At 52.7% G+C, this 57501-nt stretch carries 56 protein-coding genes and 1 tRNA gene (1 of these 57 only partly in view); 43 read left to right on the top strand and 14 right to left on the bottom strand.

From position 1 onward, the window contains the following. From MNODULE_RS09570 to MNODULE_RS09445, 24 genes are all read left to right on the top strand, one after another. On the top strand, positions 1 to 294 hold the end of the coding sequence (locus tag MNODULE_RS09570) for a phosphomannomutase/phosphoglucomutase (RefSeq protein ID WP_168059314.1). The gene continues 1050 nt to the left of window position 1, outside the view; only the last 294 of its 1344 coding nucleotides appear in the window; its start codon lies off the left edge, out of view; the stop codon is at positions 292 to 294. A gap of 30 nt (positions 295 to 324) precedes the next feature. Next, positions 325 to 1299, top strand: coding sequence for a GDP-mannose 4,6-dehydratase (gene gmd, locus MNODULE_RS09565; protein WP_168059313.1), 975 nt, complete (start codon positions 325 to 327; stop codon positions 1297 to 1299). A gap of 178 nt (positions 1300 to 1477) precedes the next feature. Beyond that, entirely contained in the window at positions 1478 to 2272 is a 795-nt protein-coding gene (locus MNODULE_RS09560; protein ID WP_168059312.1) for an ABC transporter permease, read from the top strand. Then, the gene (locus MNODULE_RS25265; RefSeq protein WP_168059311.1) at positions 2269 to 3522 is read left to right on the top strand and encodes a Wzt carbohydrate-binding domain-containing protein; all 1254 of its coding nucleotides are present in this window, start codon (positions 2269 to 2271) and stop codon (positions 3520 to 3522) included. The genes MNODULE_RS09560 and MNODULE_RS25265 overlap by 4 nt, the downstream gene beginning before the upstream one ends. Then, a complete protein-coding gene (locus tag MNODULE_RS09550; protein ID WP_168059310.1) occupies positions 3491 to 4549 on the top strand; it encodes an FkbM family methyltransferase in 1059 nt (352 codons plus the stop codon). The genes MNODULE_RS25265 and MNODULE_RS09550 overlap by 32 nt, the downstream gene beginning before the upstream one ends. A 141-nt stretch (positions 4550 to 4690) precedes the next feature. Continuing rightward, positions 4691 to 7264 (top strand): glycosyltransferase, encoded by a 2574-nt coding sequence (locus MNODULE_RS09545; RefSeq protein ID WP_168059309.1) that lies wholly within the window; start codon positions 4691 to 4693, stop codon positions 7262 to 7264. 94 nt (positions 7265 to 7358) lie between these two features. Next, complete coding sequence (locus tag MNODULE_RS09540; RefSeq protein WP_168059308.1) at positions 7359 to 8597, top strand: class I SAM-dependent methyltransferase; 1239 nt, start codon at positions 7359 to 7361, stop codon at positions 8595 to 8597. Between the two features lie 205 nt (positions 8598 to 8802). Next, positions 8803 to 8973 carry a hypothetical protein gene (locus tag MNODULE_RS09535; protein ID WP_168059307.1) on the top strand — a complete coding sequence of 57 codons (171 nt, stop codon included), beginning with the start codon at positions 8803 to 8805 and terminating at the stop codon, positions 8971 to 8973. A gap of 304 nt (positions 8974 to 9277) precedes the next feature. Beyond that, positions 9278 to 9727, top strand: coding sequence for an IS256 family transposase (locus tag MNODULE_RS09520; RefSeq protein ID WP_168059306.1), 450 nt, complete (start codon positions 9278 to 9280; stop codon positions 9725 to 9727). Between the two features lie 261 nt (positions 9728 to 9988). After that, on the top strand, positions 9989 to 11137 hold the full coding sequence (locus MNODULE_RS09515) for a glycosyltransferase family 4 protein (RefSeq protein WP_168059305.1): 1149 nt from the start codon (positions 9989 to 9991) through the stop codon (positions 11135 to 11137). Then, on the top strand, positions 11122 to 12225 hold the full coding sequence (locus MNODULE_RS09510; protein ID WP_202882172.1) for a glycosyltransferase: 1104 nt from the start codon (positions 11122 to 11124) through the stop codon (positions 12223 to 12225). The genes MNODULE_RS09515 and MNODULE_RS09510 overlap by 16 nt, the downstream gene beginning before the upstream one ends. Positions 12226 to 12366: 141 nt before the next feature. Next, positions 12367 to 13788 carry a sugar transferase gene (locus tag MNODULE_RS09505; RefSeq protein ID WP_168059304.1) on the top strand — a complete coding sequence of 474 codons (1422 nt, stop codon included), beginning with the start codon at positions 12367 to 12369 and terminating at the stop codon, positions 13786 to 13788. Next, complete coding sequence (locus MNODULE_RS09500; protein WP_272953256.1) at positions 13680 to 14669, top strand: ComEC/Rec2 family competence protein; 990 nt, start codon at positions 13680 to 13682, stop codon at positions 14667 to 14669. The genes MNODULE_RS09505 and MNODULE_RS09500 overlap by 109 nt, the downstream gene beginning before the upstream one ends. Next, positions 14666 to 15262: a VanZ family protein gene (locus tag MNODULE_RS09495; protein WP_168059302.1), complete on the top strand. Its 597-nt coding sequence runs from the start codon at positions 14666 to 14668 to the stop codon at positions 15260 to 15262. Before MNODULE_RS09500 ends, MNODULE_RS09495 begins: the two co-directional genes overlap by 4 nt. A gap of 209 nt (positions 15263 to 15471) precedes the next feature. Beyond that, positions 15472 to 16311 (top strand): DUF3108 domain-containing protein, encoded by an 840-nt coding sequence (locus MNODULE_RS09490; protein ID WP_168059301.1) that lies wholly within the window; start codon positions 15472 to 15474, stop codon positions 16309 to 16311. 88 nt (positions 16312 to 16399) lie between these two features. Beyond that, on the top strand, positions 16400 to 16636 hold the full coding sequence (locus MNODULE_RS24675; protein ID WP_168059300.1) for a DNA gyrase inhibitor YacG: 237 nt from the start codon (positions 16400 to 16402) through the stop codon (positions 16634 to 16636). Between the two features lie 96 nt (positions 16637 to 16732). Continuing rightward, a complete protein-coding gene (locus tag MNODULE_RS09480) occupies positions 16733 to 17248 on the top strand; it encodes a 2Fe-2S iron-sulfur cluster-binding protein (RefSeq protein ID WP_168059299.1) in 516 nt (171 codons plus the stop codon). Then, a complete protein-coding gene (locus tag MNODULE_RS09475) occupies positions 17245 to 18699 on the top strand; it encodes a cytochrome b N-terminal domain-containing protein (protein WP_168061071.1) in 1455 nt (484 codons plus the stop codon). Before MNODULE_RS09480 ends, MNODULE_RS09475 begins: the two co-directional genes overlap by 4 nt. 256 nt (positions 18700 to 18955) lie before the next feature. Then, on the top strand, positions 18956 to 19159 hold the full coding sequence (locus MNODULE_RS09470; protein WP_168059298.1) for a cold-shock protein: 204 nt from the start codon (positions 18956 to 18958) through the stop codon (positions 19157 to 19159). A gap of 133 nt (positions 19160 to 19292) precedes the next feature. Then, a complete protein-coding gene (gene guaB, locus MNODULE_RS09465) occupies positions 19293 to 20762 on the top strand; it encodes an IMP dehydrogenase (RefSeq protein ID WP_168059297.1) in 1470 nt (489 codons plus the stop codon). A gap of 30 nt (positions 20763 to 20792) precedes the next feature. Next, entirely contained in the window at positions 20793 to 22337 is a 1545-nt protein-coding gene (gene guaA / locus MNODULE_RS09460; RefSeq protein WP_168059296.1) for a glutamine-hydrolyzing GMP synthase, read from the top strand. Positions 22338 to 22473: 136 nt separating this feature from the next. Next, positions 22474 to 25530: a malto-oligosyltrehalose synthase gene (treY, locus tag MNODULE_RS09455; RefSeq protein WP_168059295.1), complete on the top strand. Its 3057-nt coding sequence runs from the start codon at positions 22474 to 22476 to the stop codon at positions 25528 to 25530. A gap of 91 nt (positions 25531 to 25621) precedes the next feature. Next, positions 25622 to 26311: a DUF6901 family protein gene (locus tag MNODULE_RS09450; RefSeq protein ID WP_168059294.1), complete on the top strand. Its 690-nt coding sequence runs from the start codon at positions 25622 to 25624 to the stop codon at positions 26309 to 26311. Positions 26312 to 26315: 4 nt separating this feature from the next. Next, complete coding sequence (locus MNODULE_RS09445) at positions 26316 to 27380, top strand: hypothetical protein (protein WP_168059293.1); 1065 nt, start codon at positions 26316 to 26318, stop codon at positions 27378 to 27380. A 55-nt stretch (positions 27381 to 27435) separates the two neighbouring features. Here MNODULE_RS09445 and MNODULE_RS09440 read toward each other — a convergent pair whose 3' ends face one another. Beyond that, on the bottom strand, positions 27436 to 27867 hold the full coding sequence (locus MNODULE_RS09440) for an arsenate reductase ArsC (protein ID WP_168059292.1): 432 nt from the start codon (positions 27865 to 27867) through the stop codon (positions 27436 to 27438). Positions 27868 to 28041: 174 nt separating this feature from the next. Between MNODULE_RS09440 and MNODULE_RS09435 the strand changes: the two genes are divergently transcribed. The 8 genes from MNODULE_RS09435 to MNODULE_RS09400 all read left to right on the top strand — a co-directional run bounded on the left by MNODULE_RS09435 (position 28042) and on the right by MNODULE_RS09400 (position 32585). Further along, positions 28042 to 28377 (top strand): BolA family protein, encoded by a 336-nt coding sequence (locus MNODULE_RS09435; RefSeq protein WP_202882171.1) that lies wholly within the window; start codon positions 28042 to 28044, stop codon positions 28375 to 28377. Between the two features lie 108 nt (positions 28378 to 28485). Then, positions 28486 to 29589, top strand: coding sequence for an alanine dehydrogenase (gene ald, locus MNODULE_RS09430; RefSeq protein ID WP_168059291.1), 1104 nt, complete (start codon positions 28486 to 28488; stop codon positions 29587 to 29589). A gap of 110 nt (positions 29590 to 29699) precedes the next feature. Next, positions 29700 to 29776: transfer RNA gene (locus MNODULE_RS09425), tRNA-Pro, on the top strand. Positions 29777 to 29816: 40 nt separating this feature from the next. Continuing rightward, complete coding sequence (locus tag MNODULE_RS09420) at positions 29817 to 30098, top strand: acylphosphatase (RefSeq protein ID WP_168059290.1); 282 nt, start codon at positions 29817 to 29819, stop codon at positions 30096 to 30098. A 63-nt stretch (positions 30099 to 30161) separates the two neighbouring features. Continuing rightward, positions 30162 to 31130 (top strand): sigma-70 family RNA polymerase sigma factor, encoded by a 969-nt coding sequence (locus MNODULE_RS09415; RefSeq protein WP_168059289.1) that lies wholly within the window; start codon positions 30162 to 30164, stop codon positions 31128 to 31130. An 18-nt stretch (positions 31131 to 31148) separates the two neighbouring features. Next, positions 31149 to 31664 carry an adenine phosphoribosyltransferase gene (locus tag MNODULE_RS09410; protein ID WP_168059288.1) on the top strand — a complete coding sequence of 172 codons (516 nt, stop codon included), beginning with the start codon at positions 31149 to 31151 and terminating at the stop codon, positions 31662 to 31664. 114 nt (positions 31665 to 31778) lie between these two features. Further along, positions 31779 to 32189, top strand: a complete 411-nt coding sequence (locus tag MNODULE_RS09405; RefSeq protein ID WP_168059287.1) for a hypothetical protein — start codon at positions 31779 to 31781, stop codon at positions 32187 to 32189. Positions 32190 to 32204: 15 nt separating this feature from the next. Beyond that, on the top strand, positions 32205 to 32585 hold the full coding sequence (locus MNODULE_RS09400) for a response regulator (RefSeq protein ID WP_168059286.1): 381 nt from the start codon (positions 32205 to 32207) through the stop codon (positions 32583 to 32585). 28 nt (positions 32586 to 32613) lie between these two features. Here MNODULE_RS09400 and xerD read toward each other — a convergent pair whose 3' ends face one another. Then, positions 32614 to 33498, bottom strand: coding sequence for a site-specific tyrosine recombinase XerD (xerD, locus tag MNODULE_RS09395; RefSeq protein ID WP_168059285.1), 885 nt, complete (start codon positions 33496 to 33498; stop codon positions 32614 to 32616). A gap of 116 nt (positions 33499 to 33614) precedes the next feature. Here xerD and MNODULE_RS09390 point away from each other — a divergent pair, with 116 nt between their 5' ends. The 4 genes from MNODULE_RS09390 to MNODULE_RS09375 are packed head-to-tail and all read left to right on the top strand — an operon-like array spanning position 33615 to position 39602. Then, complete coding sequence (locus MNODULE_RS09390) at positions 33615 to 35564, top strand: ABC transporter substrate-binding protein (protein ID WP_168059284.1); 1950 nt, start codon at positions 33615 to 33617, stop codon at positions 35562 to 35564. A 24-nt stretch (positions 35565 to 35588) separates the two neighbouring features. Next, complete coding sequence (gene accC, locus MNODULE_RS09385) at positions 35589 to 37007, top strand: acetyl-CoA carboxylase biotin carboxylase subunit (protein ID WP_168059283.1); 1419 nt, start codon at positions 35589 to 35591, stop codon at positions 37005 to 37007. Between the two features lie 8 nt (positions 37008 to 37015). Beyond that, positions 37016 to 38893 carry a sodium-extruding oxaloacetate decarboxylase subunit alpha gene (oadA, locus tag MNODULE_RS09380; RefSeq protein ID WP_181071020.1) on the top strand — a complete coding sequence of 626 codons (1878 nt, stop codon included), beginning with the start codon at positions 37016 to 37018 and terminating at the stop codon, positions 38891 to 38893. Between the two features lie 4 nt (positions 38894 to 38897). Next, on the top strand, positions 38898 to 39602 hold the full coding sequence (locus MNODULE_RS09375; RefSeq protein WP_238339426.1) for a site-2 protease family protein: 705 nt from the start codon (positions 38898 to 38900) through the stop codon (positions 39600 to 39602). Between the two features lie 165 nt (positions 39603 to 39767). On the opposite strand, the gene MNODULE_RS09370 is transcribed toward MNODULE_RS09375, so the two are convergent. Further along, the gene (locus tag MNODULE_RS09370; protein WP_168059282.1) at positions 39768 to 40865 is read right to left on the bottom strand and encodes a PRC-barrel domain-containing protein; all 1098 of its coding nucleotides are present in this window, start codon (positions 40863 to 40865) and stop codon (positions 39768 to 39770) included. Between the two features lie 141 nt (positions 40866 to 41006). Here MNODULE_RS09370 and MNODULE_RS09365 point away from each other — a divergent pair, with 141 nt between their 5' ends. Next, positions 41007 to 41423: a hypothetical protein gene (locus MNODULE_RS09365; protein ID WP_168059281.1), complete on the top strand. Its 417-nt coding sequence runs from the start codon at positions 41007 to 41009 to the stop codon at positions 41421 to 41423. Between the two features lie 121 nt (positions 41424 to 41544). On the opposite strand, the gene MNODULE_RS09360 is transcribed toward MNODULE_RS09365, so the two are convergent. From MNODULE_RS09360 to MNODULE_RS09350, 3 genes are all read right to left on the bottom strand, one after another. Then, complete coding sequence (locus MNODULE_RS09360) at positions 41545 to 41748, bottom strand: hypothetical protein (RefSeq protein ID WP_168059280.1); 204 nt, start codon at positions 41746 to 41748, stop codon at positions 41545 to 41547. Between the two features lie 461 nt (positions 41749 to 42209). Next, positions 42210 to 42860, bottom strand: a complete 651-nt coding sequence (locus tag MNODULE_RS09355; RefSeq protein WP_168059279.1) for a Maf family protein — start codon at positions 42858 to 42860, stop codon at positions 42210 to 42212. Next, the gene (locus tag MNODULE_RS09350) at positions 42857 to 43963 is read right to left on the bottom strand and encodes a tRNA-dihydrouridine synthase (RefSeq protein ID WP_168059278.1); all 1107 of its coding nucleotides are present in this window, start codon (positions 43961 to 43963) and stop codon (positions 42857 to 42859) included. Before MNODULE_RS09350 ends, MNODULE_RS09355 begins: the two co-directional genes overlap by 4 nt. 156 nt (positions 43964 to 44119) lie before the next feature. Between MNODULE_RS09350 and MNODULE_RS09345 the strand changes: the two genes are divergently transcribed. The 3 genes from MNODULE_RS09345 (at position 44120) to MNODULE_RS25260 (ending at position 47005) form a co-directional block, all read left to right on the top strand. Further along, positions 44120 to 45238, top strand: coding sequence for a DNA gyrase subunit A (locus MNODULE_RS09345; protein WP_168059277.1), 1119 nt, complete (start codon positions 44120 to 44122; stop codon positions 45236 to 45238). Positions 45239 to 45406: 168 nt separating this feature from the next. After that, on the top strand, positions 45407 to 46063 hold the full coding sequence (locus tag MNODULE_RS09340) for an alternative oxidase (RefSeq protein WP_168059276.1): 657 nt from the start codon (positions 45407 to 45409) through the stop codon (positions 46061 to 46063). Between the two features lie 36 nt (positions 46064 to 46099). Continuing rightward, positions 46100 to 47005 (top strand): EamA family transporter, encoded by a 906-nt coding sequence (locus MNODULE_RS25260; RefSeq protein WP_168059275.1) that lies wholly within the window; start codon positions 46100 to 46102, stop codon positions 47003 to 47005. Positions 47006 to 47033: 28 nt separating this feature from the next. Here the strand turns inward: MNODULE_RS25260 and MNODULE_RS09330 are convergent, their stop codons facing one another. After that, entirely contained in the window at positions 47034 to 47900 is an 867-nt protein-coding gene (locus tag MNODULE_RS09330; RefSeq protein ID WP_168059274.1) for a right-handed parallel beta-helix repeat-containing protein, read from the bottom strand. 65 nt (positions 47901 to 47965) lie between these two features. Here MNODULE_RS09330 and MNODULE_RS09325 point away from each other — a divergent pair, with 65 nt between their 5' ends. Beyond that, positions 47966 to 48622 carry a class I SAM-dependent methyltransferase gene (locus MNODULE_RS09325; protein ID WP_168059273.1) on the top strand — a complete coding sequence of 219 codons (657 nt, stop codon included), beginning with the start codon at positions 47966 to 47968 and terminating at the stop codon, positions 48620 to 48622. A gap of 85 nt (positions 48623 to 48707) precedes the next feature. Further along, positions 48708 to 49253: an oligoribonuclease gene (gene orn, locus MNODULE_RS09320; RefSeq protein ID WP_238339500.1), complete on the top strand. Its 546-nt coding sequence runs from the start codon at positions 48708 to 48710 to the stop codon at positions 49251 to 49253. Positions 49254 to 49295: 42 nt separating this feature from the next. On the opposite strand, the gene MNODULE_RS09315 is transcribed toward orn, so the two are convergent. The 5 genes from MNODULE_RS09315 to MNODULE_RS09295 form a co-directional block, all read right to left on the bottom strand. After that, positions 49296 to 49559 (bottom strand): hypothetical protein, encoded by a 264-nt coding sequence (locus MNODULE_RS09315; RefSeq protein WP_168059272.1) that lies wholly within the window; start codon positions 49557 to 49559, stop codon positions 49296 to 49298. 128 nt (positions 49560 to 49687) lie between these two features. Then, a complete protein-coding gene (locus tag MNODULE_RS09310) occupies positions 49688 to 50722 on the bottom strand; it encodes a PA0069 family radical SAM protein (RefSeq protein WP_168059271.1) in 1035 nt (344 codons plus the stop codon). A gap of 223 nt (positions 50723 to 50945) precedes the next feature. Further along, complete coding sequence (locus MNODULE_RS09305) at positions 50946 to 51149, bottom strand: hypothetical protein (protein ID WP_168059270.1); 204 nt, start codon at positions 51147 to 51149, stop codon at positions 50946 to 50948. An 18-nt stretch (positions 51150 to 51167) separates the two neighbouring features. Further along, positions 51168 to 51782: a TetR/AcrR family transcriptional regulator gene (locus MNODULE_RS09300; RefSeq protein ID WP_168059269.1), complete on the bottom strand. Its 615-nt coding sequence runs from the start codon at positions 51780 to 51782 to the stop codon at positions 51168 to 51170. Positions 51783 to 51850: 68 nt separating this feature from the next. Further along, complete coding sequence (locus MNODULE_RS09295; protein WP_272953255.1) at positions 51851 to 53491, bottom strand: 4-alpha-glucanotransferase; 1641 nt, start codon at positions 53489 to 53491, stop codon at positions 51851 to 51853. A 248-nt stretch (positions 53492 to 53739) separates the two neighbouring features. Between MNODULE_RS09295 and MNODULE_RS09290 the strand changes: the two genes are divergently transcribed. Next, positions 53740 to 53889 carry a lmo0937 family membrane protein gene (locus MNODULE_RS09290; RefSeq protein WP_168059267.1) on the top strand — a complete coding sequence of 50 codons (150 nt, stop codon included), beginning with the start codon at positions 53740 to 53742 and terminating at the stop codon, positions 53887 to 53889. Positions 53890 to 53914: 25 nt separating this feature from the next. On the opposite strand, the gene MNODULE_RS09285 is transcribed toward MNODULE_RS09290, so the two are convergent. Continuing rightward, on the bottom strand, positions 53915 to 56548 hold the full coding sequence (locus MNODULE_RS09285; protein ID WP_168059266.1) for an ATP-binding protein: 2634 nt from the start codon (positions 56546 to 56548) through the stop codon (positions 53915 to 53917). 138 nt (positions 56549 to 56686) lie between these two features. Continuing rightward, a complete protein-coding gene (locus tag MNODULE_RS09280) occupies positions 56687 to 57166 on the bottom strand; it encodes an acyl-CoA thioesterase (RefSeq protein WP_168059265.1) in 480 nt (159 codons plus the stop codon). Positions 57167 to 57501: the final 335 nt, after the last annotated feature.

Below are 57501 nucleotides of genomic sequence, written 5' to 3'. Positions count from 1 at the left end.
CTTTCGTCTTTTTTCATTGACCTCCCTAAGACCTATGTCACCCCGGAGATTCGGGTCGATTGTCCGGATGATCGGAAGTTCGCAGTGGTCGAAAAGTGCCGGGAATATTTCTCCGGCAAATATAAGACGGTCGATATCGATGGCGTTCGGGTTTTGTTCGAGGATGGTTGGGGATTGATTCGAGCCTCGAATACCCAGCCGGCATTGGTATTGCGGTTTGAAGCGAGCAGTGGGATCAGGGTTACTGAAATTCAAGAATACGTGAATGGACTTTTAGCAAAGCTCATCCGTTAGAAGAGAACTTAAATTTGTAGTGGGGAGACAATGAAAAAAGCTTTGATTACGGGGATTACCGGTCAAGATGGATCCTATCTTGCGGAGTTGCTGTTAGAAAAGGGCTACAAAGTCTCCGGAATGGTCAGAAGATCGAGTGTTGAAAACTATGAAAGGGTAGAGCATATTCGAGAAAAGCTTAATTTTGTCCAGGGAGATTTGACAGATCAGTCCTCATTAGATGAGGCAATCAAAGAGATTATGCCAGACGAAGTCTATAACCTGGCCGCACAGTCGTTCGTACCAACTTCTTGGAATCAACCGGTTCTCACCGCCGATGTTACAGGATTGGGTGTGACACGTATTTTAGAGGCAATTCGGAAACACAAATCGGACACCAAATTTTATCAGGCTTCTTCGTCTGAGATGTTTGGAAAAGTTCAAGAAATACCCCAGACGGAAAAAACTTCTTTTTATCCTAGGAGTCCATATGGTGTAGCAAAGGTCTATGGACATTGGATTACGGTGAACTATCGAGAAAGCTATAATATTTTTGCTTGCTCAGGAATTTTATTCAACCATGAGTCTCCTCGACGGGGACTGGAGTTTGTAACCCGCAAGGTGACACATACGGTAGCCAAGATTAAGTTAGGCTTGGCCAAAGAGCTTCGAATGGGGAATATGGAGGCGAAACGGGACTGGGGTTTTGCTGGTGACTATATCTATGCGATGTGGTTAATGCTCCAACAGGATCAACCGGATGATTATGTTATTGCAACAGGCGAAACTCATTCTGTTCAGCAGTTAGTTAATATTGCTTTCGATTGTGTCGGATTGAATGCAAAAGATTACGTGGTAACAGATCCCAAATTCTTGCGGCCGGCCGAGGTCGATCTCCTTATCGGGAGTTCCGAAAAAGCGAAAAAAAAGTTAGGATGGACGCCATCGGTTTCCTTTGAGAAATTGATCGAAATGATGGTAAAGGAGGATATTTCCCTGCTGAATCAAAATAAGGTAAGGCATTAAAACACTCATGTCTAAAATTTATAGCTAATTGTAGGATATCGGGTTTTTGGGAATGATCTTAGCGCTAATTTCAAATAAACCGAGCCTCCCGCTGAACCTCACTATCAGAAACTCTAGTTTTCTCAATCTGGACTATTTTTAACGTTCCTTTGGCATTTACTTTTAATTCGGATTAGTCATGAAGGGAACTTTTAAAGGAGCTTGGCATTACAGGCAATTTATTATTTCTTCAATAAAGACAGAGCTTTTAGCTCGCTATGCTCGAAGCAAATTAGGCCTGGTTTGGATGTTACTTCATCCCCTTGCCCAAGTTGCTATATATGCATTTGTTTTGTCGGTAGTATTATCAACAAAACTCCCAGGGATCGAGAGCGCCTATGGATATGCCTCTTATTTGATGGCGGGAATGTTAGCATGGTCTTTATTTTCTGAAATTGTAATGCGTTGTTTAAATATATTTTTGGAAAATGGCAACCTTTTAAAGAAGCTCGTGTTTCCAAAGATCTGTTTGCCATTGATCGTTTCTGGGAGTGCGCTTGTCAGTAATATTGCGCTCCTTTTAGCTACCCTAGTTGTGTTCTCTTTGTTTGATCATATTCCAGGTAGATCACTTCTCTTGTTGCCTACTTTGATCGCTTTGAATATTGCGTTAGCAATTGGTCTTGGCTTAATTTTGGGAATACTCAATGTGTTCATTCGCGATGTGGGGCAGATTGTACCTGTTATTTTTCAGTTTTGGTTTTGGCTTACCCCAATTGTTTATATGTCCGGTATTATTCCGGAAAGATTCAGAGGTTGGCTTAGTCTGAACCCAATGTATCCAATTGTAACAGCCTACCAAAACGTTTTAGTTTTTGGGAAAACACCATACTGGGGGGGATTGGGCTGGGTATCCATCTTTGCGGCCATATTGCTGATTATGGCACTATACATGTTTCGTAAAGCCAGTCCAGAAATAGTGGATGTCTTGTGAGTCAGGGAACGCTTTGTGTCACTGGTCTTGGGAAAGCATTCCGTCACTATGCGAGTGAATGGGGCAGAGTTCTTTCTTGGTTTGGCTTACCTATCCGCCCTTTAGCCGAACACTGGGTACTTCGAAACATCTCTTTTACTGTTGAACCGGGAGAGGCCGTGGGGGTTGTTGGTCAGAACGGCGCTGGTAAGAGCACTCTTCTTAAACTTATTACGGGAACACTGAGACCTACTGAAGGAAACGTACAAATCAATGGCCGTATAGCTGCTATCCTGGAATTGGGTATGGGTTTTAACCCGGAATTAACAGGACGACAAAATGCCTGCCACTCGGCAGGTTTAATGGGATTTACTTCCTTGGAGATTGAGGCAATAATGCCAGAAATCGAGGAGTTTGCTGAGATTGGGGAGTATTTTAACCAACCGATGCGGACGTATTCCAGCGGGATGCAGATGCGTGTCGCCTTTGCTGTCGCAACCGCATTCAGACCGGAGATCCTGATTGTCGACGAAGCGCTTTCTGTGGGTGATGCGTACTTTCAACATAAAAGCTTTCGGCGCATCAAGGAATTTCAGGAGCAAGGTACCACGTTTCTGATCGTTTCGCACGACAAGTCGGCGGTGCAAACCTTGTGTGATCGAGCTATTCTACTGGAGAAAGGCCGCGTTATTCAGGACAGCAACCCTGAAGCGGTGATGGACTTCTACAATGCCCTGATTGCAGAAAAAGAGAATCAAAGTGTTCAGCTTTTGCAGCATGAAAGCGGCAAAACACAAATTATATCCGGTACGGGCGAGGCACGTGTTGAAGAAATCGCCCTTTTCAATACTGCGGGTAAACGAGTTGAATTTGTCAATGTTGGAGAGCCTGTAGAGTTGCGCGTAAATGTGAAGGCATATGCCGACATTCCGTGTTTGGTACTGGGATATGCTATCAAAGACCGGCTTGGCCAGTACGTCTATGGGACCAACACGTATCATACAAAACAAGAACTTAAAGGCGTGCTGCATGGTCAGTCGATTCTATATCGAATACAGTTTCCCATGAATTTTGGTCCCGGCAGTTACTCGATTTCTACAGCATTAGTTAGTACTGATACTCACCTTGTTAATAACTATGAATGGAAAGACTTGGCGCTGGTATTTACAGTGACTAATCTAGACAAACCAATCTTCGTTGGCAACGCCTGGGTTCCACCCATTATAGAGGTTCATACGCATGACGTTCATTTCCTACGCCCAAAACTATGAAGATGTGATCCTCTATCGCGCATTAGGTGATATAGGTGCCGGTTTTTATATTGACGTAGGCGCCCAGGACCCGGTGGTCGATTCGGTGACCAAGGCCTTTTATGAGCGTGGGTGGCGCGGCATCAATATCGAACCGATTGATTACTGGTTTAATAAACTAATTGCAGATCGCCCTCAAGATCAAAATTTAAAAGTGGCAGCGGCTGCAGAGAATGGAATTTTACAGTTCTATGAGGTTGTCGACACCGGAATGTCGACATTTAACGCCACTTTTGCATCAAAGCATTCCTTAGCAGGTTTCACTATTCGGGAATGCCAAGTACCCGCTCGGCGTCTGGATAAAATCTGCGATGAGCTTAATGTTACTGTAGTTCACTTTTTGAAGATCGATGTGGAAGGGGCTGAACGCGCAGTTTTGGCTGGGATTGATCTGACACGCATTAGACCTTGGGTTATATTGCTTGAGTCCACTGAACCGAACTCGACTGTTCCTACATATGAGCAATGGGAAGACTTGTTGACTAGCCGTGGTTATGAATTTGCCTGCTTCGATGGGCTCAATCGGTACTATCTGGCTGATGAACGAAAAGCACCGCTTAAGGAAATATTGTCTAAACCTCCAAATTATTTTGATCACTTTATTCGCCACTCTGAATGGTTGGCGGGTCAACAGGTCCAGAAACTAGAGGCCGAGGCCACTCGCACGCAGAAGCGTGTTGAGGAACTGGAAAATGAAGTTGCTAAATTGCAAATTGAAAGTGGTGATTTGCGTGAAAAACTAAAAATCATTCAAGAGCACGTTGCTTGTCTTGAGAAGAGTTTATTTGAGTCACGAGTGGATCTTCAAGTGGTTGAGAAGGAGCTTGCTGAGGCAAAAAAAATGGCTTCGCATTTTCGGCAAAGCTTAGAAGTTCGTGAGTTAGAACTCAAAGCGGTATATAGCAGCCTGTCCTGGCGCATTACGGAGCCACTACGCAGGGCAAATCTTTTCGTTAAGCAATCTGTGAGAACAATTGAAAAAAGATGACCAATCAAATAGAACAGTCATGTACAATCAGTCCTTAGAGGTTCCGCCTCAAGATATGCGATCGGTGATATTGGTCATAAATAATTTTATAAAAATGAAAGGCTGGCTAAAAACTTCTCGCCTTATTTTTAAATGAACACAATGAATAAGAAAAGAATATTTTGGCTCGGCATGCATAAGGTGTTGGTGCGGACTGAATTGCCTGCCTTGCGCGAGATGGGATATGAGGTATTTAATCCACCATATTTAAGCAATGTTCAAGACCAATCGGCGGAATTAAATTGGACTCAGAGTGAATCGAGTTTGCCCGAGGACATCTATGAAAAATTATCGAAGTATAACTTTTTTTACAATTCGATTAGTAATGAGGTTGCGGAGATATTAAATGAATATTTCGATGCAATAATTGTGACGATTAATCCTGACTGGCTCGTCTCTATATTAGAAGTTTTTAAGAAGACTATAATTTATAGAACGTATGGGCAAATCGGAATTTTAAGCGAAAGTCTTTTGCACAACGGGGGATATAAACTTATTCAGGAACGTGAAAACTTCTGGTTTGTTCCACACTGCGAGGAAACAGCTTCTGATGAACAGCATTGGTTAAAAAACAAATTAAAAGTCTGTCCATACTGGCTGACAGACGATGTATTTGCGCTTCAGGGAAAATGGGAGCATAGAAAACCGAAGAAACCTCATATTGGATTGACTTGCCCAAACATAACCAATCCTTATTATCAGGGACATTTTAATTATCTAAAAGCATATTTTGAGCAAAGATGTTTTCGCTATTTTGGAGCCCAGCTCGAAGAAAATGCTGATCCGAATGTTGTGGGCACCCTGCCGAGAGAAAGGTATTTAGAGGAGTTTCTTTTTCTTTCAGGATATCTTTACACATACCGTGAGCGTAACGTGTGTTTTTTACCACCAATCGAGATGATGGTTTTTGGGGGACCGGTCTTATATTTTTCTGGATCGCTATTGCATCGATATTTTAATGCAAAAACGCCTGGTTTAGTATGGAACGAAGATGAAGCACTAAGGAAAGCAAAACTATTAATAAAGGGCGACAGTCAATTCGTGACCGAAATCATAGCAAGCCAGCCTCCCATCGTTGAAAGATACTCAAAATCATTTGGTTTGCCGGTTTTCAGAAGGGTAATCTCCGAGATTTTAGATGGGACAGGCCCACCGAAGAGTGCCTCAGCGGCTATTAACAAGAAAAGCAGCGAGAGATTTGCGCCATCGCCCGTATTGCTATTCGCCCATTTCAGGGGCGCGTATGTCTTTTCGAACGGGGAATATAGTACGATGCATGGTATCCCGCGTGTTATGAGGCAATTTGTCAGGGCACTCACTTCAGTTAATGTTCCCGTCGTTGTGACAGCGTGGTCTGATGATCTCATTAACACACACGGTTTCTATTCATCTCAGTGTGATAACCCCGATTTAGTTTCGGTCGTCTCAGTAGACGATTTAGGAATAGGAGTTACGAAAGCCCAAGAAGTGGCGATTAAAAAGAATGAAGGAATTATTTCAAAGGTCCTTAAATTCTTTGTTGGAAGGTCCTCATTTTTCAGGAGTATCCGAGATCGGCATATACATAATCCGTCAACCCTAAATTTAATTGAACTGATCCTCGTGGGTTTATATCGTGTCTTACTTCGTATTCAAAATAAAGCGGTTTATAGCGCGGCATGTCTTAGGGCTAAGGTTATTAAATTAACTAACAAGGTCCTTGCTATAAAAAATAGCGTTCTAAGAAAAAAAATAAGGGAGCAACCCCAAAATCACGTTCGAGTGTGCGGAACACGGTCGGCACCATGGAGGTATGTCATCATACCACATTACTACCTTTTTCCAGAAGTGCTGACGGCTGGTTTTGATCGTGTTTTATCGTATATTCCGGATTACATGCCTTATCTTTTCAAGGGAAGGAACTATTTCCCTGAAGATGGTTCCCATCTGGAGGTGGGGCGTAAGGTAGTCGGGCTTTCGACAAGGGTTTTGACCAATTCAGCGTTTACCACGGAATATTTGCCTAATTGTCCACTGAGAGTACCCAAGGAAAAAATTGTCGCCTTTCCTATGCCTTTCTTGAGTATAAGAAAAGATGTTGGCGAGGAAAAATCAGACCATAAAGTTATCAGCAAACTGTCCGAGAAAAAATTTATATTTTACCCAACTCAACCTCATCCAAACAAGCGCCTCGATTTGCTAATCCGGTCCTGGATTCTGATTAATAAATTGCGCCCTGATCTTCTTCTTGAATTGACTTTTACCTGTGGGGATATACCACCTCCCTTATGGGATCTGATCAGGAAAGAAAGACTTGAGCCATCTATTCACCTTTTTCCTGGTATAAGTGACAGCACGCTATCTTGGCTCTACAAAAATGCAGTTTGCTTGGCGTTCACCTCAGAGTTTGAGGGAAATTTTCCCACACAGGTCTTGGAGGCCTTGGAGTATCGCTGTCCTATCGTAGCCATGGAGAATCCACTGATAACGAATGAACTTGGAGAAATTTCAAGGCACCTGCTGATTGCGCCCTTTGCTGATATAGATTCTTTTTCTAATTATGTTATTTATACGGCGGAAAATAGGAATGAGGTTTTAAAGCATCAAGAAAATGTGCTGGATTTCGTCAGAGGGTTACACTCATTTGAGGGCTTCACGAAAAATGTCATTGAACTAGATCGACTGATGCAAGGATAAAGAGTCGAATTTTAAACTTTTCCTATGATTGAGCCGGTTGGGCTAATTAGGGAAAGGCAAGAGAGTTAAATGATTTATTAAGGTGCGAGGTTATATGGCTGCTTATAGAGAGATTCCTGGTTGCCGGGTGAGTGGAAGCAACCATCTGGTGTCAGTGTTAAATCTGGGGCATCAGGTGTTGACGGGAGTGTTCCCCAAGAATAAGTCAGATCAAATTACGGCAGGACCTTTAGAACTCGTCTGGTGCCCTAACAGCGGGCTCCTGCAATTGCGCCATTCATACTCATCGAATGAGATGTATGGTGAGAACTACGGCTACCGTTCTGGACTCAACCAATCTATGGTCAATCATCTTTCCGAAAAGGTGAGGTGTCTTGAAAGGATGATCGCGTTAAAATCGGGCGACATTGTTCTAGATATCGGGAGCAATGATGGAACCACCTTAAAAGCATATTCCGTAAGCGGAATTCAACGAATCGGCATCGATCCGACCGGAAGAAAATTCCAGCAATATTATACGAAGGAGATCAAACTAGTTCCTGACTTTTTTTCTTCTGAAGTTTATCATTCTGTCGAGAAGCGTCCCGCCCGAATTGTGACCTCCATTGCTATGTTCTACGACTTGGAAGCACCTGTGGAGTTTGCAAGACAGATTGAGTCTATTCTGGCAGACGATGGAATTTGGCATTTTGAGCAAAGTTACATGCCATCGATGTTGCGCCTTAATTCATATGATACGATCTGCCATGAACATTTGGAGTATTACTCGCTCGGTGTTGTTAAGAAAATTATCGAGATAGCTGGACTCAAGCTGATGGATGTCATGATGAATGCGGTCAATGGCGGGAGTTTTGCGGTTACGGCGATAAAAGCTTCGAACCGAAATATCAAAATCAATCATTCGGTGATTAACTGGCTTTTGGAGCAGGAAGAGCGTATGGGCTTAAATACACCCAAGCCATATCGGGATTTTGAAGAGAGAGTATTTCGGCATCGTGAAGACCTAATACGGTTAATTCGTGCTCTCAATGCCGACGGGAAAAAAATACTGGGTTATGGCGCATCGACAAAGGGAAATGTGGTCCTACAGTTCTGTGGGTTTACTGAGAAAGATATTCCTGCAATCGCGGACGTTAACCCGGACAAGTTTAACTGCTTCACTCCGGGAACACATATCCCCATTCTTTCTGAAGAAGATGCGCGTGCAATGAAGCCAGATTATTTTCTTGTCCTTCCATGGCATTTTAAGGCTGGAATCCTCCAACGAGAAAAGGAATATCTGGCTAATGGCGGGAAAATGATCTTCCCTTTTCCTGAAATAGAAATTGTATGAAGTATTCACTGTTTTGAACAATCATGGTATTGAAATAAATGAATGAAAAGGAAAGTCCTATGAAGGTTTTCTTTGTTAAAAAAGGATTGACCTAATTGTAATTCTGATAACAGGTTTACTAGGGTTGGGGAGTGTTTATAATTTTGTGTAACCAGCAAAGCCAAATGGGATAGACTGCTGTCTAAATCCCAATGAGGAGCTGGAGATGGAGCAGGATGAGAAATTATTTGATGTTTCCAAAGTGCAGGAGAGACTAAAGAATGTAAAGTCGTTGTCTTGGTCTGATCTGACCGGAGCGAATGGCGTGGTTCATGAAATCATCAAGAGCACGGTGGAGCAGATATTAAAAGCGGAACAGGAAGCCCACTTAGGTTGAGCCCTATAAGAAGGTGGACCGTGAGAACGACAATAGCCGGAACGGGTATTCGAAGAAGACAATAAAACATCATCTGGCGAGGTTGAGCTTGAAGTGCCGCGTGATCGGAAAGGGAGCTTTGAGCCTCAATTATTCAAAAGCATCAGAGCTTTGATCCGGATCTAGAGCGCCGGATCACCGGCATGTACGCCCGTGGGATGACCACTCGGGACATCCAGTCCCAGTTGGAGGAGTTTTACGGAACCACTGTCTCTGCCGCTCTGATTTCTAAAGTCACTGATAAGATTTTAGAAGGGATCCATCAATGGCAGACCCGGCCGCTGTGCGATGTGTATCCTGTCCTGTTTATGGACGCCATTTTTTACAAGTCAGGCAGGAAGGCAAGATCATCTCCAAGGCGGCTTACACCTGTCTTGGCATTGATATAGAAGGCAAAAGCGATGTATTGGGGATCTGGCTCTCCGAATCGGAAGGGGCCCATTTCTGGCAGGCGGTCTTAACCGATTTAAAGGCCCGCGGAGTCAAGAATATCTTAATCACCTGTGTGGATGGACTCAAAGGATTTCCGGAGGCGATTGCGAATATTTTTCCCCAGACGATGGTTCAATTGTGTATCGTGCATCAGATCCGAGCCTCGCTTCGTTATATCGCATCTAAATATCAGAAAGAATTTACAGTGGACCTGAAGGAAATCTATCGAGCCTCCAACCTGGAGAACGCCGAAGCAGCCCGAAGAGGGGCGCTTCCCCGGTAAAACCGGGTGGGCAGTGAAGCTCGGACAATTGAAACTCATTTTCAAAGACCGCATTCCTGAGATTGTGGCCTCACTAGGAACCGGTCTGGTTTACACAAAATTTTGGACAGTCCCGTGGGTTCTTAATTGCTTTGGATCAACCTCATTCTCATACAGGAACTACCCTCCATATGCAAGCAAAGACTGTCCTCCCGATTTTTTTCACAAAGATAAAACTACCTACGATCTCTTTTAGGATCTCCACCTCCATAAGCTAATTCTATGAAAATCAAACAGAAAATAGCTATAAACGCAACTTTTACACATGACAGGCCAACTGGTCTAGGTATTTATACAAGCGAAGTACTGACCGAACTGTTAAAGTATTCCTATGAACTTGATTTTATTGTTTTTTCAAATTCAAAACAATTAAAAGATCTTTATCCTAATCGAGTTAATCAGGTTAAAAGCCCGATTTCCCCAGAACTGGGATTTAAGGGGCACTTAGCAAGAATTCTCTGGTTGCAAACTTTGCCATTAAGACTCCGAAATCAAAATGCCTCTTTATTGTACTCTACTGTTCCGGAAGGGATCCTATTCCCATATGCAAAGCAGATTATAACTATTCATGATTTAATACCTATTAAATTCCCGGAATTATTCCCAAGGTTAAAATACCACTATCTTTATAATTTACCGCTCCTTTTAAAAAATTCATGTGCGGTGATCTGTGACTCTGAAAATACCAAGAAAGATGTCCTTAATTTCTATAAGTCTTATGATAAGCCGATCCATGTTGTTCCAGTTGGATTTGATAAAAAAAAGTTCCACCCTCAAGAGAAGGGAATTATAAGAAAAAAATATGGTTTTACTAAATACCTTCTTTTCGTCGGGGACTTGAGGCCCTATAAGAACTTGGAAAAAAGTATCGAAGCTTTCGGTAGTTTACATTTAAATGATTTCAAATTTGTGATTGCCGGGAAAAAAGACTCTAGATTTTACCCTCTCCTTGAGAAAAAAATCGAACAGCTTTCTCTAAAAGAAAAAGTAATTTTTATGGGCTATGTCCCTGAACAAGATTTACCGAGTCTCTACTCGGAAGCAGCGGCCCTTGTTTTTCCTTCGCTTTATGAAGGTTTTGGTTTACCTTTGTTGGAAGCAATGGGATGTGGATGTCCGGTGATTACCTCTAACCTCTCAAGTTTACCGGAAGTCTGTCAAGAGGCGGCTTTTTATGTCGATCCTTACCGGGTTGAATCTATAGCAGAAGGGATATTCCAGGTAGTTACAAAGCCAGGCTTAAAAGAATTATTGGTCACTAAAGGCTTTGAAAGAGCGCAATGTTTTGGCTGGGAGATAACAGCAAGAGAAATTCTGAAAATCCTTTACCAGAATGTTTATTCAAATGAGTCTACTTGTCTTCCCAAATGAAAATAGCCATCATCCATGATTATCTCAATCAATACGGCGGGGCGGAAAGGGTGGTTGAGGCCATGCACGAGGTGTTTCCAGATGCACCGATTTATACATCAATTTTTCTTCCCGAGAAGCTCCCGCCGGTCTTCTCACGGATGGACATCCGCCCCTCCTTTATGCAGCGTCTTCCATCTCTCGACCGGCACTTCAAGAAATATCTGCTCCTATACCCGATTGCAATAGAAAGTTTTGACCTGAATGGATATGATGTCATTCTCAGTAGCAGCAGCGCCTTTGCGAAAGGGGCTTCCATGCCGCAAGGGACTTGTCATATCTGTTATTGTTATACACCGATGCGATTTGTCTGGGAGACGGAATCGTACCTTGCCCAAGAAGAGTTTAATCGATTTTATAAAATGATTTTGCCTTTGGCGCTTTGGCGCTTGAGAAACTGGGATCTCAAAACCATTGACCGTGTCCATCACTATATCGGGATCTCTCGCCATATTTGCCGGAAAATAGGAAGGCTCTATTCCCGCCAAGCCGATTTAATCTATCCTCCCGTTGATTTATCCCGATTCTCTATTTCAGAAAAGCAGGACGACTATTTCTTGGTTGTTTCGCGATTGAATACATACAAACGGATCGATCTCGTCATCAATGCCTTCAATCGGCTATCTCTGCCATTGGTCGTCATTGGCACGGGTCCGTATGAGGAAAAACTCAAAAAAATGGCAAAGAAGAATATTGTTTTCCTCGGCCGGGTTTCGGATGAAGAATTAGCACAATATCTAGGGAATTGCAGGGCTTTTATATTCCCTGGAGAGGAAGATTTCGGAATCGCCCCTGTTGAGGCGATGGCCTCCGGCCGGCCCGTGATTGCTTATGGACGGGGAGGGGCATTGGAAACTGTCGTAGACGGACTGACAGGGACCTTTTTTAGAGGCAAAACCACCGAAGATCTGATCGATGCGATTCATCGTTTTGAGAAGATGTCGTTTGACCCTCAGAACATCCGGCGGCACGCAGAACAGTTTGATAAAGAAGTGTTCAAAGAAAAAATAAAAAGTTACGTGAACGAAAAGTTTCAAACATTCCATTGATTCAGAAATGGAATCCGTTTAACGATTCACGAGTGTTTAACGTCTTTTCGGTTTCGGCAATGCCGGGTTAGGTTGAAGATCTCTATTGCATGTTGAAAATCAATCGTGTTATTTTACTTTTTGGTATGTTAGTGAGGTCCAATGTTAAGGCAGAAAGCAAAACTTATCTCACTCTGGGTTTACCTGACAGATGTCGCGTTACTCATCGGGGCGTTCTTTCTTTCATTTCTCCTTCGGGATTCCTATTTTTCAGAACCCTACGGAAAGCTCTTCTCGTTTGATAGGTATCTGTGGCTCGTCTATGTAGTCGTTCCCCTTTGGTCGTCCCTTTTTTACTATATCGGCTTTTATGAATCCCAAAGGACGAAAACCTTCTGGCGGGAAGTCTGGAACCTGGCCAAGGTTTCCTCCTTGGGAACGCTCCTTCTCATGGCGATCGTCTTTGCCGCCAAAGCCGACTATATCAGCCGTCTTTTCATCATCTCATTTGGATGTCTCAGTTTTCTTTTCATTTTTCTAGAGAGATTGACACTTCGAACCTTCATCCGGGCCGCCAGAAAACGAGGTTATAACTATCGAAATATCCTGATCGTCGGGACGGGAAGACGGGCCAGAGAGGTGGCGGAAATCATCGGGAAAAACAAACACTGGGGATTAAAGCTGATCGGTTTTGTTTCGGATAATCAGGAAATAAAGATCGAGAAAGTCGGAAAAGTCCCCGTTCTAGGGCATGTTGCAGATCTTCCATCGATGCTCCAGAGAGTTGTTGTTGACGAATTAATCTTTGCCGTTTCTCGGAAAAGACTGGAAGAGCTCGAAGAAATCTTCCTCCTCTGCGAAGAGCAGGGGATTCGGACCCGCGTGGCGGTCAACTTTTTCCCCCATATGATCGCGAAAGTTCACCTCGAAGATCTTCACGGAGTGCCGCTATTGACTTTCACGACCACCCCGCATGACGAAGTGCTCCTGGCGGCGAAGCGGGTCTTTGATCTCATCATCGCTTCCGTTGTACTGCTCGCGCTTCTTCCCCTCTCATTGCTCATCGCTTTGATGATCAAATTGACATCGGCCGGACCGGTTCTTTTCCGACAGACCCGAATTGGTTTGAACGGGAGGCAGTTCACCCTCTACAAGTTCCGGTCCATGCTGGAGAACGCGGAGGGGATGAGAAATGACGTTGAGCATCTGAACGAGATGAAGGGGCCGGCATTTAAGATTCTCAAAGACCCCCGCACCACCTGGGTCGGCCGCCTTCTCCGCAGAACCAGCCTCGACGAATTCCCCCAGCTCTACAACGTCCTTCGCGGCGACATGAGCATCGTCGGCCCGCGCCCTCCCTTGCCTGAAGAAGTTGCGAAATACGAGCGGTGGCAGCGGCGGCGGCTCTCCATGAAGCCGGGGTTAACCTGCCTTTGGCAGGTCAATGGCCGGAACAAGATTACCGATTTCAAAAAATGGATGGAGCTCGACCTCCACTACATCGACAACTGGTCTTTAAAGCTCGACCTGAAAATTTTCATCAAAACCATCTTCGTCGTCTTGGCAGGCCGCGGAGCCTCGTAGGAGGAGCTTCCTTCCAACAGTCGCGCTTCAACCGTATTTCTCTCTTCTGCTGTTATCTCTTCTTCTTTTTCTGTATCGATTCCATTCACGCCGATTCACCGCCTCCTTTAGAGATACGCTTCCTCGATGTCGGATACGGAGAGGCGATCGTGCTGCGTCTTCCGGAAGGGGGAGCGGTTCTGATCGATGGGGGGAGGCCGGAGAAGGGTCCTCGCGTCGCCTCTCTCCTTCGGCAGATGGGGATCGATCGGCTTGATGCGCTTCTGGTCACCCACTTTCATCCGGATCATGCCGGCGGCCTCGGCCCGGTTTTCGATCAACTTCTTCCCTTTTCTTCTAAGAAAGAGCGGACGGGGATGATACTCCTCCCCCTATTTCCAAAAGCGGTGGAGCCGGAGGTCGAAACCGTTCTCCGTAAAATCGAGCGCCGTCCGTATCGCGTCGTCCGCCGCGGCGAGATCATTCCGCTTTCTGATTCTGTTCGGCTGGAGGCGCTCCATCCCGGAGCGTTGCGGGGAGACCCCAATGAAGATTCCCTTGCCGTCAAGGTCATCCATGGCGAAATGATATTCCTCTTCACGGCCGATATCGGTCCTGAGGTGCAGCGGGAGCTCTTGGCGATTTATGGTCCGAAGTTAAAGGCCAATGTGGCCAAAATTCCGCATCATGGGGGAGAGTCGATAGAACCTTTCGTTCAGGCGGTTCGTCCGGAGCGGGCGATTTTAAGCATCGGCCCGAATCCCTACGGCCTCCCGAAAGAAGAAGTGCTTGAGATGTACCGGCGGGCGGGGGCGCACCTGCACCGGACCGATTTGGAGGGGACGATTACGATCACCAGCGACGGCCGATCGGTCCGTGTTCGAACGGAGCGGCGGCGATGAGCCGATGGATCGGCGTCGCCGTTTATACGCTCCTTCTCTATGCAACCCTCCCGTTCGGGCGACCTCTGCTGAATCTGGTCAAAGGGGTGCTCGGGTCTTCTTTCAGCCTCTCGATGAATCTGATCCTGGCTGGAATCGCCGTGACCCTTCTTGCCTCAATCGGGCGGGCGAAAACCGAATTTGCTCGAAGACCGACGCTCATCTTTGTCGCCATCGCTTTAGTGCTCGTCGTCAGTCCGATCGCAATGCCCGAGGAGCGGATTCACCTCATTCAGTATGCCGGTTTGGGTTACTTGGTCCTCCGCGCCGCACAACCGCTTCGGCGCTCGGGGCATCACCCATCCGCCCACTCCCCTGCTTTAGATCCTTTCCCGACGGGAGAGAATCGACCGGGCCGGTGGGGCCGGTTGTTTCAAGGGGGAATCGGGGTGGCCCTGGGGCTTGTCTTTACCGTCGGGGTCGGCGATGAAATCATCCAATGGATCTTGCCAAATCGGGTCTTCGACCTTCGAGATATCTTCTTTAATTGGGTCGGAGGGATTGCTGGGATTCTACTACAAGCGGGAACCCATCCGGGGTCACTTTCGTCTTGACCTTTTTCCGGAACGTCTGGTATTTTTATAGAATTCCTGACGATTGCATCTTTTCTGGGATCTCAAGGAGACGGCGGGAAAACGTGCATTCTCCCGGAGCATCCGGTGTCGGCAGTGATCATTGGATGTCGCCGAAGGCAGGTTACCAAGCGGTCCGTTTATTCAGTCCTGCAGGGACGCGTTAATAAGCACCGATCACAAAGGACGCGATGAAGTTTTGGGTCACATTGATTTTCTTTGCCTGCTTGCTGTTTATTTCTCCGATAGAGGCGACAGAGCCGATTTCCGTTCCCCCTTCATCACATCATCTCGCCAACTCCTCTTTCGGACCGGGTGAGCGCCTTACCTACGATATTACCTATTTCGGCGCGAAAGCGGGAATCGCCGTCATGGAGGTGATGGAGAAAACAAGGCTGAAAGGCCGCGAGGTCTACCACATCGTCTCCACCGCCCAGTCGAACGATTTTGTCTCGCTTTTTTACCCGGTGGATGATCGGGTCGAATCGTATATCGATGTCGAAGGATTCTACTCGCATTTCATCAAGGTCAAGCAACATCAAGGAAAGCGAAGAAGAGAAAAAGTGATTTCATTTGACCAGATTCAGCACCGGGCGGTGCAGTTTAAAAACAACAAGGAAAAGGTCTTCGAGGTTCCTCCTCAGGTTCAAGATTCATTGAGCTCCCTTTATTTTTTCAGGGTGAAGAACACGATCGACGTGGGGCGTTCGGTTTTCATCAATGTCCATGAGAGCGAGAAAAATTGGTTGTTGGAGATTCGCGGGGTGGCGAGGGAGCGGGTGACGACGCCGGTCGGAACCTTCAATACGATTAAGGTCCAGGCGAAGGTCCAATACGAAGGGCTCTTCATGGACAAAGGGGATGTCTTTATCTGGTTTACCGAGGATGAGAAACGGATCCCGGTGATGATGCAGTCGAAGATTAAAATCGGCAGCATCACCGCCATCCTCTCCTCCAGAAGGGAGGGGAATCGCTTGTCGAATGCGATCCTCTCAAAAAGGGAGACGAGCCTCGTCAACCGTCCTAAATAAATCATCTCTGGAATGCCGAATTTTCTCCGAACTCTTTTCCGATCAACAAATCTGCGTAAAAGATCGGTCGCGCCTGAGAGAGGCCCCTATGAAAGCAGTCTGCCCTACCTGTAAAAAAAAGATCGATTGGAAGGAGAGCCGCTACCGGCCTTTCTGCTCGGAGAGATGCAAACTGATCGATCTGGGCCGATGGGCCAGCGGAGATTATCGAATCCCGGCGCAGTCTGAGGAGGAAGCGGAGAAAGAAGCCGAATCCTCCGAAGGGCAGGACGCCGACTCAAATGATCGGCCAAACGAGGGGGGCAACGGAAAATCGCCCGCGTGATCCGGACGGATCGAAATGAAGCCGTTCCCATTGATTTCAATACCCTGATACGTTATAATTTCCCTTATTCTTCGCCAAATTCTTCGAGAACAGGACATGTCCAAGGTTACCTTTTATCCATACGGGAAAAGCGGGGAGATTCCGGACGGAACCAGCCTCCTCGACGCGGCTGAAAAGCTCGGTCTTCAGATGCGGCACGACTGCGGCGGTTTCGCGACCTGCAGCACCTGCCGGATTTGGGTGGTGGAGGGGGTGACGAATCTGACGGAGATCGATCTGGATGAAGAGAACATGCTCGAAGAGGCCCAACTGACCGCGCCGTTTCGGCTCTCCTGCCAGGCGAAAATTCAGGGGGACGTTGTCGTCCGCGTTCCGGATCAGGAGATGGAGTGGAGCCGCGGGGCCCTCCGAGAGCTGGATGCGCTCGACCCCGCCGTACGGGAAATCATCCGAATGATGGTGGAGAAGCGGGCCCGGCTGCAGGGGCTCTCCGCGATCCTCCCCGATACGGCGATCCCCTTCGTGGCGGACGCAAAGAAAGAGGTTGAAGCGGTCGCAAACGATCCCGATCGACTCGCCGCCCTGGTGAAGCGGATCTTTGAAGCAGAATAAAAAATCGTCACTCTCTGATTTCTTATTCCCTCATCTGTTGGAGGAAAATCATTCCCTCGCCAGCCTCGGGAAAATCAGCGACGGAGCCCTCCCGGTGGGGATGGCTCGACACCTGGCTCGGATTAAGGCACCTCGATTTTCCCGTCCCCGAGCATGGCCGCTCAGCGCTTTATACTTTCGGCGGGGTCGCCTTCATCGGTTTTGTCCTGTTGGTCCTCACCGGTTTTGTCCTGGCGCAGCTCTATAATCCCCTTCCTCAGCAAGCCTACAAGAGTTTAGAGCAAATTCAACGGATCAACTGGGCGAGCTATCTTCGCGCGCTTCATTACTGGTTCGCGCAGGGGGTGATCTTCGCCCTGATCCTTCATACCAGCCGGGTCTTCATCACCGGCGCCTACAAACATCCGCGCCAGGTCACCTGGTGGATCGGCGTCGCCCTTCTCGGGGTCATGTTGATGGGGTCCTACTTCTCCGGAACAGTCCTGAAATGGGATCAGGAGGGAGCCGATGCGCTGAGTCATTTAAAGGGCTTGTTGCGGATGCTCGGTCCGGTCGGGGCCATCATGATGGAGTGGCCCGGAAGCAGCCCGATGAACCTGCGGATTTATGTGTCGCATATCGCCGTCTACCCGGTCCTGATCGTTCTTCTTCTGATGGGTCATTTCTACCTGATCCACATTTTCAATCTGGCCCCCACCCCCTGGGGGAAATGGTCGAATGCGCCGGAAGTGCCGCCGCAGGAGGTCAAAGGCCGGTTCAGCGAGCATGCCCGGAGCATTCTTCTTCTCTCCGTCGCTTATTACGGGTTCCTGGCGCTGATGGCCGTTTTTGTTCGCGCGCCGCTTGGAGAGGCCCCCTCCGGGCATGGAGATCCGGTCAAGCCCCCCTGGCCGTTCCTCTGGATGTATCTGTTCGAGAATATCTGGGGGGTCGGCGCCGTTCTCTACATCACGATGATTCTCTTCGGCTTCTTGGCGTTGGTTCCCTTGTTGGATCGCGGACAGGAGCGGCGCCTGGGAGCCCGCAAAGGAATCTTGAGCCTCGGCGCCCTCTTCGGCCTCTCCTTGATCGCCCTCACTGTCTACGGATGGGCCGTGCCCGCGCAGGAGCATGAGGGGCATACCCATGAGGAGGAGGGCGCCGTCATGGGAGAGGAGGGGGACCACCACGACGAAGGGGATCATCCCCACGAGGAGGAGGATCATTCCCACGATCCCGATTCACCCGAGGCGGCGCCCTCTCAGATGGGGAGCCACTCTGAAGGGAAGCCTCATGTGGACGATCACGATCATCCGGAGGAGGCCGACCACCACGACGAAGAAGAAGGGGATCACCCCCATGATCCGGCGCCGGCCAAGCCGGCCCCTTCCAAGATGAGCGACTCCCCAAAAAAGAAGCCGCATGTAGACGACCATGATCATCCGAACGGCGACAAAGATCATCACGACTGATTCATTTTTAGCCATCCAATGTGATCTTCCTTTCCATCCTTTCGAGCGCGTTGACTTCCATTTTTGCCTTATGCTAGGGTGAATTGATCTTGTTTGAGGAAGCTTTCTAGAGGCTGTTCGGAGAGCCTCCCGGCTTCTGTCCGAAGTCGCCGACGGAAAATCGGCGCTGGTAATAGAGATTTGTTTCAAACAAGCGGCAGTGTTCTTTCTGCCAAAGAACAAGGTCAATCAAGAGAGAACTGAGGAGGAAGGCTCCATGATTAAAGGGCGCGTCAAATGGTTCGACGCCAACAAAGGGTTTGGGTTTATCACTCGCGATGATGGCGGCGACGTGTTTGTTCACTACACAGCGATTCAGGGGGAGGGTTATCGAAAGCTCGAAGAGGGCCAAAAGGTTCAATTCGAAGTTGAACAGGGGAAAAAGGGCCCGCAGGCGATCAACGTCAGTCTGGCTGCGTAGCGGACGAACAACCCCGAAGAGCCCTGCGGGAGCCTTCCTGCGGGGCTCTTTTATTTTAACTCCTTCCCTTGACCTCGATACCCAGTTATGATAATAATAATCACTTTTATCAACGAATCAGAGGGGCCCCGGCATGTTGTCCGATAAACTCCAAGAGGGATTAACCTTTGATGATGTCATTCTGATTCCCGCCCGCTCGGCGGTCCTTCCCAGAGACGTCAATCTTCGCACCCGAGTCACCCGAAATATCGAAATTCAGGTCCCCGTCCTGAGCGCCGCCATGGATACGGTGACCGAATCTCGGCTCGCCATCGCAATGGCGCGGGAGGGGGGGATCGGCATCATCCATCGCGCTCTTTCTGTGGAAGCGCAGGCGGCCGAGGTCGACCGGGTCAAGAAATCGGAAAGCGGCATGATCGTCGATCCGATTACCATCTCCCCCGATCAGCAGCTGCATGAAGCGCTCAAGCTGATGAACCAATATCGGATCTCCGGCATTCCGGTGACACAGAGCGGAAAGCTGGTCGGCATCCTGACCAATCGCGACCTGCGGTTCGAGACCCGGATGAATCTCAAGGTCTCCGACGTCATGACGAAGGAGCACCTCATCACCGCGCCGGAGGGGACGACCCTCGAAGAGGCCCGGAAGATTCTGCACAAAAATCGGATCGAAAAATTGCCGGTGGTCAACAGCCACTTCGAGCTGAAGGGACTGATTACGATCAAGGACATCGAGAAGAAGATCAAATATCCAAACGCCTGCAAAGATACATTCGGACGGCTGCGCGTCGGCGGCGCGGTCGGCATCGGCGGCGACTCTAAAGATCGGGTCGACGCGCTGATTCGGGCGGGGGCCGACCTGATCGTGGTCGACACCGCCCACGGCCATTCGGTCGCCGTTCTCGATACGATTAAAGCGGTCCGCAAACGTTATCCCGAAGTGGAGATCGTCGGCGGCAACGTGGCGACCGCCGCGGCGACGGTCGATCTGATCAAGGCGGGGGTCGATGCGGTGAAGGTCGGCGTCGGGCCTGGATCGATCTGCACCACGCGGGTGATCGCGGGGGCCGGCGTGCCCCAATTGACGGCCATCTCGGAGTGCGCCAGGGGGGCGAAGAAATATAAGGTTCCGATCATCGCCGACGGCGGGATCAAATACTCCGGGGATGTTACCAAAGCGATCGCCGCGGGGGCCCATTCGGTGATGATCGGCGGGCTCTTTGCCGGGACGGAGGAGAGCCCGGGGGAGACCGTTCTCCTCCAGGGACGCAGCTACAAAGTCTATCGCGGGATGGGGTCGCTCGGCGCCATGCAGCGCGGCGGGAAAGACCGCTACTTCCAGGAGTTCGAGCCGGAATCGAAGCTCGTTCCGGAAGGGATCGAGGGGCGCGTTCCGTACAAAGGGACCCTCTCGGCGGTGGTTTATCAGCTCGTCGGCGGCCTGCGGGCCGGGATGGGTTATTGCGGCGCGCGGGATATCGAAGAGCTTAGAGAAAAGGCCCGATTCATCCGGCTGACCCATGCCGGATTGCGCGAGAGCCATCCGCACGACGTGATCATCACCAAGGAATCTCCGAACTACGAACGGGGCGGAGAATCCTAACAGCGCTCGATTTTCCGCCACACAGGTCTGATGTCATCGTCCACACCTAAAATTCTTATCCTCGATTTCGGATCGCAGTATACCCAGCTCATCGCCCGCCGCGTGCGGGAGAGCAGGGTTTACTCCGAGATCGTCCCGTATCATCTTCCGCTGAAAGAGATTGAAGCGGCGCAGCCGAGCGGGATCATTCTCTCCGGCGGACCGTCTAGCGTCTACGATAGAAAAGCCCCCCTCTGCGATCCGGGCCTTTTCAAGCTTTCCGTTCCGATCTTGGGGATCTGCTACGGGATGCAGTTGATGACCCATCTTCTCGGCGGAAAGGTGGCCCGGGCGACAAAGCGGGAGTACGGCCGGGCCGACCTGCTGATCGATGACTCCTCCGATCTCTTTAAAGGATTGCCGAACCGAACCTCCGTCTGGATGAGCCACGGCGATCGGATCGAAACGCTTCCTCCCGGGTTCCAAGCGATCGCCCGGACCGACAACTCCCCCGCCGCCGCGATGAAAGACCCGCGGCGGAATTTCTTCGCCCTCCAGTTCCATCCGGAGGTGGTCCACACCCCGCAGGGAAGAGAGATCCTTCAGAACTTCCTCTATCACATCGCCGGCTGCAAACCGACGTGGGACATGGGCTCCTTCTTGAGAGAAGCGGAGAAAACCATTGCGGCGCAGATCGGAGCGGGGAAGGCGATTTGCGCCCTCAGCGGCGGGGTCGACTCCAGCGTGGCGGCCGTCCTCGTCCAGCGGGTGATCGGAAAGCGGCTGACCTGCATCTTTGTCGATAACGGCCTCTTGCGGAAGGAGGAGGCGAAGCGGGTCCTCGATACCTTCAAGAAAAATCTCAAGCTGAACATCCGCTTCATCGATGCTTCCGATCGCTTTCTCAAACGGCTTTCGGCCGACAGCCATCCGGAGCGGAAGCGGAAGATCATCGGGAAGGAGTTCATCCGGGTCTTCGACGAGGAGGCCAAAAAGGTCGGCAAGGTCGATTTCCTGGTGCAGGGGACCCTCTATCCAGACGTCATCGAGAGTGTTTCATTGAAAGGTCCCTCCGCGACGATCAAGACCCATCACAACGTCGGCGGACTTCCGAAACGGATGCGCCTCAAGCTGGTCGAGCCGCTTCGGATGCTCTTCAAAGATGAGGTCCGGCGGCTGGGGGTCGAGCTCGGCATTCCGGAGGTGCTGCTCTATCGGCATCCCTTCCCCGGTCCGGGCCTGGCGGTGCGGGTCCTTGGGAAGATCACCAAGGAACGGCTCGATCGATTGCGCGAGGCCGACGCCATTTTCGAGGAAGAGATCCGGAAAGCCGGTCTCTACAATGCGATCTGGCAGGCCTTCGCCGTCTATCTGCCGGTTCACAGCGTCGGGGTGATGGGGGACGAGCGGACATATGAGAATGCCATCGCGCTGCGCGCCGTCACCAGCCAGGACGGGATGACCGCCGACTGGGCCGACATCCCGCACGACGTTCTCAAACGGATCTCCAGCCGGATCATCAACGAGGTCAAAGGGATCAACCGGGTCGTTTACGACATCTCCTCCAAGCCCCCCAGCACCATCGAATGGGAGTAGGGGCCGGCCCCCCCCTCGCCCGATTATCTTTCCTCTCCCTTGTTCCGCCTCCTTTAAATATGCGATCATAAAAGCTGGGAATGTTCTCTCCTGAGGTTTGTTTTCAGCCGTTTCTCTCTTCTTAGCCGGGATGACGATGTCGCAGACTCCGCCGTTCGGGAAAGATCGGATCGATGCTTTCATTCACGCTTTCATCGCCCGATTTTCGGACATTGAGATCGCCCCCGCCGCAACCTATCGGGCGCAATTCAATCACCGGTTTCGATTTTCGGATGCCGCGCAGATCATCCCGTATCTGAACGATCTCGGCATCACCCACCTTTATGCCTCTCCCTATCTACAGGCGCGGCCGAAGAGCCTTCACGGATATGACATCTGTAATCATAATGCGCTGAATCCGGAAATCGGGAGCGAGGCCGATCATGCCGGCATGGTCGACGCGCTGCGACGGCATGATCTCGGGCACATCCTCGACATCGTGCCGAACCATATGGGGGTGACGGAAAACCAATGGTGGCTCGATGTTTTGGAAAACGGGCGGAACTCTCCCTTCGCCCACTATTTCGATATCGACTGGCATCCGATCAAAAAAGAGTTGAGCGGAAAAGTCCTCCTTCCCGTGTTGGGCGATCAGTACGGCAAGGTCCTGGAGAATCAAGAGCTGAAGCTGGTTTTCTTCGAGGGGGCGTTCTGGGTGACCTATTACGAAAACCGCTTCCCGATTTCCCCCCGGACCTATCCGAGGCTCTTGAGGCACCGCTTGGAGGCGTTGGAGAAGGAGATGGGCGATGATCCGGAGAGCCTTCAGGAGTATCACGGGATCACGCTTGCCCTGCTCCATCTTCCCGCTGAAATCCAGTCCGATCCCCAGCGGGTCGCGGAAGAGCGCCGCCAGATCGACTGGATCAAGCGACGGTTGGCGAAACTCTATCAGGCAGAGGGGAAAATTCGGCAGTTCATCGACGCGAATGTGGCGCTCTTCAACGGGAGGAAGGGGGACCCGCGGAGCTTCGACCTGCTCGATCAGCTTCTCAACGATCAGTCCTACCGCCTCTCCTACTGGCGGGTCGCTTCGGACGAGATCAACTACCGGCGCTTCTTCGATGTGAACGAGCTCGCCTCCATCGCGATGGAGCGGAAGGAGGTTTTCGAGGAGACGCACCGGTTGATCTTCCAATTCATCCAAGAGGGAAAGCTCGACGGACTTCGGGTCGATCACCCCGACGGTTTGTACGATCCGGTCGATTACTTTCGGCGGCTTCAAAAGCGTTGTTTTGTCCTTCGCGGTATGAGGCAGATCCCGGAGGAAATGCCGGAAGAGGAGAGAAAAAGGGTCGAGGAGCGTCTGGCCGAGGCGGCCGATCGCTTTTTGGCGAGCCGGACCCGGCCGGGGGTGCGGCTGCCCTATTATGTGATCGTCGAGAAAATCCTCAGCAAAGGGGAGCGGCTGCCGGAGCGGTGGCCGGTGCATGGGACGGTCGGGTATGAATATCTCAATGCCGTGAATGCTCTCTTCGTCGACAGCCGCCATGCCAAGCGGTTCGACGAGATTTACGCCGACTTCAACGGAAGGAAGGGCCGCTTCTTCGATATTGTCTACGAACGGAAGAAATTCATCATGAACACCACGATGGCGAGCGAGATCAATGTCCTCTCCCACCAGCTGAATCGGCTCTCCGAAAAAGACCGGCTCTCGCGCGATTTTACCCTCTACAGCCTGCGGGACGCGATCCGCGAGGTGATCGCCTGTTTTCCGATCTACCGGACGTATATCACCAGGCTGGAACGCCTCGAAGAGCACGACCGGAAATTCATCGAGATGGCGGTGACGAAGGCCAAACAGCGAAGCCCGGCGACCGACATCTCCATCTTCGATTACCTCAAGCGGATCCTCCTCATGCAGCATCCCGAATACTTCACCGAGGAGGATCGGATGGAGCAACTCGCCTTCGTCCAAAAATTCCAACAGTGCACCGGCCCGATCATGGCCAAGGGGTTGGAAGATACTACCTTTTATGTCTACAACCGACTGGTCTCGTTGAACGAGGTGGGAGGAGACCCGCAGACCTTCGGCATCTCGATTTCCGATTTTCATGCGCAGAATGCGGAGCGGCTGGAGCGGTGGCCCTATTCGATGCTCGCCACATCGACGCACGATACGAAACGGAGCGAGGATGTCCGCGCCCGGATCAATGTGCTCTCCGAAATGCCGGACGCGTGGCAGGCGGCGGCGACGCGATGGGCCGATCTCAACCGCGCGAAGAAGTCGGAACTGGAGGGAGATCCGGCGCCCGACGCCAACGAGGAGTATCTTCTCTATCAAACGCTGCTCGGCGCCTGGCCGTTCGGGGAGCCTTCATCGGGTGAATATCAAGAATTCGTGAAGCGGATTCAGGCCTATATGATGAAAGCCTCGAAGGAGGCGAAGGTGAATACCAGCTGGATCAGCCCCAACGAGGCATATGATCAGGCCCTGTCGGCCTTCATCGAGGCGATTTTAGATCCCGGTCGATCGGGCCCTTTCTTGGCCGACTTCCGGACACTGCAAAGGAAAGTGGCCCATTTCGGGATCTTCAACAGCCTCTCGCAGCTGTTGCTGAAGATCGCCTCTCCGGGGGTTCCCGATCTCTATCAAGGCTGCGAGCTGTTCGATTTAAGCCTGGTCGATCCCGACAACCGGCGGCCGATCGACTATCCTTCCCGGATGCGACGCCTGGAGGGGCTCAAAAAGGAGGTGATGTCCGATCTCCCCTCCCCTTCGCTGATCCAGCGTCTTCTTCGAGAAAAAGAAGAGGGGACGATTAAACTTTTCGTGACCTGGCGGGCGATGAATTTCCGCCGCGCGCATCGCCGCCTGTTTTTAAACGGAGCCTACCTTCCGCATGAGGTGATCGGGCCGGGCAAGGAGCATCTGATCGCCTTTTCCAGGAAATTGAATCAGGAACGGGTGGTCGTAGCCGCCCCGCGTTTTCTCTCCGTATGGATGGATGGGCGTTTGGATGATCCGATCGGAGCGGTGTGGGAGGGGGTCGATCTTCTTCTCGAAGGGGAAGAGCCCGGCGCGGCCTATCTGAATGTGCTGACCGGGGAGCGAATAGAGGCGGAGGAGAAGAACGGGAAAACCGTCCTCCCTTTTCATTCGATCTTCAAGACATTCCCTCTCGGTCTTCTAAGCAAGCAGCCGGAAGCATAAAGAGAAAATCCCCGCGACTCGAACCGACGAGTTTCCTTGACTTCGTTTTGAAATCCCAGTACCATTTTTTAGAATGACTCGGAGAGAGGGAATGGTCACGTATCGATACGCGTTTGCTTTTGCCGATGGGACGATGAAGACGTTCGATATCGCGCTCGATCCGGAATCGTTGGCGATGCAGAACCCCGCTCCGACCTATCCCGGCTGGGCCCGCCTTGACTATGCCCCTTGTGAGAATTGCCCGCTCGATCGAACCCGGACCGACTACTGTCCCGTCGCGGTGAACATCGCCGGCCTGGTCGATTCGTTCAAGAATGTGATCTCCTACCAGGAGGCCGATATCGTGGTGACGACCGAGGACCGGATCGTCTTCAAGCGGACCGCGGCGCAGAACGGCCTCTACTCCATTCTCGGAATTTACATGGTGACAAGCGGTTGTCCCGTGCTCGACCGGCTTCGCCCGATGGTCCGTTTTCATCTCCCCTTCGCTTCGATCGACGAGACGGTTTTCCGATCGGCCGGGATGTATCTTCTGGCGCAATATTTTCGAAAGAAAAAAGGGTTTTCCGCCGAGTTCGCTTTTGAAGGTCTATCGAAAATTTACCGAGAGATCAATGGGGTTAACATCGGCTTGCTGCGCCGCCTCCAAACGGCCTCGAATGAGGACGCCAATCTCAATGCCTTGGCCAATCTCGATGTTTTCGCCTTTACCCTCCACGAGTCGACGGAAGATTCCGTCGGCGCCCTCGAATCGCTCTTCCACGTTTATCTGAAAGAATAAATTGATGCGCGAACGTCGATGGGAATCCCAGGAGGCGATCGGTTTTGATGCGGTGGTCGCCCTTTCCCGGTCTCTCTCGGAACGCGGACTCGACGTAAAGGGGATCGATAAAGAGGTTTCTTGCTACTTTGAAGAGTTTTGGGTCAAGACGCTCGATGAGATCAACCGGTTGGAGGCGTGGCCGGTGGATGAGGTGACTTTGGTCCAGGTCAACGATCGATGGGAAGGGGATTTTTTCGTTCTGGCGGGAAGCCATTATGATCTCTTTCGCCGGCATCTTTCGATGGAGGCTTATCTCTCCCTCAGTCACCCCTGGTCGATTCCGCCCGAGCTGAAGGTACGGCTGCACCAGCATGAGGCGATGTTCTGGATCGGCTTCCGCCAAGATCACGGCTTCATCCGTGTTCGCCTGACCCCCAACGAGATCATCACCCCCGGAGAGCGGCGAGGCGATCAACGGCGGTTTTCTTGGTTGAGCGAGCGGGCCTCCCTCTTTGCGGCGGCGGTGGAGGTGTTGGATCTTCCTCTCTTCGTGGAGTGGGAGAAGGGGAGCCTCTCCCTCTCTTCCGAAGATCCGGCTTGGCCCGTTTCCTGCTCCTGGCCCGATGCATTCGGCCCCTGCCAATTTGAGCAGATCGTCGCCGATCCCTATCAGTTGCTGGTGCCGGCGGCGCGGTTGATCTCAAAACGGGGGGTGCGTCCGGCCACCATCCGGACCTTCTTCTCCGGTTTTACCCCCGAAGCCTTGGCGTTGTTTCACCGCCTTCAGCCGTTGTCCCGCCTTCTTTATCGCGGTTATATCCAGGCGCCGCTAAAAGACCTTCCGAAGATGGTCGAGGCGATCGGACCGGCGGCCAGGGTCTTGGCGAATCTGTGCGAATTCCGGACCGGGCAGCTCTTGCCGGAAGGGGAAGAGGCGTATGCCGTGGTCGGGGTGGTCGGCGGCCCATCGGGATATAAGATCGAAATCCGTCTGAATCGGGCGCCGCTTCCGGAGGAACGGATGGAGGAGTGGCTGCAGCGCCTGACCGGAATACCGATGCGATATGCGCCGCTTTCGTTATATTAAGGACGGGAGGGTGCAGGGGGTGGTATAGGGTGATAGGGAACGCCCTACACCCTCGTTATTTATGTTCTTGCACGAATTCTTCCATCCGCTTCTGAAGCATGTCGCGAACTTCCTTGAAGGCGATCTGTTTTCCCTCCGCCGAACTCTTGAAACCATAGTGGGAGGTCATTGTCACCGGATCGGGAACGGGCCAGTGCAATCGCTCAATCGTCGGGGGGAGCGTGGGAAGGCTTTTGGAAGAGGTGCCGCAGAGGGTGACGATCATGTCCATTTCTTTCCAGGGAACGTCGTTGATCGATTTGCTTTTTTGCCCGGAAATATCGATCCCGATCTCATTCATGATTTTGACCGCCAGCGGGTGCATTGCGATCGGTTGAATTCCCGCGCTGTAAACTTCAAAACGGTCGGCGAGCGCCTTGCGCGCCATCCCTTCCGCCATCTGGCTTCGTGTGGCGTTGCTCGCACAGAGAAATAAAATTTTTTTCATGCCGGTCCTATATTGATGATTAAACGAAGGGACTGAACGACCCCTGCCTTACCGAATTGCGAAGGTGATCCGCATCAATCCCCTTGATGATCCTGGTCAAAGATAACGTGGTTTTCAACCAGGGTCAAGTGAAATCCTTGCGGACCGGGTAGAAGGAGAGGAGGTCGATATGTTATGATGCCGGCGATCAAATCTCAGTCGGATGGGGGAAGCGCAATGAGCGACGCCAGTGAGGCAACACGGCAAAAGATCGAGCGGAAAATGAAGGAATCATTGGGGGCGACCTTCGTCGAGGTCATCGATGAGAGCTGGAAACATGCCGGGCATGCGGGGGCGGCCGCGGGGGGAGGGCATTTCGTTTTGCAGGTCGTCTCCGACCGTTTTGATGGAATCTCCCTTCTCAATCGGAACCGGATGGTCTTCTCCGCCTTGCAGGACGAGATGGGAAAAGAGATCCATGCCCTTACGATCAAGGCGGCGACGCCGGGCGAGTGGAAGGGGGCGACCTAATCGGCCATCTCCCCGTCGGGGGACAAAATATTCATCGGCGGCATTTACGTTCTCCTCTCGAATCGATTGACTTTTTTGAGCAAAACTGTTAGGGTACGCGTCCAGAAGATGAAAGTCGGCGTACCGAGAGAGATTAAAGATCACGAATATCGCGTCGGCGTCACCCCCGCCGGCGTCGGCGCCCTTTACCGAGAAGGCCATCAATTCCTAGTTGAGGCCGGGGCCGGGGAGGGGAGCGGAATCCCCGACGCCGCGTACCGGAGCGCGGGGGCCGAGATCGTTACATCGAAAGGGTCGCTCTTCGATCAGGCAGACCTGATCGTCAAGGTGAAAGAGCCGCTCCCGAGTGAATATGGGCTCTTTCATCCCGGCCAACTTCTTTTTACCTATCTCCATATGGCGGCCAACCCTGCGCTGTTGGAGGCATTGCTCAAAGGAAAGGTCACGTCGATCGCTTATGAGACGATCGAGTCGGCCGACGGCAGCCGTCCTCTTCTCCGGCCGATGAGTGAAGTCGCGGGACGGATGTCGGTCCTGGTCGGCGTCCAGTATCTGCAAAAGCAAGCGGGCGGGATGGGACTGCTCCTCTCCGGCGTGCCCGGGGTGGAAAAGGGACGGGTGACCGTGATCGGGGGGGGTGTCGTCGGGAAGAATGCGGCGCAGGTCGCCCTCGCACTTGGAGCGTCGGTCACCGTGATCGATGAAAACGCCATGCGGCGGGTCTATCTCGACGATTTCTTTCGAGGACAGGTGGTGACCCTCCCTCCGTACCATGATGTCATCGCGGAGCAGGTCGCGGCGAGTGATCTGGTGATCGGAGCGGTGGCCCGATCGGCCGACAAAGCCCCTCATCTGGTGACTCGGGAGATGGTTTCCAAGATGAAAAAAGGGTCGGTGGTGGTCGATGTTTCGATCGATCAAGGGGGCTGTTTCGAAACCTCCCGACCGACGAGCCACTCGGAGCCGGTCTACGAGGTCGACGGCGTCCTGCACTACTGTGTGACGAATATGCCGGGAGCGGTGCCGAGGAGCTCGACCTTCGCGTTGACCGGGGTGACGTTCCCCTATCTTGAAGCATTGGCGCAGCTCGGCTTCAAGCGGGCGATCGAAGCCGACCCGGCCCTGGCGGCCGGCGTCAACACCCACGACGGCAAGGTGGTCCATCCCGGGGTGGCGAAAGTCTTCGGGATGAAGGCTGAAAAGATAAAGTAAGATTTGCCATTTTCCATTTGTTATTTTTCATTTTCCATTCTGGAAAGGGATATTCAATTGACAAATGATCAATGGAAAATGATAAATGGAAAATAGTTCTCTAGTAGTATCGGGGCGTAGCGCAGACTGGTAGCGCACACGGTTCGGGACCGTGGGGTCGGAGGTTCAAATCCTCTCGCCCCGACCATTTTCATAGGGGACGATCGTTACCGATCGTCCTTTTTCTTATGCCGCAGATCGAATCGATTCACATCTATGTGAGCGGGAAGGTCCAGGGGGTCGGATATCGGGATTTCACGCAACGGCGCGCCGCGGACCTTCAGCTAAAGGGATATGCCCGAAACCTGGCGGACGGCCGGGTGGAGATCGAAGTAGAAGGGGAGAGGGCCAAGATTGAAGAGCTTGTTCAATCCCTCCGGCAGGGTCCGCCGCGATCGAAGGTGACTGCGGTCGACATCTCCTGGGGGCCTTCCTCGAACCGATTTCACGCGTTCTCCATTCGATCTTAAATTCTGCTTGTCTTCTCCTTTGTTTCTACTATAATGAAAGAAAAACTTCGACGAGGATAGGCCATGAGCGAAGAGTGGGTAGAGCAGGAGAAAGAGAACATCGACGGCGAGGAATCGGACGAAGAGTCCGATGGGGAGGGCTTTTCCGAAACGGAAGAATCTCCCGCGGCCGAATATGAAGAGGAAGAAGACCGTTATGCCCCGCCCGCCGATGCGGTCAAGACCTATCTCCGAGACATCCGCCGCTCGACCCTGCTGACTTTTAAAGAAGAGGTTATGCTCGCCAAAAAAATCGCCAAGGGGGATGAGGCGGCCCGTCAACGGATGATCGAGTCGAACCTTCGGCTGGTGGTGAGTATCGGCAAGCGGTATATGAATCGGGGCCTTCCCTTCTCGGACATTATCGAAGAAGGGAACATCGGCCTGATCAAGGCGGTCGAAAAATATAATCATCGAAAAGGTTTCCGCTTCTCGACCTACGCTTCCTGGTGGATTCGCCAGTCGATCGAGCGGGCGATCATCAATCAGAGCAAGCTGATCCGCCTTCCGGTTCATGTGGTGGAGCGGGTCAATCACTATCTCTCGCACGTCGAAGATCTGGTCCAGGAACTCGGCCGGGAGCCTCAGACGGATGAGATCTCGAAGAAAATGAAGATCCATCCGGAAGATGTCGATCACATCCAGCAGCTGCTCCGGAAGACCTACTCTCTCGACAGCCCCATCGCCGCGAACAAGGAAACGGCCCTCCGGGATGTTATCGAAGATACCAGCCAAATTTCGCCGATCACCAAGGCGGAGGGGGTCCGGAGGCGGGAGGACATTCTCCGCTGGATGTCGTTGCTGAAGGACAATGAGCGGCAGGTGATCGTCCTTCGATTCGGGCTGGAGGGGGATGAGCCGCATACCCTCGAAGAGATCGGCAAGGTTTTTGGGTTGACGCGCGAGCGGGTGCGGCAGATCGAGTCGAGCGCGCTTCGGAAGCTCCGGACCATCATCACCGAGAAGACGATCGGACCGGATGAAATTCTCTAAAGGATCGAGGAGAGGACATTGGATTTAAAATCAAAAATTCGCGAGGTTCCGAACTTTCCGAAAGAGGGGATTCTTTTCTACGATATCACGACCCTCTTGAAGGAGCCGGTCGCTTATCAAGAGGTGCTCCGCCGGTTGGCGGCCCCCTTCATCGGCAAAAAGATCGATAAAGTCGTGGCGATCGAGTCGCGCGGGTTTATCTTCGGCGCGCCGCTCGCCGAGCGGCTGGGGGCCGGCCTGATTCCGGTCCGGAAACCTGGAAAACTTCCCTCCGATAAAATAGAAGAGAAGTATAAACTAGAGTACGGTTCGGACGGTCTGGCAATCCATCGGGACGCCATCTCTCCGGGAGAACGGGTCCTCATCGTCGATGATCTGTTGGCGACCGGCGGGACGATCCTTACCACGGTGAATCTGGTTCGCCAACTCGAGGGAGATATTGAGGGGGTGGCCTTTGTCATCGAGCTGTTAGGATTAAAAGGCCGGGACAAGCTGAAGGGGATTCCGATCACCGCGCTCATCTCCTACGAATAGGTATTCCGCGCAATCCTGCTTGCCTTTTAGCATTCATTCCAAAACTCCGCTCGCTCTTATCCCTTGCATATTTACGCTTTTGTGCTATTCTTTAACCGGAAAGGGGGAAGTACCATGAAAAGATTGGCCTTTTTTTTGTTTTTAATGGTTAGTATATCAGGTTGCGGAGGGGGGGGCCGGGACAACGATGATGTCACGATCATCCTGCGGGGAATTTTAACGCAGGGAACCACACAGGGAGGGCAGGGAAACCCTGCAACGTCTGGAGAAGTGGCGATCACCGAATTGAACAAGAGTGACACCGTCGAATCATCCAGTCTTGGCGCTTATAGTATCTCCGGCGTTCCTGTCGGAGGCAATTACACCGTCCGAGTGACCGATACGAATAGCCCGACCGTCAATGTGACCTGTGAAATTTCTATTCCTGACTCGACAACCTTAACCGTAACCAGCCAGAGTGGCGGTACTTGTGTTGCCGGAAGTGCAAACATTGGAGAGTTGGCTCTGAATATTACGATTGAATAATATGATGGAGTAAAGATGGGCGCATCCAGGAAGCGGGTGTTTGTCGTCGATGATTCACAGACCGTCCGGAAGAATCTCTCCGAGATTCTTGTAAAAGACGGCTATGAAGTGATAGAAGCGGCTGACGGGACCGAAGCGCTCAAACGGCTCGGTCATGAGCGGTTCGATTTGATTCTCATGGATCTGGAGATGCCCGGGCTGACCGGCTTTGAGCTCCTTCGGATCATCGAAGCGGGAAACCTTGCAAAGGATGCGCCGATCCTGGTGATCACCGGCACTCACAAGGACCTTGATGCGGTGCATGAAATAAAAAAACTCGGCGGGGCGGGATTCATCGATAAGTCATTGCCTCCCGAAGAGCTTCTCTTCCACGTCTCTCAGTGCCTGCCTAAATAAAGTTTTACCTTCCAATTCCGCTTTCTGACTAACCTCTGGGATGTGTTTTCTGATGTGTTCTTTTCAAATGCTCCCGCGCCACATGGGTGTAGATCTGCGTGGTGGAGATATCGGCGTGTCCCAGGAGCATCTGCACCGATCGAAGATCGGCCCCCCCTTCCAACAGATGGCTGGCGAACGAGTGGCGAAGCATATGCGGCGTAATCGATCTTCGGATGCCGGCTTTTCGCGCCGTCTCTTTTAACTGCATCCAGAAGGCCTGCCGGCTGATTCCCTTTCCGGACCGGTTGATGAAAAGAAAGGCCGTGGTCTTTGTTTTAAGGAGGAGCGGCCGCGCGATCAAATAACGCGAGAGTTTTTCCCGGGCGCATTTTCCGATCGGCACCAATCGTTCCTTGGACCCTTTGCCATAGGCGATCAGATACCCGGCCTCCAAATTGATGGCTCCCATCGGCAGTGAGACCAGTTCGGAAACGCGCAGTCCGGTGGCGTAGAGAAGCTCGATCATCGCATCGTTCCGGAGTCCGATCGGATTGTCTCCCTTAGGTAAGTTCAGGAGCGCTTCGACCTCGGTTGGATGGAGCACCTTCGGCAGGCGGAACGCCTGGCGTGGCGAGTGAATATGCGCGAAAGGATCCTGTTGGAGGACCCCCTCCGTGATCAAGAATTGGAAAAAGGTCCGGAGGGTCGAGAGGATGCGCGCGGTCGAAGCGGCCGCGAGGGCGCGCCGCTTCAGGTCGGAGAGGAAAAGAAGGATCTCCTTCCGCTCGATTCGGTCCGGCCCCGAAATTCCTTTTTGCTCGACGAATTCAACCAGTTTTTGAAGGTCCTGAGCATAGGCGGAGAGGGTATTGGGAGAGAGTCCCTTTTCAACCGAGAGATGATTGAGAAATCGATCGATCAGCGTATCCATTTGCGGAGATTCTATCGGAAATTCAGATTCTTGACAAGGTGAATCAATTCTTCTATCATCAAGAAATTTCCCTGGAGGGGATGTTCCTTCCCTCCCCCTTTAAGGAGCGCGTCTGATTGGCGAAACGAAGTTTTTTTTTGAGTTTGGTTCTCCTCCTTCTATTCCCTCCCGCCGGGATGGGGCAAGGTTCTTCTCGCGCCGATCTGCCTCCCGCGTCGAATCAAAGCGCCCCCCTCGACGGCGCCGTCCCTCCTATCTCCCCGGAAGAAAAAGCGCTTTTTGATCAGGCGGCGTCTGCCGCCGCGTCCGGCAATGCGGAGGCGGCGCTTCCTTCTTTCGAGCAGTTCGTCCTGAGATTTCCGGACAGCACGCTTCTCCCGGATGTTTATCTCGCTCTGGGGCAACTCTATTCCAAACGGGGGGAGATGAAGCGGGCGATCGATGCTTTGAAGACGATCCTCGATCGATTCCCGAAACATCCTCGGGCCGATACGGCCCGTCTCCAGTTAAGCGATTTCTATCTGATGCTCGGTGATCTGAGGGAGACGATGGACCTCTGGATCGATCTTCCCGATCAGGAATCTTCCAAGATGTTGATTTACGAGCAGGTCGCCCAGGCTTATCTCGATCGGAATGAATTCCTGGAGGCGCTTCGGGTCTTGATGAAGAAGAAGGAGTTGATCGTCGATCCGGTCGCGAGCGGCGCGGTGCGGGAAGCGATTACCTCGATCCTGAGGGAAAAACTTCCGGAGAAAGAACTTCAGATGGTCTTGAAGGAATACGGGTCCGCTTTCCCGGCCGACGAGGCGATGGTTCGGCTCATCGGGATCTACGACAGCCGGGGAGACTACTACCGCGAGGAGCGGGAGATTAAGCGGTTCCTTTCCGTATTCCCGAATCACCTTTTTGCCGGAGAGGCGAGACGGTTGATCGGCCGGATACGGGAGAAAATCAAGGCGCACCGTTTTCTGCTCGGCGTGGCGCTTCCCCTCTCCGGCCAGCTGGCCCCGTTCGGGAACAACGCGTTGAACGGCGTTCAATTGGCGTTGCAGCAATTCAAGGAAGCATTGCCGGGGGCCTCGGTCGGTCTGGTCGTCCGCGATCTGGACGAAGATGGGAGCCGATCTCAGCAGAGTCTGGAAGAATGGATCGATGAATTCCGTCCGATCGCCATGGTCGGGCCCCTTTTGAGCCGGGAGGTCGATCGGATTGCGCCGGTGGCGGAGAGGGCCGATCTGGTCTTGATCACTCCCGCCGCCACGGCGGCGCGGCTCCCTTCCCTCGGCAAATCGGTTTTCCGAAATGCGATCACCGCGCGCTTTCAATGCCGTTCCATCGCGGAGTATGCGGTCACCCAGATGAACCTGATGCGGTTCGCCATCCTCTTCCCGAAGGAGGGGCTGGGGACCGAATGGGTCCGATGTTTCTCCGAAGCGGTGAGCCGTCTCGGCGGCGAAGTCGTTCATGCCGAGCCCTATCCCGTCGATGCGACCGATTTTACCGCGACGATCCGGCGGTTGAAAGAAGCCGATTTAAAGAAAGACGGGGTCGTGGAGATCGTGCAGGAGGGGAGGAGGAAGCGGGAGGTCTCCTATACGCCCGGTTTCGATGCGATCTTCCTGCCGGGGGATGCCGGCAAGGCGGGATTGATGATTCCTCAACTGGTTTTTCACAACATCCAAGACGTCCCCTTGTTGGGGACCAGCGGCTGGAACACCCCCGAGTTCCTGAAGTTGGTCGGCCCTTATGCGGAGGGAGCGACCTTTATCGACGGATTTTTCGCTGGAAGCCCCGATCCAATGGTTCGCAAGTTCGTCGGACAGTATCGCGCGAAGTTCCAACAGGAGCCCGATTTATTCGCCGCGCAGGCATTCGATGCCGCCCGCTTGGTTTTGGCGGCGTTGGAAGGAGGGGCGCTGACCTCGCGGGATGTGAAGACGGCGCTCGCAAATACAAAAGATTTCCAGGGGGTCTCCGGACTGGTTTCCGAAATCCGAGACGGCGAGGTCCTCAAGAAGCCGATCTTGATCCAGGTGCAAAAGGGAAAGCTGGTGCAGGTGAATTAAGTCGCTTATTCTTTGCGAGGCTCCATGTTCAAAAAAGTTCTGATCGCCAACCGCGGGGAGATTGCGCTTCGGATTATACGGGCGTGCAAGGAACTCTCCATCCCCACGGTCGCCATTCACTCGGAGGCCGACGCGACCGGCCTCTATGTCCGGAAAGCCGATGAGGCTTGCCTGGTCGGTCCGGGGCCGATCGAAGGCTATCTGAATATTTACCGGATCATCGATCTGGCCAAGCAGAAGGGGGTCGATGCGATCCATCCCGGCTACGGCTTCCTTGCCGAGAATCCGGAGTTCGCCCAGGCCTGCCAAGAGAGCGGGCTGACCTTTATCGGACCGCCGGCCGCCGCCATGCGGGCGATGGGGGACAAGGTTTCCGCCCGTCAAAAGATGAAGGAGATCGGCGTTCCGATCGTTCCCGGCCTGATCGAGCCGATCGCATCGCTGAATGATGCGGTCCGATTTGCCGACGAGATCGGCTACCCGGTCATGCTGAAGGCCTCCGCCGGCGGAGGGGGACGCGGCCTTCGAATCTGCAAAGATCGAGAAGATCTGAAAAGACACTTCCCGATCGCCCAGACGGAGGCCAAGGCCTCTTTCGGGAAAGAAGCGGTCTACCTGGAAAAATATATCCATGCCCCCCGCCATATCGAATTTCAAATTCTCGCCGACCAGGAAGGAAACGTGATCCACCTGGGAGAGCGCGATTGCTCCATCCAGCGAAGACATCAAAAGCTGATCGAAATCGCTCCGTCGTTGTTATTGGACGAGCGGCTTCGACGGGAGATGGGGGAGGCGGCGATCGCGGCGGCGCGGTCGGTCGGGTACACCAGCGCCGGGACGGTCGAATTTCTGGTCGATTCGAGCCGGCGTTATTATTTTCTCGAGATGAACACCCGGATCCAGGTCGAGCATACGGTGACCGAGGAGATTACGGGGGTCGATCTCGTGAAGGAGATGATCCGGATCGCCGCCGGGAGGCCGATCTCCATCCCTCAATCGCAGGTCTTCCTCAGAGGCCATGCGATTGAGTGCCGGATCAACGCCGAAGATCCGCAGAAAAATTTCATCCCGACCCCGGGAAAAATCACCGCCTACTCCTCGCCGGGAGGAATCGGCATCCGCATCGACGGAAACGTCTATGCGGGATACGTCGTCCCCCCGTATTACGACTCCCTCCTGGCCAAGCTGACCGTCCGGGCCCGCACCTGGGATGGCGCCGTGCAGCGGATGCGCCGCGCCCTCGATGAATATGTCATCCGGGGGGTGAAGACGTCGATCCCATTCTACAAACGGATCATGGAAGATCCCGATTTCCAGACGGGCCACTTCGATACGACCTATATCGATTCGCACCTCGACAAGTTGAACGTTGCAGCCGATTATTTTCGAATGGATAAAATGCTCGCGATCGCCGCGGCGATCGCCGCCCATTCGAAAAGATAAGGAGACCCATGGCGCCGAATTCGAAGCCGAAGCAGAAACCGAAGCCGATCCGGATTATGGACACGACCCTTCGCGACGGCCATCAATCGCTCATCGCAACGCGTCTTCGGACGGAAGACATGCTCCCGATCGCCTCGAAGATCGATCAGGTCGGCTATGCCGCCGTGGAGATGTGGGGAGGGGCGACGTTCGACGCCGCGATCCGATATCTGCGGGAAGATCCCTGGGAGCGGATCAGGCAGCTTAAAAAGTTGATGCCGCGAACCCCCTTCCAGATGCTTCTTCGAGGGCAGAATCTCGTCGGCTATCGCCACTACGCCGACGATGTGGTCGAGCGGTTCATAGAACGCGCGATCGGCAACGGAATCAACATCCTTCGGATTTTCGACGCCCTCAACGACCTTCGCAATCTGAAGACGGCGTTCAAGGCGACCTCCAAATACGGCGGCAAGATCGAGGGGAGCTTCTGTTATACGATCAGCCCTTTTCACAGCAACGGCCTCTTCGTCGATATGGCGAAACGGCTCGAAGACATGGGATCGGATGCGATCTGCATCAAAGATATGGCGGGGCTTCTCTCCCCCTACGCCGCCTTTGATCTGATCGGCAAGATGAAGCGGGAGGTCGGCGTGCCGATCCATCTTCACAGCCACGACACCGGGGCGATGGCCCTCTCCACCTGCTTGAAGGCGATCGAGGCGGGGGTCGATATCATCGACACCGCGATCTCTTCGCTTGCGTCCGGAACCTCTCAGCCCCCCGTGGAGACGATTGTTCACGTCTTGCGCGGGAGCGAACACGACCCGGGATTGGACCTGAATCTGCTGGCCGAAATCGCCGATTATTTCAAAGCGGTGCGGAAGAAATATAAGGCTTTCGAATCGGATTACACCGGCGTCGATCCGCATGTCATGATTTACCAGGTTCCGGGAGGGATGTTGTCCAACCTCGCCCTCCAGCTCTCCGAGCAAAAGGCGCTCGACCGAATGAAAGAAGTGTTGGAAGAGGTCCCCAAGGTTCGGAAGGATTTCGGCTATCCGCCGCTGGTGACCCCGACCAGCCAGATCGTCGGGACGCAGGCGACGTTGAATGTCCTGACCGGGGAGCGCTATAAAGTCATTACCACGGAGACGAAAAATTACTTGAAGGGACTTTATGGAAAGCCGTCGGGAGAAATTAATGAAGAGGTCCGCAAACGGGCGATCGGCGATGAAGAGGTGGTGACGGGGCGCCCCGCCGACTTGATCGAGCCGGAGTTGAGCCGCTCCCAAGCGGAGCTCAAAGATATCTCTCAAGGCGTCGAAGATCTTATCACCTATACCCTTTTTCCTAAGGTCGCACTTGACTTTTTTGCCAAGAAGAACGATCCTAGCAGTAAGCTTGAAGCGCCTTCCAACGAGAAGGAAACCGAATCGATACCGCCTCCCCCGTCCCCTCTCCTCACCCCCAGCGAATTCAATGTCAAGGTCCATGGGGAGACGTTTCATGTGAAGGTGGGCGGGATGGGGCATCCGGGGGAAGGGGGGCGGCCGTATTTCCTTTATGTCGACGGGCTGCTCGAAGAGGTGATGGTCGAGTCGCTCCTGGAGGTGGTTCCCAGCGCCGAGGGAAGGATCGATGCAAAAGCGGGGGGACGATCGACCCGGCCCAAGGCGGCCCATGAAGGGGATGTGACCACGCCGATGCCCGGCGCGGTGGTCGGCATCAAGGTTCAATTGGGTGAGAAGGTCAAAGCGGGGCAGACGATCTTGATCGTGGAAGCGATGAAGATGCAGAGCGAAGTTCACACCCCGATCGCGGGGGTGGTCAAGGAGATCTACGTTTCAGAAGGAGATCGGGTGAATCCGGACGAGGTGCTCGTCGAAGTCCGGACGGAAAAGGACTAAAGTATTGAATCAAACGATTCAGCAAATTGCGATTATGGTCTTGCCGCTTCTCTTCGCGGTGACGCTGCATGAGGCTGCGCATGCCTGGGTGGCCGATAAGAAAGGGGATTCGACCGCCCGGATGCTGGGGCGGATCACCCTGAATCCCTGGGTTCATACCGACCTGTTCGGAACCATTATCATTCCGCTTCTTATGTTTATGACCACCGGGTTCATCTTCGGCTATGCCAAACCGGTTCCGGTCAATCCCCTCAATCTCCGCCGTCCGAAGCACGACATGGCCTGGGTGGCGGCGGCCGGTCCGGGAATGAACCTGCTGCTGGCCGTTATCAGCGGCGTGTTGTACCGGGCCATCCTCCTGATCTATCCCCAACTTTCCGCCTTCGGCGGGGTTGGAAACTTCGGGAGTTCCGACGGGCTTCTCTCGGCGTTTTTTGTTCCCCTCCTTCTGATGCTTCGGTTTTCGGTCACGATCAATATCCTTCTGATGGTCTTCAATCTGATTCCAATCCCTCCTCTGGACGGCGGGCGTGTTTTGGTCGGTATCTTGCCGGAGCGCCAGTCGCGGCTGATCGGTCAAATCGAGCCGTATGGGATGTTGCTTTTGATCGTCCTCGTCTTCATCGATCCGTTCGGCATCATGCAGCGATTTTTCTGGCCGATTGTTTCGGTCTTCACCGGATATATTTTCGGAGAGTGGGTGATATAGGTAGAATGGCTCGGCAAAAAAAGAGGCGGGCCGCGGCCCGCCTCTTTCGTTTCGGGTCGAGTTCCTTAGAAGACGGTTGTCAGCAGCAGCCAAATCAGGATCAGGCTCAACGGAACCCCCAATAACCAAGCCAATACGTATACCATTTGTAACTCCTTCCTTGAATTAAGCGCTCTTCTGGAGCCGTTCATCCGTCTGCGCAGGCGGCGGAGGCCGCTTCGCGAAGATCTCCTCGGCGGCCGATTGGGTCTCTTTACGGCGGAGCGCGAAAATGTTTTCTTTCACGACCGAATCGAGCAGAATTTCCAAAACGCCTGCTTCCTTCGCCCGTCGAATTGCGATGTATGTGATCATCTCTCCCTGGTTGAGGATCACATCGTCAGAGGGATCTAAAATGGTTCGGCTGACCCGGCGTCCGATCGCCTGATCGATGCGGCGTTGCAGGAACCGGTTATGGAGCCAATTAAAATAGTCCTCTGCCTTTCTCCGAAAGCGGTCGAAACCGGTCCGTAAGTTCTCCCAAAAGCGCGATGCTTCGCTTTTCCCTCGGTCGAGGCCGGATCGACTCCGCTCCCGCATCTCTTCCATCCGCTCCTGAGCGTTTTTTCCCCACGATTCCTTCTTCTCTCGTGCGGTGGCGCCGAAGGTTCCCGATCTGCCCCGGACTCTTTCCAATGATTCGACGCTCGACTCTTTTACGCTCCGATAAGTGGAGGCCCCAGACTCTTTCATGTTCTCGTAGGTCTTCGTGAGTCCCCCTCTCTGGGCGGCAAGGGCCTCCAGGGCCGCCTCGGATACGATGATGGCGTCTTTTCCGATCTGCTCAATATATTCGAAATCGATCCGTTTCTTCCCTTCGGCCGTATCTTGGAAGAGGCCGCGTCTTACTTCAATTCCGGTTACGCCGCCGGTCGATTCACTGATCTCCAAATCGTACACCGTTCCGATCTCGTGTCCGCGGTTGGAAATCACCCTTCGTCCCGTCAAGTTAAAACCCTCTTTTTTGATCTGTTTCGGATCGATCTCATCGGAGGGCGCTTCTAAGGACGCGCTTCGTTTTAACACAATCGCATCCGGGCCGATGCTCTCAATGCTTTCAAAGGGGATCACCTCGGGGGATCGAAAAAGACCCCCCTCTTCCAGAACAAACCCGACTACTTTTCTCTGATCCGGATCGAAGATCAGATTTTCGACCTCCCCGATTTCTTCTCCGCGATCCAAGGAAAAAATCGGCATTCCGATTAACTCTCTCCCTGAGATCATGCGACCCTCCTCTGTCCTGTGTGGACGGTTTTAAAATAGCCTCTCGTCCCTCCTTTGTATGCCGCCCGAATGAGAAAGGGCAGTAAAATAATAAGCAAAAGAACCAACAGGGTGACCCCCGTGGCAAAGGGGGTCAGTGAAATGAAAAGTCCGGAGCCGGAACGATTTAACCAGCCGTCGACCCGACTTCTCTGGGGAGGTTCAGCGGGGGCGCTTCCTTCCATCCCTTCTCCCGGGGTGCTGTTTTCCACGGAAGAGGGTGGAGTTTGTGTCGGCGGGGGATTGGCACTCTGCGCCGAGGCCGCTGTCGTCCAAAACAGCAGTAAAAAGAGCAGGGACGATATCGCTACTCTGGCTGAGTTATTAGAGAATCTCCTCTCTACCATCATTTCTATACCTCATCAAGCTTTCAGGGTGCGCTGCCCTTCCGGGCTAAAACTGACCCGCGGGGTATTCGGACAAGTCCGACAAAACCGGAAGGAAAATGCGAACGCCTGCCGAAATTCGAAAAGATCCGCTTTAATTATTTGTAATTTAATCGTAGCAAATAAAGCTTAAAGCAAACAAGGGGTAGGGGAGAAGGGGGCTTAGGATAAGATCCGTTGCAATAAAAAAATAAATAGATAAATAGAGATAATTAGAGTAGATAGGTGACTTCGGCGTTCCAGAGGGGATGTATTTAGTCGGCTTCGGGCTCGCTCGATCCCTGGCGGTGGGTCACCTTATCCTCATCGAAGATTTCCTTCATATCTTCCTCGAGCTCTTCGTTATTGTTACGGATAAAGCGAAGGGGGATGTGGGTGGTTTCTTTCTTTTTCTCTTCCTTTTTCTTGTCTTGCGTCTCGTCCTGTTTCTTTTCGGATTTTCCCTTTTCTTCAGACATTTTGGGTCTCCTTAAACTGTTTGTATCTGCCATTATACACAGAGAGACCCCCCTTTGGCATCAACAATTTTCAACTGATTTTAAGGCTGAAGAAGGGGGGAGCGGTATGGGCTTAAAAATAAAAACCCGGAAGCGATCTTTCGATCTCAAAGCGGCTACAGCAACCGCGCTTCCGGGTTTCGGTGGCGCCGGGGACGTGCGTCCCTAGCATCTACCTAGTACTGTGACGCGTCAATCAGGACGCCGCCACCTCACTTGCCGTAGGGTTCGTACTGCCCACTGGACCACCTCCTTCCGCCGGCGTGGAACGTTGCGGCAAGGCCCAGACCTTGCCCCCCTCCGAATCGTCGCGCCGATCGCCGCCCGGAAGGCCGCCCCCAAGGCGTTGGGGACTCGGAAAGGTGTGTCGCCTCTCCTCAACCGTGAATATAACACAGAATTTTCCGATTTGCACCCCCCCTCTAAAACGTATTCCAGTTGAGGAAATCCCTTTCACGATAGAGCCGTTCCAGGTCGAGCGGGACGGCAATCGCATGCCTTCGGAGAAAGGAAACGATCGGTTTGAGGGTAAGTCCGACGGCCGCCAAATAGTCCCCCTCCAGCCGTTCGATAAAGCGCCGTCCTTCCCCCTGAAGAGAATAGGCCCCGGCCTTATCGAGCGGCTCACCGGTCGCGACATAACGGTCGATCTCATCCTCAGCGATAGGCTTCATCAAGACCCGGATGGTCTCTACGCTCGTTTCAGTAGGGGGCTGATGCGGATCGATCAAGGAGACCGCCGTCCAAATTCGATGAGAGCGGCCGCTTAACCGGCGCAAAATCCGCTTGGCATCCTCCGGGTCGCGCGGCTTTCCGACCTTTTCCCCTTCACACTCAATCAGGGTGTCGCTCCCGATAATGACCCCTTCCGGAAATTCTTTGACGACCGAACGGGCCTTCCCTTCGGCAAACGCAGTCACCTCTTCGGCAATAGACCGCCCTTCGCTGAGGATCTCCTCGAAATCGGGAGGGACGATTCGAAAGGGGAGGCCGAGAAGGGAGAGGATCTCTCTGCGGCGGGGAGAAGTTGAGGCGAGGATGATCTCTCGCCGGGCGCCGGAAGGAGGGCTCATCGGTATGAAACTTCGCTCAGGAAGGGGGCGAGCAGCGCTTCGACCTCATCGACGTTGCGGACACGGACCAGCTTCTCTCGCAGCTGGCTTGCGCCGGGAAATCCCTTGCAGTACCAGCCGAGATGTTTTCTCATCTCGGCAAACCGGGAGAGAGGACGGCTCTCTTGAAAGAGGCGGGCATGCTCCAGCGCCGCCTCCAGCCGCTCCAGGGGAGAGGCCGGCTCGTCCGGGATGAGTTCCGGTTCGTGATGGCTGAGTGCCTCGCGGAGAAGGCTCTTTTTTCGAAAGATCCACGGATTTCCAAGGGCGGCCCGTCCGATGAGGACCCCGTCGACGCCGCTCTCGCGAATGCGCTGGGCGGCCTCGTTGAGCGATCGAATATCGCCGTTTCCAAGGATCAATGTGCCGGAGCCGCGCGCGATGGAGGCCGCTTCGGCGATCGCCTTCCAGTCGGCAGCGCCGCGATAGCCCTGGTGCAGGGTTCGGCCATGGATAGAGATGGCGGCCGGTTTTTCTTCCAACAGGTGGGAGACCCACTCTTGGATGACGACGCGATTGACGCCGATCCGTGTCTTGACCGAAACGGGAAGAGGACGCCGCTCGGAAGGGGGGAGCTGTCCCACCTCTTTTCTGCGGGTGAGCCATTCACCGATTTTGGGGTGAAGATCGACCATCGGAAGCGCGCCGCCGGCCACCCAGGCATCGATCCCTTGCCGGGCCGCCTGGAGAATCGCTTTCGCGCGGGGGGGATCGGCGATGAGCCCGGCCCCGCATCCCTTGGAGGAAACCGCCTTGGCGGGACAGCCCATGTTGATGTCGAGGCCGTCGAATCCCAACTCGCAGACAAGCTGAGCGATCAGAAAGAACGACTCCGGGTTAGAGCCATAGATCTGGGCGACAATGGGGCGCTCGATTTCATCGAAGACCAACCCCCCCAACTCACTCTCGGCGCCATGGAGGATTCCTTCCACGCTGGTGAACTCGGTCACAATCAGGTCGGGTTTCCCGTGGGTCGCCACGATCCGCCGAAAGCAGGGATCGGTCACCCCGTCCATGGGGGAGAGGGCGATGATCGGCTTGGAGATGTTGTTCCAGAAATGCACGTTTGGCTCCTGAATAACCCGTTCTTTTATACCATAACATGGCTTCCGCTTCAAAGGGGGAAAACGTCGCGCTTCAAGAAGAAAAAACATGACAAGGACAAAAGCCGTGTTATAAAATAACCTTTTGCGGAATCGCTTCTATCGGAAAGGAACGACATGGATGATTTTCTCTTTTTAGACGGGCTGACCCCGCTTCAGCGGCGGTTGATCGATATCTGCCGCGCGGAAGCGCCGAATGATCGGATCTTGATTAACGCGAAAGATATTCTCAAGGTCTTGGCGCTCAACGATTGGAAGATGGACGAGAATGACTTTGAATATGATTGCGAGGCCCTTAGCTCTTACGTCGAGCCGATCGAGTCATATCCCCCGGACAGCCTCGGATATGCCTACCGGATGATCCTCCAGCTCGGTCTTCCGTGGCGCTGCCGGTATCCCCATTTTGAGCTGCGCGGTATGTATGGCGACCCGCATGATGAGGTCCCACAGGGACCCGAATATGTGGAGCTTCGGCTCTCTCGTTTTTCCCATATCGTCATGCCGGTCGGAAAGGCCCCGCTTCTTCCCCTCGCCCTTTTGAACGGCGCGAGCTTGCCCGATGGAAGACAGATCCCTCCGCATCATTTGGAAGAGCTTTGGACCGCCTTCGAGCAGATCCGGCAATCGCCGGAGCTGCCGCTTGATGAGCTGATGGAGTTTCTCCCGGGACCCGACTTCGCCTCCGGCGGGGTGGTCGGCGGACACACCGCCGTCCGCGCGCTCTACGCGGATGGAAAAGGGGAGCTGATCCTGAGGGCCGACATCCAGACAGAGATGGAGGGGGCCCGGACCCGGCTCTCAATCAACTCGCTTCCCGACGGGGTGTTGGTGAGGACGGTGATGCAGCAGCTTCGCTCATTGCTGGAAGAGGGGACGATTCAACTCCACCTGCTCAAGAACGCGTCGGAGCGAAATCAAATCAGAATCATTCTTGATGCTCCCCGGCGCTGGTCGGCGGAGGCCCTCAAAGAGATCCTCTTCAACAAGACAGATCTGGAAAAACGGGTCCTCTTTCACTGCTCGGCGTCGGATGCCTCCGGATGGAAAGGGGGTGTCTCATTGATCGAGACGCTGAAGCAGGCGACCGCGCGCTGCACCCTTTCATGGGAGAGAAAAGACGACGAACCGATTGAGCATATTCCGCTGCTCAGGGAGATCCAAGAGTTCGGCGGCTACAAAAGCCCGTTGAGCGACCTGATCGATCCTCGGAGGAGCCGTCTTTTGAACATTTCGTAATTGAGGGAATTTCATTAAAGCGCTCTTGAATGCCCTAATTTTCCTTTTCCGATCTTCCCGCCGGAGATCTCTCCATCACGCAGAGGGGGAGGTTGATCGTTCAGCGCTCCGGCATTATAATTGTAAAGATTCGATTGTTTCAATGGCTCCGTTAGAGAAGGAAGTTGAATGGAAAGACTGACTGCCGAGCAGCTGAGGAAAGAGCAAGAAAATACCCTGTCCGCTCAGAAGCTGCATTATGGGTTTCTCGCGAAGATCCTTTTTGTGGTGATGGACCTAATATACGGGAAGGGGAGAAGCCTCAGTAAATTTAAGGTGCTCGAGGTGATCGCCCGGGTTCCCTATCAGGCTTGGGAGCATGTCGCTTATATCGCAATCACCCATACCTATAAAAAGGCCGATTTCGCCCGAAGGATTTTTGATCGGGTGCAGGAGAGCCGAATTCAGCAGGATAATGAGCAGTGGCATCTCCTGATTTTGGAAGAGTGGGTTCATCGTCTGCAGATTCGGGAGAATTTTCTCCTCTATCGGATCATTCCGCAGATCATCGCTTTTTTCTATTATCATGTTTGCTGGTTTTTATATGTCATACGTCCCTCCATGAGCTACGCATTGAATGCGCAGTTCGAAGACCACGCCGAGCATGAATACATGCGCTACGTTCAAGAACATCCGGAGTTGGAGTCGGAGCCCTTTGAGAGCGCGTTTAAATCCGACTTCGGGGATTTCAAATCGATGGCCGATGCGGTTCGTCAGATCGGCTATGACGAGCGGGTTCACAAAGAAGAGAGCCTCAGCCGAATCCGCGATGCGCGCTTTTCCTAAACCATAAAACCATTTTTTGAAAGGAACGTTCGAGCCGTGACGGCGAAAGGACGAGCGGAGTGGTTTCTTTTTGCCACGACATTTATTTGGGGCGGAACCTTTGTCATCATCAAACAGGGTCTGGTCGATCTCTCCCCCCTTCTGATGGTGTCGATCCGATTTACCCTGGCAACGCTTGTTCTTCTTCCGTTCTGCATGAAAGCGCTTCTCCGTGCCGATCGAAAGTCGATCTTCTGGGGGTGTTTTCTCGGGTTTCTTATCTTTGCCGGCTTCCTCTTGCAGACCCTCGGCTTAAAAGAGACCACGACGTCGAAGTCGGCCTTCATCACCACGATGATGGTCATTTTCACCCCTCTTTTTCAAATGCTCATTTTGAAACGGCGTCCGAGATGGGGAAATCTCGTTGGAGTGATTGTTGTTTCCGTCGGTCTCTGGTTTCTGACGAATCCCTCCGGGGGAGGATTGAACCGGGGAGATCTTCTCACCCTGCTCTGCGCCATTGTGTTCGGCCTGTTTATCGTATTGCTCGACTGGACGACCCGGCGGTATGATTTTCTTCTGATGACCTTCCTCCAGATATCCTTTCCCGCCGTCTGCGGCTGGATTCTCCTCCCTTTTTTCGAACCGCCGGTGTTCAGGCCGACGCAGGGGGCATTATTCGCGCTCGGCTACACGGCGATTCTTGCGACGGTAGTGACCGGCTATATTCAGACCCGCTATCAGCGGGACACGACGCCGACCCGCGCCGCGCTGATCTTTACCGTCGAGCCGCTCTGGGCTGCCGCTTTGGGTTATTTCTTTCTTCAGGAAACGATGGGAACATGGGGGATGCTGGGAGGGGGGCTGATTATCGGCGGGATTTTATTCTCCGAGCTTTCCGAAACGATGATGGCGCAAGGTCAGCGGTTTTACCGATCCGTCTTGAAAAGTGAGTCGACCTGATTCTCTCCTCGGAGCAAGGAGGCCGGTTTTACCGCCCGATTTCAGCCAGCGGCTCCTCGGTAATGAAGAGAGGACCCCGGGGATTTTGGATGAAGAGATTGGCCGAAGCCAACGCTTCTCGATCGGGAGAGCTCTTGCACTCCGGAGTGGTCACGAGTCCCCAATGGTGGTTATCGCGACAGGTATTCTCCAGGATCATCGCTTCTGCATGATAGAAGAGGAGGATGCCGCTGAGCATGTTCTTTCGGCAGAGATTCCGCACCAGATCGGGACGGGTCTGCGGATCGCGCACCGCAATGCCGAAGTGATGGTTCCCGAAGCAGTCGTTTTTGGAAATGTAGGGCCGCGCGCCGGCGAAGATAAAGATCCCGGATTCGCGGTTGTAGCAGACCTCATTTTCGGTGATCGTCGGCCGGCATTCGGGGCCGTAGACGACGAGGCCCGAAAGGATCCCCTCCGTGATCCGGCATTGGGTGATCGTGCAGACCGAATCGAGGACGTTCATCGCCGAATGTGGGTCGCTCCCGATGTACCGGAAGGTGATTCCGCTGATCAGCCCTTCCGGCACGTGTTGAAGGTAGAGCGGGCCGCCCCGGCGGCTGAAGATTTGGACGGCATCCCGGCCCGCGCCGATCAACCGGACGGTTTTGTGTATCAGAAAGATTTTATCTTCATAAGCGCCGGGTCGAATGAAGATCTGATCTTCCGGCTTGGCCTCTTTCAGCGCGGCGCTCGGCCTCGGATAGGCGTGGGGATCGGCGCCATCGACGATCAGGGTGCGGCCCCCGGCCGGATTGGGAGGAGGTTCCTGAATGATTGCGGAGAGAGGGGCCGTGGGAGCAGGCGGCAGGTTCGGGTCTCCCTTGCCGGTATGTTCCGAGCTTTCCTGCTGCATCGATTCGGTCCCTTCCGTTGTCTTCAATACGAGAGTATGAGCGCTTCAAGGATATCTGCAAAATAATGCAAATGCCTCGTCGAAATCAAGGTCGAAAAAAGAGGGAGCTTGGGCCCAACCGGAAAACCCTCGCATCGTATACGGCCGGGGCGGATGATTATTTGGCGCATTGGGACCGCGGCCGAACCTATCGTGTTCCGCCGTTGCTCAGAGAGTGGGTGGATCCTCTTCCGAAGGGGGCCCTGATTTTAGATCTCGGCTGCGGTCCGGGTCAGGACAGCCGTTATCTTCAAAGAGAGGGGTTCCGTCCGATCGCGCTCGACGGGACGTGGCCGTTTCTCGCTCACGCGCGCAGGCGCTCCCGTCGTCTTTCCCTGGTCATGGCCGATCTGGAGGCGATGCCTTTCCGGTTTGACGCGTTTCATGGAATCTGGGCGGCCGCCTCGCTGATTCATCTTCCAAAGAAAAAACTGGATCGCGTTTTGGTCGCGTTGCGACAGCTTATTCGATCGGGCGGGAAATTCGGGGCGACCTTCGCCCATGGAAAGGGAGAGGGATTCGCAACGCAGGGTTGGATTCCGGGGAGGTACTTTTCTTATTGGAAGAAGGATGCGTTGGCTCAGGTATTCACCCGGGCCGGCTGGAAGATCCTTTCGCTGAAGACGGTCTGCAACCGGGAGCGCAAAGGGCGCTGGCTAAACCTCATCGCGGAGAAAGCCTGAAACTTGTTTTTCTTTCCTTGACAGTTCGTCTCGAATACGATAATTCTTTAGGTCAAAATTAAAAAAAGAGGTGTTTGTGTCCCATCTGCAGAATGATTCGAATTTGGTTTGGCTTGACCTCGAAATGACGGGGCTCGACCCCAAATGTTGTGCGATTATCGAAATTGCCACCATCATTACCGATAGCCAGCTCAATATTTTGGCCGAAGGGCCCGCCATCGCGATTCATCAAGATCCGGAGGCGTTGAAGACGATGGAAAAATGGAGCCGGGATACCCATTCCAAATCGGGTCTTCTGAAGCGGGTCGGATCGTCCACGATCGATGTCAGGCAGGCAGAGGAAATGACGCTCGAATTCATCCGGCATTACTGCCCCGAAAGGACCTCTCCTCTCTGCGGCAATTCGATCGGGCACGATCGACGCTTCTTAGAGCGCTATATGCCGACGCTCTTCGAGTATCTTCATTATCGAAACGTGGATGTGAGCACCCTGAAGGAGTTGGTCCGACGGTGGTATCCGAACGGACCACCGCCGCCGATGAAGAAGGGAAACCACTTGGCTTTGGATGATATTAGGGAGTCAATTAACGAGCTGATCTTCTATCGAAATTACTACTTCGTCAAGCAATGAGAGGTTACCTGAAAACCGTAGGATCGTGTTATTGATCGATTCTCAGGCATCCGTTTCAACCGAAAGAACACGTTCTTTTTCCTTGTAAAAACGAATCGCATCTTCGACGTGGAGATCTTCAATCTGAACCCAGGCTTCCCGCCATTCTCCTTCGGAATGGGGGAGATCGATCGGGTGATTGCAGCCGGATTGTGATGACTCTTTCGTGATGCCGCCATCGATAAAACCCTTCGGCTGTTCCAGGTCGACCCAGGCATCGTCGCCGAGCGTTCCGGAAACGTCCACTTCCAACCACAATTTCTTCAAAAGAACCTCCTTGTCATGAACGAACGCAATCAAGCGGAAGAGCGAGGAAACGCTTGAGAAGCGTACAAAATTTTTAATCTTCTTTCAAGTGAAAAATAGATAAATTCTGCATTTTATGAAAGTTTTTATTAAAAAAGATGCTCCTGCACCGGTTGGGATGAGCGAAAGTGCGCAGTGGAGAGTAGGGGAGGCCGCCCTGCAATCCCGTATTTCCGGCACGCAAGGTTGAAAAGGCTCTTGATCTGATCTGAAAATATTCCTTCTCCCTCCATACGGCTCCCGAAGCGGGGGTCGTTCAGTTTGCCGCCGCGGACCGACCGGATCCGATTGAGGACTTTTTCTTTTTGGTCCGGAAGATATCTTTCCAGCCACGTTTCGAAGAGCGGCGCAACGGCATAGGGAAGCCGAAGAGGAACCACCCCGGCAAAGGCGGCGCCCGCAGCCGCGGCGGAACGGAGGATGTTCGGAATTTCATGGTCAGTCAAGCCGGGAATGACAGGCGCGACGAGAACACCCGTCGGAACACCGGCTTTCGCGAGGATCGAGACCGCCTCGAGTTTCCTATCCGGTGGAGAGGTCCGTGGCTCCAGAACAGCGCATAAGTTGCCGTTCAACGTCGTGATCGAGAGAAACACAGCAACAGATTGAAAAGCGGCCAACTCGGACAACAGGTCGAGATCTCTGACGACCCGCCGGTTCTTTGTGATAATGACAACAGGATTCCGGAACTCAAGGAGGACTTCAAGGCATTGACGCGTGAGTCGGCGCTTTCCTTCAACCGGTTGGTACGGATCGGTCACGCCGCTCATCGCCAGCACCTGGGGTTTCCAAGCGGGGCGCTGAAGCTCCTTGCGCAGCAGAAGCGGGGCGTCTTCCTTCACCATGATTTTTGTCTCGAAATCGAGACCGGCCGAGTACCCGAGATATTCGTGGGTCGGGCGCGCATAGCAGTAAACACATCCGTGTTCACATCCGCGGTAAGGGTTGATGCTCGCCTCAAAACCGACGTCCGGACTATTGTTGTAAGCGATGATGCTTCGAGAACAGTCCTGAAGAAACTGAGTGACCGGCAGAGTCATTCCGCTCTCTTCTTCTTCGATAAAACGATGCGTCTTCTCAAACCGGTTTGGGGGATTGGACGCGCTTCCCCGGCCCTTCATCATCACGGTTTCCTCATTGATTCAACTCAATGAATATAGATTTAGCCTACCCTTCCTTTCGTAAATTTGTCAATCATTATTGTATTTCTCCCGAAATGAAATTGCTTTGCTTGGGTTTCTAAGGGGGGAGACGTCCCCTGATGAGCGGGTGAATCGAAGGCGGATGTTGACGAAGCGTCTTTAGACAGGAAAGCGCAGGCTTAGAATGCCGGAGCGGCGGGGCATGTCACGCCGCGACCGGCTTGACATGCCTTCCTCTGCCCCGCAGGGGGCGGGCCGGGCGATGACTCCTGTTGCGGGCAATGACCGGATCGAGAATTTCCCCGCAGGAGAGGCATCGATAGCCGAAAAAGTGGATCTTCCCGGTATCATCGTTGATATCTTGGAATCGTTCTTCAATCATGACGCTTTTGCATCGTGGACAGTCCATGTCGTCCTCCTGATGAGATCAGTGTATTTGTGCGGCTCGTTTAGACGGTGAACCATTTATCAGAGATTCAAGGCTCTTCACGCAAGAGCGATACACCTCGCCCGATTTCTTGGTCTTGGCCAAGAGGGTGCTTCCTTCGAGCACGGCGACGATCAAATGGGCCATTTCTTTCGGATTGACCGTTTCTTCCAATGTCCCTTCCTTCTGCGCTTGTTTTAGGATGAGCGTGATCTCCCGCGCCCAGGCATCGAAGATGGCGTCCAGCTGCCGTCTGAAGCCGTCATGGTGGTCTGCAAGCTCCAGCGCCAGGTTTCCGCAAGGGCAGCCTCCCCGATATTGAGAGGCTTTCATCCGACCGTCTTGTTTTCGAAAAAGCGAAAAGAGCCGGCGGAGGGGGTTTCCATCCTGTTTCAACGTTTCTTGAAGCAGCGGAATCGTTCTGGCGGCGTAGGCGTCGATCACCGCGTAGCCGAGATCTTCCTTGCTTTTGAAGTGAAAGTAGAAATTTCCCTTCTTGACCTTGGCCGCCTTGAGAATATCGTCGATGCTGGTGCCGTTGTATCCTCTTAAATAAAACAGGTTGCACGCTGTTTCAAGGATCTTTTGCTTCGTTGTTTCGCCCTTCAGGCCCATAAAACCGACTGGTTGGTTTATTTTTAAGTACTCTATAAGAAGCGCGGGCGGTTGTCAAGAGGCGGGTTTTACGGCGGTGAAGGAGGGGTCATCAGCGTTTCTGATCCGGCATAACGTAGATGCCGATCGATCAGGGATCTGAAGGAGGCCAACTTTTCCGTGAAGGGAGGAAGGCGGTCGAGGTCGTGGAGAGGGGCCGGGAGTCGGAAGCGCCAGTTATGCAGGCCGACGGTCGCGGGAATATTGATCTGATCGGGAAGGCCGAGGATATCCTGGATCGGAAAGAGGACCAGACTCGACCCCGAGCGAATCAGCCGCTCCAAGATCGCCTGGTGTAAGCGATCCGAGAACGGCGCTTCCGGCGTCAATTCCAATCCTTCATCCAGCATGCTCAGAAACGCGGCCCGCTCTTCCAGCGAGATTTCGTTCCACCAGTTCATGAGCGTGCTGGTGTCATGGGTGCCGGTGGTGGCCAGTGAGATGAACGGATAGTCTTTCGGGTCCAAGTAGACCTGGTCGCGTTTTTCCCATCGAAGCACTTTATGCCCGGCGATTTCAAATCGAGTGAGCGTCTCGCGGACAAAGTCGGGGATGACGCCGAGATCCTCCGCGACCGGGATACACATCCCCGCCTCTTCGATGATTGCGCTGAGAAGCTGTCGGCCGCGTTTTATCTGCTCGTTCTCTTCGCTCGGCTCAAAATGAGGCGGTCCATCTTTGGGAATCACCCAGACCCGATAAAATCCGACGACATGATCGAGCCGGATCAAATCATACTGCTCCCGGGCCTGGCGAATCCGAAGCCGCCACCAGAGAAAGTTCCTCTTCTCCATCACTTTCCAATTGAAGAGAGGCAGACCCCAGTCCTGTCCTTTGTCGTTGAAAACGTCGGGGGGCGCCCCCACCGAATCGACGGCGCTGAATGAATGGGGATGGCTCCAGACATCGGCGCTGTCCCCGCTGACGAGGAAGGGGAGATCTCCCATGAGGAGAACGTTTCTCCGTTTGGCATGCTCCCGAACCTCCTTCCACTGTTCCGCGAGGGCCCATTGGAGATATTTGAAGAAGAGGAGTCGTTCTTCCTCCTGGTCCTGAAGCTTCTTCAACTCCGGTTTACTTCTGTTCCGGTAAGGGGCCGGCCATTCCTTCCAATAGCGCCAATCGTTTTTTTCTTTCAACAGACGAAAGAGCGCGTAATCCTCGAGCCAGTCGGAATGCGCGTCGATGAATCGTTGGAGCGATCGCGCGCGGCCGGTGTTCTTTTTCCACTCCTCATCGAGAAAAGAGCGGAACGTCTGCTCCAGGAGGGGGGCTTTGAGCCGGCGGATCGCTTCATAGGAGACATCTTTATTCGCACGTAATCGGTGAAGCGTCTCTTGTATGGAAGGGGATGAGAAGGTTCGGTTGGCGGCATCGCTTTTCTTGAAATCGTCCCAGGCGAGCAGGGAAAGATAAATCGGATCGAGCGCGAAGCCGCTCAATGCTTGATAAGGGCTTGTCTCCATCGGAGAGGTTTCATAAACCGGAAGGATCTGGAGCAGATGGAGATGATGATCGGCCATCCAATCGATCACCGGGAGCAGATCGAGGATCTCTCCGATTCCGAAGTTCGTCTCGCTCCGAATGGAAAAAAGGGGGATCATGGTCCCGCAGATTTTTCGGTTCAGAGAGGCGGGCCGTATGGTGTGTTGATCGGGATGATTTCTCATGGATGACGGATTGATTGTTTGATGGCCACAAAAGTCGGCTTGGCGCAAGCGCCGGATCTTTCCTAGAATAGAGAAACGGATCGTCTCGTGTCAAGGGCTCGATCGGATATTCGCGGTTCGATCGAGCCCATGGAATTGCATCGGATTACCCGATTTGAATATACTGAAAGTAGAGATCGCATTTTGCGGGAGGATTTCCCCTTGAAACAAAAGGGGAGGTCGGTGCATTCACCCTCGGAGGAATGGAGATGTTGGAAACGATCATTGTTATTTTATTGGTGTTGTGGCTGCTGGGCGTCGTGAGCTCTTACACGCTCGGCGGCGCGCTGCATATGTTGCTTGTCGCGGCCCTGGTGATTTTAGTCGTCCGGCTCGCGACCGGGCGCCGGATCGCGTGAACGGAAGGGGTTCAATCTGTGAACATTAGGCGATTTTCAATTGGCCCCCCGGATATTGCCGCGGGAGGAAGAGGGTAAATGTGGTTCCTTGGCCGGGATGACTGGAGACGGTGATTTCTCCCTTTAAGATTTCCACCGACTTTTTCACGATCGCCAAGCCGAGTCCGCTCCCTTTTGAGGTACGCTGGGATTCGGACGTTCCTTGCCAAAAGGGATCGAAGATGTGGGGGAGGTCGTCTTCGGAAATGCCGATTCCTGAATCGCTGATTTGAATGAGCACGCCGTTTCGCTCCGGGATTTCCGTCGCAGAGATCCGCACAAAACCGTTTTCCGTAAATTTGGCGGCGTTGCTGAGAAGGTTTTGAAAGATTTGCCTCAGGCGGGTGCTGTCACAGTAGAGCATTCCGGGATAGTCGATCTCCACCTGAAGCTCGGTTCCCTTCTCCAGGAAGAGCGGTTCGAGATTGATCGCCATTTTCGTGACGAATTGCTCCAGCTCGATCTCTTCCAGATGGAGAGAGATCTCTTTTGATTCGATCCGGGCAAGATCGAGCAGGTCGTTGATCAGCTGGCCTAAGAGATTTGCGTTTTCCTTGATTCGACTCATCGGAAAGACCTGTTTTGATTCGATCGGTCCATAGGTTCCGTTAAGGATCAAGGAGAGATAACCGATGATTGAGTTGAGAGGGGTTCGCAATTCGTGCGTGATAAACGAATAGAATCGTGTTTGCCGGCGTTGGGATTCTTCCAATTCGATGCTTTTCATCCGGAGCGCCTCGTTGGCCCGCTTCATTCCTTCGAAGAGCCGAGCCACTTCCAGGAAAGGGGCGAGATGATACGTCAGAGGAACGACAAATTCAAGCGCCTGCGCCGGCCGCTCTAATGCCTTCGCACTCCATAGGTTCAACGTTCCAATCAATTTCCCCCGCACCAACAAAGGCAGAATGAGATACGACCGTACGCCGGTTCTCGCTAGTTTGCGCTCGGACTCCGTGACATCTTCCCCGAAGAGATCGGCCTGAAGAAGCGGTTCCTGCTTCAGGGTCAGGCGCGAGAGGAGGTTGAGATCGGTCAGGGGCCAGGTGTAGTTCTCCGGCAGCGGATTTCCTTCTCTTCCCTTCACCCGGTAAAAGTGAACTTCTCCTTCTTCTTTGTAGATGGCGATGCTCGCCCAGTCGAAGGGGGTGTATTTTTGGATTTCTCGAAGGAGGAGATCGAAAATTTGGTCGACGTCGGGGCTGAGATTAATCGCCTGGCTGATCGCCCCGAACTGCTCCGCATATCGGCTGACTTCCATGAAAAGCTGGGCGTTCTTGAAAGCAACCGAAGCGTTTGCGGCGAGGGTCTGAAGCATAAAGAGCTCGGACTGGGAATAAGCTTGGCCGTTCTCTTTCTGGCCAAGGTAACAGATCCCGATTAGACGGGTCTCGAAGCTCAAAGGAATGCAGAGAATGCTTCGGAGATCCCGCATCTGCTGGGCCAGAGGAAGCGCCGCTTCTTCCCACTCGAGCTCTTCAAGGGAAAGAATCCGATTTTGCTGTTCCAACCTCTTTACGAGAGGATGTTCACGAAGGATGAGAACATCGACTGAACCCTCTTCATGGCCGGTGGTCCGATGGAGGCGGTAATTTTCCTTTCCATCTGAAAGGAACAGAGAAATCGAAGTGGGGTGGAGCGTCTTCACCAAGGTGGTAAAAAACTTCTCCGTTAGATCTTCAAGATGGAGAAATTGGACGACCGACCGGCTGAATTCATGAATCGATTGGTAATGGCGGGACCGCTCGCGAAAAATCGAGCGCTCCACCCACTGCTGCGTCAGCGGTTTGATGTTCGCGAAGACAAGAAGAATGACGGCGAAGAGGAGAAAGCTGGCGATATTGGCGGCATGAAGAGGGAGAACCTGCTGAAAGAATTCGGTCAAAAGAAAAAAAGGAATCGCTGTGATAAGCAGGGTGAGAAAGTAGACGACTCCTTTTTGAATAACAATTTCGATATCAAGGAAGCGATAGCGGATGATTGCATAAGTGAGAGTGGCAACGTATAAGGGAATAAGATAGGTCGCGTAAGCGCTCAGGGAGTCGATCTCCATATTGAAATCGGGTAGAAAGTTAGTTGTTCCTCCCGCGAAGCCGATGAGGGTAGACCAAAAGAGAAGCCGGATATGATTCTTTTCTAGTCCTGATGTTTGTCGATAGCGTCTTTGAAGAAGGTAAAAGGCAGCTAACAGGTCAGCGCTAAAAAGAACTAAAAGCAAAGGGTAAAGTGGGCCAGGATTAACGAAATAGGCCGATTGATGTTTGATTGAAACCCCCTGAACCATCCAAGGGGTTAGGTTGGCCACAAAGAGGAAGAGGGAGGCTGCATAGGAGGGCAGGATCGGCCAACGGTTGCGTATTTTCAGGAAGGCGGATACAAAATGGAGAAAGAGAGAAGGGATAAAGACCGTTCCTGCAATCGTAACCCGGGCCCAAAATAACGCAGTCTCCTCATCTGGCGTGGTGAGATAGAGCACACGTCCTCCGGCCCAGACGGCGATGCCGGTCGAGAAGAGGACGAATTGTCTGTTCACCCTTTCTTCGGGTCTGTGTAGGAAGACGCCGATTCCAATGAAGAAGACTGAAATAAAAGTAATGAAAGAAGACAACGCGTAAGCGTTCATCAGTAGTGCACTTGCTAAGGTGAGCGTGAATAGGAAAATAAAGAAAAGAAATACGCGACACTCCTGAAGTTATAAGTAGCACATTTGAAAATCGAAATCTAGACGCAAAATAAGAATTGGCGATAAAGAGAATTATTCCTATGGATTTTTAGGTGACTCGCAGTAAGGAAGGAGAAGATCTCGAACCGCCTGAGGGGCTGCCACCGGTTTTCCATCTTTTTCGGCGGAAGCAATGATTTGTTTTCCGACGGCGATGGTACTTCCTGTCTCTGCATTGGAAAAGATGAATTTGAGTTCGGCGCTCGCTCTTCTGATCCAGCCGACGGTAATCGTTATCTCGACCTCATCATAAAGTTTCGCTTCTCCCTTATATTCAAGTGATGCTTCAACGGTGAGGAGCCGATACCCAGCCGAGAAAAAGGATTCATGAATGGGAACGGCCGTGCGGAAAAACTCTTCTCGTGCGTCTCCCTGCCACTCAAAGTACTTAGCAAAATAAACGTTTCCTTGAGCGTTGGTATCGGAAAGATAGACCCTTCTCCGGAAGATGAATTTATTCCCGATCTTCTTGTTTGGGATTTCTTTTATTTTTAAGATCGTTTTTAAATGAGTTGACATGATTTTCTCCTGGGTATAAATACTAATTTATGTAAATCAAGGGTTATCAACTCTAACATAAGATGTCGTCCCGTTGGAGTTTAGTGATGGAGTTCGGAATGCCTACCAGGAATCAAATCGGAGAAGAATGATGAGGATGTGATATGGATCACATTCTAACAGGATTAAAATAAAGATTCAAGTTATTTTTACGTAGTAACTATTTAACTGTAAAAACCAAGATTTGATCTGACATTTTATGTTGGGGTTCCTGGATGTTTGGTTTCTCCTGATTGTCAGATCGTCTTATGCGACGAGCATCTTCTCCTTGGCCAGAGGCAGACTGTCGATGAATG

This window comes from Candidatus Manganitrophus noduliformans, from assembly GCF_012184425.1.
Classification (GTDB): Bacteria; Nitrospirota; Nitrospiria; order SBBL01; family Manganitrophaceae; genus Manganitrophus; species Manganitrophus noduliformans.
Note: the sequence above shows the minus strand (reverse complement) of the source record. Positions and strands in the feature narration are given on the sequence as shown.

Bases quoted from the DNA above. Each gene is read 5' to 3' on its own strand.
- MNODULE_RS09340 (WP_168059276.1), top strand. From the start codon at position 45,407: ATGGAAAGACTGACTGCCGAGCAGCTGAGGAAAGAGCAAGAAAATACC.
- MNODULE_RS09305 (WP_168059270.1), bottom strand. From the start codon at position 51,149: ATGGACTGTCCACGATGCAAAAGCGTCATGATTGAAGAACGATTCCAA.
- MNODULE_RS09300 (WP_168059269.1), bottom strand. From the start codon at position 51,782: ATGGGCCTGAAGGGCGAAACAACGAAGCAAAAGATCCTTGAAACAGCG.
- xerD (WP_168059285.1), bottom strand. From the start codon at position 33,498: ATGGATACGCTGATCGATCGATTTCTCAATCATCTCTCGGTTGAAAAG.
- MNODULE_RS09540 (WP_168059308.1), top strand. From the start codon at position 7,359: ATGGCTGCTTATAGAGAGATTCCTGGTTGCCGGGTGAGTGGAAGCAAC.
- MNODULE_RS09520 (WP_168059306.1), top strand. From the start codon at position 9,278: ATGGCAGACCCGGCCGCTGTGCGATGTGTATCCTGTCCTGTTTATGGA.
- MNODULE_RS09405 (WP_168059287.1), top strand. From the start codon at position 31,779: ATGAAAAGATTGGCCTTTTTTTTGTTTTTAATGGTTAGTATATCAGGT.
- MNODULE_RS09280 (WP_168059265.1), bottom strand. From the start codon at position 57,166: ATGTCAACTCATTTAAAAACGATCTTAAAAATAAAAGAAATCCCAAAC.
- MNODULE_RS09515 (WP_168059305.1), top strand. From the start codon at position 9,989: ATGAAAATCAAACAGAAAATAGCTATAAACGCAACTTTTACACATGAC.
- MNODULE_RS09365 (WP_168059281.1), top strand. From the start codon at position 41,007: ATGAAAAGTCCGGAGCCGGAACGATTTAACCAGCCGTCGACCCGACTT.
- MNODULE_RS09560 (WP_168059312.1), top strand. From the start codon at position 1,478: ATGAAGGGAACTTTTAAAGGAGCTTGGCATTACAGGCAATTTATTATT.
- guaB (WP_168059297.1), top strand. From the start codon at position 19,293: ATGTTGTCCGATAAACTCCAAGAGGGATTAACCTTTGATGATGTCATT.
- MNODULE_RS09550 (WP_168059310.1), top strand. From the start codon at position 3,491: ATGACGTTCATTTCCTACGCCCAAAACTATGAAGATGTGATCCTCTAT.
- MNODULE_RS09470 (WP_168059298.1), top strand. From the start codon at position 18,956: ATGATTAAAGGGCGCGTCAAATGGTTCGACGCCAACAAAGGGTTTGGG.
- MNODULE_RS09325 (WP_168059273.1), top strand. From the start codon at position 47,966: ATGCAAATGCCTCGTCGAAATCAAGGTCGAAAAAAGAGGGAGCTTGGG.
- MNODULE_RS09495 (WP_168059302.1), top strand. From the start codon at position 14,666: ATGAGCCGATGGATCGGCGTCGCCGTTTATACGCTCCTTCTCTATGCA.
- MNODULE_RS09450 (WP_168059294.1), top strand. From the start codon at position 25,622: ATGGTCACGTATCGATACGCGTTTGCTTTTGCCGATGGGACGATGAAG.
- MNODULE_RS09490 (WP_168059301.1), top strand. From the start codon at position 15,472: ATGAAGTTTTGGGTCACATTGATTTTCTTTGCCTGCTTGCTGTTTATT.
- MNODULE_RS09360 (WP_168059280.1), bottom strand. From the start codon at position 41,748: ATGTCTGAAGAAAAGGGAAAATCCGAAAAGAAACAGGACGAGACGCAA.
- MNODULE_RS09355 (WP_168059279.1), bottom strand. From the start codon at position 42,860: ATGAGCCCTCCTTCCGGCGCCCGGCGAGAGATCATCCTCGCCTCAACT.
- MNODULE_RS09440 (WP_168059292.1), bottom strand. From the start codon at position 27,867: ATGAAAAAAATTTTATTTCTCTGTGCGAGCAACGCCACACGAAGCCAG.
- ald (WP_168059291.1), top strand. From the start codon at position 28,486: ATGAAAGTCGGCGTACCGAGAGAGATTAAAGATCACGAATATCGCGTC.
- treY (WP_168059295.1), top strand. From the start codon at position 22,474: ATGTCGCAGACTCCGCCGTTCGGGAAAGATCGGATCGATGCTTTCATT.
- MNODULE_RS09420 (WP_168059290.1), top strand. From the start codon at position 29,817: ATGCCGCAGATCGAATCGATTCACATCTATGTGAGCGGGAAGGTCCAG.
- accC (WP_168059283.1), top strand. From the start codon at position 35,589: ATGTTCAAAAAAGTTCTGATCGCCAACCGCGGGGAGATTGCGCTTCGG.
- MNODULE_RS09535 (WP_168059307.1), top strand. From the start codon at position 8,803: ATGGAGCAGGATGAGAAATTATTTGATGTTTCCAAAGTGCAGGAGAGA.
- MNODULE_RS09505 (WP_168059304.1), top strand. From the start codon at position 12,367: ATGTTAAGGCAGAAAGCAAAACTTATCTCACTCTGGGTTTACCTGACA.
- guaA (WP_168059296.1), top strand. From the start codon at position 20,793: ATGTCATCGTCCACACCTAAAATTCTTATCCTCGATTTCGGATCGCAG.
- MNODULE_RS09345 (WP_168059277.1), top strand. From the start codon at position 44,120: ATGGATGATTTTCTCTTTTTAGACGGGCTGACCCCGCTTCAGCGGCGG.
- MNODULE_RS24675 (WP_168059300.1), top strand. From the start codon at position 16,400: ATGAAAGCAGTCTGCCCTACCTGTAAAAAAAAGATCGATTGGAAGGAG.
- gmd (WP_168059313.1), top strand. From the start codon at position 325: ATGAAAAAAGCTTTGATTACGGGGATTACCGGTCAAGATGGATCCTAT.
- MNODULE_RS09545 (WP_168059309.1), top strand. From the start codon at position 4,691: ATGAATAAGAAAAGAATATTTTGGCTCGGCATGCATAAGGTGTTGGTG.
- MNODULE_RS09480 (WP_168059299.1), top strand. From the start codon at position 16,733: ATGTCCAAGGTTACCTTTTATCCATACGGGAAAAGCGGGGAGATTCCG.
- MNODULE_RS09500 (WP_272953256.1), top strand. From the start codon at position 13,680: ATGGATGGAGCTCGACCTCCACTACATCGACAACTGGTCTTTAAAGCT.
- MNODULE_RS09400 (WP_168059286.1), top strand. From the start codon at position 32,205: ATGGGCGCATCCAGGAAGCGGGTGTTTGTCGTCGATGATTCACAGACC.
- MNODULE_RS09370 (WP_168059282.1), bottom strand. From the start codon at position 40,865: ATGATCTCAGGGAGAGAGTTAATCGGAATGCCGATTTTTTCCTTGGAT.
- MNODULE_RS09330 (WP_168059274.1), bottom strand. From the start codon at position 47,900: ATGCAGCAGGAAAGCTCGGAACATACCGGCAAGGGAGACCCGAACCTG.
- MNODULE_RS09445 (WP_168059293.1), top strand. From the start codon at position 26,316: ATGCGCGAACGTCGATGGGAATCCCAGGAGGCGATCGGTTTTGATGCG.
- MNODULE_RS09285 (WP_168059266.1), bottom strand. From the start codon at position 56,548: ATGAACGCTTACGCGTTGTCTTCTTTCATTACTTTTATTTCAGTCTTC.
- MNODULE_RS09295 (WP_272953255.1), bottom strand. From the start codon at position 53,491: ATGAGAAATCATCCCGATCAACACACCATACGGCCCGCCTCTCTGAAC.
- oadA (WP_181071020.1), top strand. From the start codon at position 37,016: ATGGCGCCGAATTCGAAGCCGAAGCAGAAACCGAAGCCGATCCGGATT.
- MNODULE_RS09310 (WP_168059271.1), bottom strand. From the start codon at position 50,722: ATGATGAAGGGCCGGGGAAGCGCGTCCAATCCCCCAAACCGGTTTGAG.
- MNODULE_RS09435 (WP_202882171.1), top strand. From the start codon at position 28,042: ATGATGCCGGCGATCAAATCTCAGTCGGATGGGGGAAGCGCAATGAGC.
- MNODULE_RS09290 (WP_168059267.1), top strand. From the start codon at position 53,740: ATGTTGGAAACGATCATTGTTATTTTATTGGTGTTGTGGCTGCTGGGC.
- MNODULE_RS09415 (WP_168059289.1), top strand. From the start codon at position 30,162: ATGAGCGAAGAGTGGGTAGAGCAGGAGAAAGAGAACATCGACGGCGAG.